Below are 57,671 nucleotides of genomic sequence, written 5' to 3'. Positions count from 1 at the left end.
CATAACCATGTCGCTTGAGGAAACCCTCCGGGACTTTTTCCAGACCTCGTATGATCGGGCCGTAAAAGACGCTGGCAATCGGTTTGCAGATCAAATGCTGGACAACAACGTCGATTTATCGATGTCCATCAATGAAGTCGCCAGTTCAAACGCCTCCATGATGCGCGAAATGGGCGAAGTGGATTTGCAGACCCACTCAATCTCGACCGCCGTCGAAGAAATGACGACCGGCATTGCCGGAATCAGCGAAAATACCGCGGAAGTTGCCCGGCAGGTTGTAACGGCAAGTTCAACAGCGAAAAACGGTACTGGTATCATCAAGGACACGGCCGAAAACATGCGCCTTGTTGCCCTGGCCGTGACTGAGGCCAGTCAACGCGTTGAAATGCTGGCCGAAACATCCAGTCGCATTGTCGAAATGATCGGTATCATTGACGACATTGCCGCTCAGACCAACTTGCTGGCCCTGAACGCCACAATTGAGGCTGCACGTGCGGGTGAAGCAGGCAAAGGCTTTGCTGTGGTTGCCGGTGAGGTCAAAAATCTGTCAAGCCAGACCGCACGCGCAACCGTTGATGTCCGCAGTACGATCGAGGCCCTGACTGTCGAGATTTCCGGGATCGTCCAATCGATGAAAAACGGTGCGGATGCCGTCCGCGCAGGTGAAAAATCGATGCAGGAATCTGTTCAGTCGATTGAACATATCGGCACCCTGATCAGCGATATCTCGGCCCGCTCGGTTGAAATTGCCGGTATCCTTCACCAGCAGGAACAGGCATCCGCCGAGGTCTGCCTCCGGATCAATAAAATCGCGAAGGAAACCGCCGACAACGTCAAGGTGATCCGCGCCAGTGCCAATGCCACCGACCACGTCGTCGATAAGGTAGGAGAGCAAATTGCAGCACTTTCCAAATTCGATGTGCCGAACAAAAGTATCCGGATTGCAAAATCCGACCATGTGATCTGGAAAAAACGCCTTGCCGATATGTTGATCGGTCGCCAGAGCCTCAAGGCCGATGAACTGGCACAGCACACCAGTTGCAACCTGGGCCACTGGTATAATAGCGAAGATTCCAGAGACCTGCGCCACAACCCGGCCTTCAAACAGCTCGAAGAGCCTCACAAGACGGTTCATGAATGCGGGATCGAAGCTGTCAGGCGCTACAATAAAGGGGATGTCAAAGGCGCGCTTGAACTTTACACCAAAGTTGAAACCGCCTCTGTTGACGTTATCCGTCTGCTCGACGCGTTGATCAATACGAAAACATCACCCCGTTAATCACAAATCACCGCCTTGATCGGGACCACGAACCGCTCCCGATCAAGGCCGCGCCATACATTGCACGCGTTCTTGCCCAATTCGCAAATAACGGCGGATCGTCCGGATAACCGATCTGATACATCGCCTTTTAAAATATGTTTCCTAATCCGGTACAATCCGATAGGTCACGGGCACGGCATCGCGCCAAACAGCCCGCTTCGCAAGCCCAAAGGTTTTTTCTGATTTATGCGAATGAAAACAATATACTAAAATATACCAACTGGTATGAATGTTGGAAATAATGCCCGTCAAAAATCATTCCGGCAGGCGATACCCCCGTTTTTCCCATCATTGCGATGAATGGTTCAAACGCTTGGTACCATCATAACCGGTTTTGCCGGTGGGTAACGATCTGCCGCCATGACGGGCAGAAAGACCGACATTATCGCCTGGCGCATTATCTCCGCCGCTGCCAGTTCCATCGTCATCGTGCGTGTCAAAGCCGCCCCGCCGACGGACAATCCGGCCAGACAGCCAGGTATATGTGGCCACATAAAGAATAAATCCACCAACCCCGATTGTCAGGGTCAGGAACTGAAGAATGGGCAGGAAGCTGCCAAACATGCCAGCGCCGCCATAAATCATAAAAATGCATATCGCGGCCACCGGTGCCAGTGCCATAAAAAACAGGCCCCGCACTTTCTGACGGATCGGGCGATAATGCATCAGCATCAGATAAAACAGATGCATCAACGTCACAAACACCAACAGCTTGATCAGCAATACAAACTGATCCCCGTTCGACAGGGACTGGTTACGATCATAAATGCCAAAAGCCACGAACAACCCATGCAGCGCCCCCCCAAAAAGGACGAGGGTTAAAAGGATGCGCAATAACGTCCCGCGTGACAGCCAGCCATCATTGCTGGCAGCTTTTATTTGTGACTGTCCTTTTTTGCCCCTGGCGGCTTTTTTGCTGTTTTTTCGGCGATTTTCAAGTTTCATGCCGTCGTGAATGTCGCGTGACAAGCCAGCCGCCTCGACACCTTTGCCGAACGGTTGATAAACGGGCTTTTCACCGCGCCGGTTTACCGACTTTTCCTCACGCCTGATCACTGACATCCCATCCCTGCCGCGCACATATCAGTATGCTACACCCCCAAAACATACCAAGCCTAACCCGTTATTGTCAGCACAAAGCGCTGTGTTAGACAATTCGGCGTCACCCTACTCGACTTCGCCCGCCTTATACGGCATTCTGCGGGCCACCCAATTCATCGAGAAAAACGAGCATCCATCGTATGACCGATTCTGCCCAGCCCCCCCGCCGTGTCGTCCTTGTTGACGGGTCCGGCTTTATTTTCCGCGCGTTTCACGCCCTGCCCCCCATGAGCAGCCCTGACGGCACCCCCGTCAATGCCGTTTACGGGTTTTGTACCATGCTGATGAAACTGCGCGAAGATACCCGCCCCGATCATATGGCGGTTATTTTTGATACCAAGGGCAAAACGTTCCGCAACGATTTTTATCCGGCTTACAAAGCGCACCGTCCGCCGCCCCCCGAAGAACTGGTGCCGCAATTCGGCCTGATCCGCGATGCCGTGCGGGCCTTTAACCTGCCATCGATCGAACTTGAAGGCTATGAAGCCGACGACCTGATCGCCACTTATGCCCGCCAGGCCGAAGCACAGGGTGCCGAAGTTATCATTGTCTCGTCGGACAAGGATTTGATGCAGCTGGTGACCGATCACGTCGAAATGTTTGATGCGATGAAAAACCGCACCATTCGTGCCGCCGAGGTGATGGAAAAATTTGGCGTCGCGCCGAACAAGGTAATTGATGTTCAGGCGCTGGCTGGTGACGCCGTTGATAACGTGCCCGGTGTGCCGGGCATTGGCATTAAAACCGCAGCCCAGCTGATTGATGAATATGGCGACCTTGATAGCCTTCTCGAACGGGCGGGGGAAATCAAACAGCCCAAACGCCGCGAAAAGCTGATCGAAAATGCCGATCTGGCCCGTATCTCGCGTGATCTGGTACGCCTTAAAACCGATGTTCCGGTAACCCACCCGGTCGATGATTTTGACCTGCTCGAACCCGACCCGGATGTGCTGCTGTCTTTTATTGCCACCCATGGCTTTAAATCGCTGGCTGCCAAGATCAAAGCCAAGTTTGGCGACACCGTTGATGCCAATGGCCTGACCGAGGCAGGCACCGGTGTGAATGATGTCAGCGTTACCAAGGCAACCTACGAACTGGTCCAGGACGAAGAACGCCTGAAACACTGGATCGCCCAGGCCGATTATGAAGGTACACTGGCGGTTGATACCGAAACCACATCGCTTAACGCCCATCAGGCCAAACTGGTTGGTATCTCCATTTCGGTCAAGCCGGGCGAAGCCTGCTATATCCCGCTGGGCCATGGCTTTGTTGATGAGGAACCCGCCGCCAGCAATAGCGGTGCAGTCCAGGGCGGCTTTGATTTTGACAGTGCGCCCGCAGATACCAAAGACGACATCCCGGCCAAGGAAATCCCCAAGCAGATCCCGCTCAAACGCGCGATTGAGCTGTTAAAACCGCTGCTGGAAGATCGTGGCGTTTTAAAAGTCGGCCAGAACATCAAATACGACAAAATCATTTTTGCCCGTTATGGCATCGATGTTGCGCCGATCGATGACACCATGGTGCTGTCCTATGTGCTTGATGGCACCAGCCACGGGCATGGCATGGACGAACTGGCCGATTTGCATCTGGATTATAAAACCATCAAATTTGCCGATGTTGCCGGTTCTGGCAAAAAGCAGATCACCTTTGATCAGGTGCCGTTAGACAAGGCACTGGATTACGCCGCCGAGGATGCCGACATTACCCTGCGTTTGCACCGGTTGCTTAAACCCCGCATCGCGCAGGAACATATGGCCAGTGTTTATGAAACGCTGGATCGCCCGTTGGTCCCGGTGCTGGCCAAAATGGAAGGCATTGGCGTTAAGGTCGATGCCGATATTTTGCGTCATTTGTCATCCGATTTTGCCACCCGCATGGCCGTTCTGGAAAAAACCATCCACGAAATGGCGGGCGAACCTTTCAATCTGGGCAGCCCCAAGCAGCTGGGCGAAATCCTGTTTGAAAAGATGAGCCTGTCGGGCGGCAAAAAAACCAAAACCGGCGCCTGGCAAACCGGGGCCGATGTGCTTGAAGGCCTGGCCGCACAGGGCCACGACCTGCCAGCCCGCATTCTGGACTGGCGCCAGCTTTCCAAACTGAAAAGTACCTATACCGACGCGCTGGCAACCCATATCAACCCGGAAACCGGGCGGGTTCACACCAGTTATGGCCAAACCAACGTCAATACCGGTCGTTTGTCCTCGAACGAACCCAACCTGCAAAACATTCCGATCAGAAGCGAGGAAGGCCGTAAAATTCGTACCGCCTTTATCGCCGATAAGGGCTGCAAGCTGATATCTGCCGACTATTCACAAATCGAGCTGCGCCTGTTGGCCCATGTTGCCAAAATCGATGCCCTGCGCACCGCCTTTAAAAACGGCGAGGACATTCATGCCTCAACCGCATCCAAGGTGTTTGGCGTACCGATAGAGGGTATGGACCCGATGGTACGCCGCAAGGCCAAGGCGATTAACTTTGGCATCATTTACGGCATTTCCGCCTTTGGTCTGGCAAACCAGCTGGGCATTCCACAAAAAGAAGCCAAGGCCTTTATCGACGCCTATTTCGAAATTTACCCCGGCATTCGCGATTATATGGAACGGGCCAAGGATTTTGCCAAAACCCACGGCATGGTCCGCACCCTGTTTGGTCGCAAAATTTACATCAATGGCATTAATGATAAAAACGGCATGCGCCGCAGCTTTGGCGAACGTGCGGCCATTAACGCCCCGATTCAGGGCGGTGCCGCCGATATCATCAAACGCGCCATGATCGCCGTTCCCGATGCCCTGATCGATGCCGGATTAAAAACCCGCATGCTCTTGCAGGTCCACGATGAACTGATCTTTGAAGCCCCGGAAGACGAGGCGGAAAAAGCCGTAAAAGTGATTCGTGACGTGATGGAAAATGCCGCCCACCTTAGTGTGCCTTTGATTGCCGATGCCGGTATTGGCAATAGCTGGGCTGATGCACACTAAAATCTGTTCCGATCAGACGGATGAATTGATTTCTTATCCGTCTGATCACTGCTACCCTGAGGTTATATCTCATTAGAAGGGAGCATCCCGGCGTGGCAACCCTCGGGAAACGATTTTGTTTTGCAGCATTGCTGACCGGATTAATGGTGGCAATGTTCAGCCTGTCTGCCCGCGCCGATCCCCCGAACCTGCCATCGACGACCCACCGTAACCTCCCTGTTGATCTGCGAACCACCGAATGGCCCCCCTATAGCAGCGAAACCCTGCCGGGTCAGGGCATTGCCAGCATTATTGTGCGCGCCGCCTTCGCCCATGAAAAAATTCCAACACGTATCGCGTTCATGCCCTGGCAACGCAGCCTGCAACAATTTGACACAGATATTTTACCCAACCCCAACCAACGCGCCGATGCCATTTTCCCGGTTTATGCCGATCCGCAACGTCAGGAGCATTTTTTTCTGTCACGGGCAATCGTTCACAGCCCGGTGGGGTTTGTATATTACCGCGGAACCAGCTTTGACTGGCAAACCCTTGATGATTTGAGCCACCTGACCATTGGTGTTGTACGCGGATATGCCAATCGCGCCGATTTTGACCGACGGGTCGATCAAGGACTGTTACATGTTGTCAAAGCCCATGACGACATAACCCTGCTGCGTCTTCTCTCGGTGGGCCGGGTTGATATTGCGGTGATGGATCAACTGGTGATGCGCCATATCCTTGATACCAAACCGGATTTTTCGCAAAATCGGCGCTGGTTCTATTTTCATCCCAATATCCTGGAAAACAAAACCCTTCATGTCGGCTTTCGCCGCACCGCCGCAGGCAAAGCCCTGCGTGAAGCCTTTGATCGCGGTTTGCGCGCCCTGCAATGTCCCGACAATGATTGCCCGGTCTTGCATATTCCCGCCAACCGGTTTCCAAGCAATTAGCACCTTTGCCCTTTAAAAAAGGTGCGATCCGATGTGTTTTTCAAGACAGCCGGATAACAAAACACACTGTCCCTCAGGCAGGGATGATCGCAATCGCCGAGAGCACAAAATGACAAGGCGATGACAAAATCGCCCTTACGCCTGAAAACCCTTGTCTGTGGCGAAAACTGGTTAACACTTGAATATAGGATCAGGCTTCGGCGGGCAATTTTTGTGCCGGTCAAATTTTCTGCACACCAAAACGGGTCAGGGGATGATGATCATAACACTCAAAAAAACCGGATGGCGCAGTTTACTGCCCGTATTATTGATGGGTTTTGCCCTGTGTGTGCCATCTCGCGTTTTCGCAGCCGACACACTTTCCGAACCGTTCGCCGGCATGACCGTGCGACTCGCCTCTCTCGACTGGCCCCCCTACACGGGTGAAAACCTGCCCGGCGAAGGGACAAGTGCCATCATTTCCCGCCATGCCTTCGCGGTAAGCAACATTGACATGACAACCGTTTTCTATCCGTGGCGACGTGTGCTTGACAGCCTTCAGTCCGACACCACCGTGGTTGGCTATTATCCCGAATACAAAACCGCCCGGCTGGAACAGAAGTTTTATTTTTCCGATTCAATCGGAACCAGCCCGCTGGGTTTTGTCTATTTGGCAGAAACGGCATTTAACTGGTCCGTTCCCGACGATTTGAAAAACTGGCGCGTCGGGGTGGTTGCCGGATATGTCAATCAGCCGGTTTTTGACCAGATGGTGAAAAATGGCGAACTGCACACACTGGCCGCCAATGACGACCTGACCTTGCTGCGCCTGCTAAATGCCGGACGTATTGATGTTGCGGTCATGGACGAACAGGTTCTGCATTATTTGACCAGAACCACACCCGAACTTTCCCCGGCCGCCCGGAAATTTGTTTTCCATCCCCGCAAGTTAGATACCAAAACCCTGCATGTGGCGTTTCGCCGTACCGACCTGGGCCAGAAGTTACGCGACCTGTTCAATTACGGCCTCCACCATCCCGACAAAAGTTTGATCTCCTCGGATTCCGCAAAGCTGTTATCGCAATAGGCAGGGCCGGTTTTTTACGGGCCTGCACGGAATGACCTGTTTAAAGCCCCAGAATATCCTGCATCGAATACAGCCCGGCATCCTTGCCAAAGGCCCATTTGGCAGCCCGGACGGCCCCCTTGGCAAAGACTTCGCGCGACGATGCCTTGTGCGTGATCTCAATACGTTCGCCTTCGCAGGCAAAAATAACCGTATGATCGCCCACCACATCGCCGCCGCGCAGGGTGGCAAAGCCAATGGCACCGTCTTCGCGCGCACCGGTATGCCCGTCACGCGCGCGTACCGCCACATCATCTAACGCCACACCCCGGCCTCTGGCGGCGGCTTCACCCAGCCCCAATGCCGTGCCCGAAGGCGCATCAACCTTGTGCTTGTGATGCATTTCCACAATTTCGATATCGGCCGTATCCTTATCAAGGATTGCGGCAACCTTTTCGACCAGTGCAAAGGCCAGGTTAACGCCGACACTCATGTTCGGGGCAAAAACAATCGCGGTTTTTTGCGCTGCCTGTTTGAGCTGTTCTTTCTGATCCGCCGACAGACCGGTGGTACCGATCACCAGAACCGTTCCGGTTTCTGCCGCCAGTGCCGCATGTTTCATCGTGGCTGCCGGAGTGGTGAAATCAATCACCGCATCGACATCGGTAAACAGCGCTTTGGGATCATCACCAATGGCAACACCACATTCTTCCAACCCGGCAATCAGGGCAATGTCCTTGCCAACAAATGCGCTGCCCGGCAAGTCCGTGCCGCCACCAATGTCGCAGCCGTCGGTTTTGGCCGTTTCCACAACCAGCATCCGTCCCATACGTCCGGCACATCCGACAATCCCGATTTTCATTCCGGCCTCCTGAAGGCAAAATCCATCCAATATAATGTTTGCTTTAGCACATCATGCCAGCCGATGAAATGACAGGAACCGCGCAGAAACCCCGGTCACAGCAAAAGGGGCGATGCCGGTTGCCACCGCCCCGATTTTTGTCCCATCAACCATGTTTCTAAAACAGCAACATGTTTTATCGTTCAGGAATGCCCCCCGGCAGAGCCATCCCTGGCAGCGTGCCAGACGCCGTCAAGTTCGGCAACAATTTCAGGCGTCAGGGTGGCAGCCGATGCCGCAATATTTTCATGCAAATGCACGACCGACGAGGTGCCGGGAATAAGCAAAATATTGGCCGCACGCTGCAACAACCATGCAAGGGCAACCTGCATCGGCGTCAGGTTCAGACGGGCGGCAATATCGGACAAAATCTGCGATTGCAACGGCGAAAATCCGCCCAGCGGAAAGAACGGCACATAGGCAATATTCTGCTGTGCCAGATCGTCAATCAACGCATCATCATGGCGATACGCCAGGTTATACTGGTTTTGAACACAGGCAATATCGGTAATTGCCTGTGCTTCGCGAATCTGCGTTGGCGTCACGTTGCTAAGGCCCAAATGCCGGATCAGTCCCTGTTTTTTCAAATCCGCCAGAACCGACAACGGCTCGGCAATCGATCCCTCTTCCGGGCCATGCAAACCATGCATACTGCGGAAATTAACCACATCAAGCGCCTCAAGGCCAAGATTGCGCAAGTTATCATGCACAGCAGCAGTCAATTCTTCGGCCGACAAGGCCGGTATCCAGCCGCCCTTTTCATCGCGTCGCGCGCTGATTTTGGTCACAATCAGCAAATCATCGGCATAGGGGTGCAATGCCTTTTTGATCAGCTGGTTGGTCACATGTGGGCCGTAAAAATCGCTGGTATCAATATGGTTGATTCCGGCCTCAAGGGCGGCGCGCAACACATTTTCAGCCCCTGCGGGGTCGCGCGGCGGGCCAAAAACCCCGGGACCAGCCAGTTGCATGGCGCCATATCCCATCCGTTTTACGCTATGGCCTGCAATCTCGAATGTGCCTGACTGTTCAATAATAGACATGTGAAACCTCCTTTGTGGCTAGCCTTAAGCTAGTCCTTGCCATGCTGATCGACAATCGGGCACAATCAGAACAACTTGTACGGATAGCTGAACAATGAATGTAGATCTCGGCGAACTGAATGCTTTTATTACAGTTGCGCGTGCTGGTGGTTTTCGCGAAGGCGCACGCCTTAGCGGGGGCAGTGCATCCGCGCTTAGCGATGCCATACGCCGCCTTGAAACGTGCCTTGGGGTGCGGCTGTTTAACCGGACCACCCGCAGCGTTTCGCTGACCGAGGCTGGTTCAAGCTTGCTTGAACGGTTGGAACCCGCCCTTGGCGAAGTTGAAAATGCGCTTGATGTGGTGAATGGCTATCGCGACCGCCCGGTCGGGACGCTGCGCCTGAATGTGCCGGTCAGTGCTGCGCGCCTGGCGCTCCGCGAAATCATCCCGGCCTTTCTCGCCCGCTATCCCGATATCCTGCTTGAAATCATTACCGAGGAAAGTTTTGTCGATCTGGTAACAGCAGGGTGCGATGCAGGTATTCGCTATGACGAACGGCTGGAACAAGACATGATCGCCCTTCCCATCGGCCCGCGCACACAACGTTTTGCCGCCGCCGCCGCACCATCCTATCTTGCTCGGCATACACCACCGCAGCACCCGCAAGATCTTCTGGATCACGCCTGTATTCGCGGCCGTTTTGCCAGTGGTGCGATGTTTCCGTGGGAATTTGAAAAAGACGGCGAATCGGTTATGTTGGCCGTGAACGGCCCTTTCATCATGCGCCCCGGCGGCGGAACCGACCTTGCTGTTGATGTCGCCAAATCAGGCATCGGCATTATTTATCTGTTTGAAGACTGGCTTCAGCCTTATTTTAAAGACGGATCACTGGTTCCTGTCCTGCAAGACTGGTGGCCATCCTTTCCCGGACCCAAACTTTATTATCCGGGGCGGCGACTGGTGCCGTCCCCTTTGCGCGCCTTTATCGATTTTGTGCGCGCCTGGCCCGCATCGCCGCCAGCAGCAGGGTTATAAATATAAAATCCCGGCCCTCACACCTTGGTTTCGTCCGTGGCATGGGCATGCCCAAAGCGCTGTGCTTCAACGGGGTAATCCTGCAATCGCCGGTCAAAATCGGCGGCAATATCGGCCAGAGTGATGGTGGCAAACCGATCCAGCAGCAAGGTGCGCGCCAGACCCAGCGTGTCATCAATGGCGCTGTTCACGGCCTTTTCGACCAGGCAATCGGGTTCATCCTCGGCATTGCCAATGGCAAATAACGGCGGTTCGCCCAGTGCGGTATAAATATCGCGCAGGCTGATCTCTGACAGCCCCCGCGCCAGCCGCCACCCGCCACCATGACCCTTTTCCGAGGTGACCAGCCCCACCTTGCGCAATCCCCCCAATGTTCGGCGCACCACCACCGGGTTGGTGCGCAGCATTGTGGCAATTTCTTCCGATGTTGCATGTTTGCGATGGCGGTCCAGATGGATCAGCACATGCAACATTCGGGAAAGACGGTGGTCCTGTCTCATCGGTTCTGGCTCCTGCTTTTCTGGCGGTGGTTTTAGCAAATTTCACAATACGTAACAAACAAAGTTACAAAAATTCTTGACGCATTGCTTTTACCTCGATTATGAAACTTCATAAGTTACATAAAATTCTGCGGTGACTTTATCCGCAAATCCGCATCTTGAAAGGACGCGTCATGGAACAGGATTACGATGTGATTGTCATCGGCGGCAGCTTTGCCGGTATGTCTGCCAGCCTGCAACTGGCCCGTGCCCGGCAACATGTTCTGGTGCTTGATGGCAGTTTGCCCCGCAACCGCTTTGCCAAAGCCTCGCACGGTTTTCTGGGGCAAGATGGCCGTGCGCCAAACGACATCCTCGCCGACGCGCGTGCCCAGCTTATGAAATACCCCACGCTGTGCTGGAAAAACGACCTTGCCATTGCCGCCCGGCGTCGCGGTCGCTTGCTTGAAGTTGACACGCAAGAAGGCCTTAAACTATCGGCCCGCGCCCTGATCCTGGCCACCGGCGTTGCCGACACACTGCCCGATATTCCCGGCATCGCCGAACGCTGGGGCGGATCGGTATTTCATTGCCCCTATTGCCATGGTTACGAATTAAACCAACAGCCTGTTGGCGTTCTGGCCAGTTCGGCACTGGCCATGCATCAGGCCTTGATGCTGCCCGACTGGGGACCGACCACCCTTTTCCTCAATAACGCGTTTGATCCCGATGAAACCCGGTTATTGCAACTGGCACGCCGGAATGTCACGCTGGAGCGCACCCCTGTTCGCAAAATTACCGGCGACAATGCCACGGTGGTCCTTGAAGACGGGCGCGAAATCAACCTTGCCGGCCTGTTGATCCAGACCCGCACCGACGTCACAAGTCCGCTGCCCCGCCAGTTGGGCTGTACATTTTCCGATGGCCCCCTTGGCGCTTTTATTCAAACAGACGCCATGATGGAAACATCCGTTCCCGGCGTTTTTGCCTGCGGCGACAACATGCTTGGCGCTGGTTCAGTGGGGTTGGCTGTGGGCAACGGCGTTCGTGCGGGCACCGCCGCCCATCGTTCTCTGATTTTCTGGGATGATATCTAAAGCACATTTCCTTTAATATGACCCGTTTTGTTTGTTTTTGGCGTGTCGTTTGGCAAGGCACAGCGCGCTGCGCGATGCGGCGCATCGGGCGAGCGGTGTAACGCCGCCAAACACCGCCAAAGATAAACCCCCGAAGGTTGATGTCCAACTTTCGGGGGTCAGTTCAAAATCATGCGGGGGTTTATCTGTTGTCAGCGCAATGTCATTGGCATCGGCAAGCCCGTCAAGCCAAAGCAATCAGTCCGTCAGGTCTTTCCAGATTTCTTTCATCTTGGAAAAGAACCCTTCGGATTCCGGGTGACTGCCATCTTTCCGCGAAATGTCGTCAAATTCGCTCAGAAGCTCTTTTTGCCGTTCCGACAAATGAACCGGCGTTTCGACACTGACCTCGACAAACATGTCACCGCGCGCTTGTGAACGCAGCACCGTCATGCCCTTGTTGCGCAAACGTAACTGCTGGCCTGACTGGGTGCCGGCCGGAATGTTAATTCGCGTGCGCGTGCCTTCGATGGTCGGAACTTCAATCGTTCCGCCAAGGGCGGCCTTGGTCATGGGGATCGGAATCCGGCACAGCAAATTAGCCCCTTCGCGCTGGAAGAAGCGATGCGGCTGAATATCAAGGAAGATATACAGATCGCCCGAAGGTGCATTATGCGCCCCGGCTTCACCTTCACCCGCCAAACGAATGCGCGTACCATCCTCGACCCCGGCGGGAATCGTTACCTGCAGGTTCTTTTGTTTTTCAACCCGACCCGCCCCGTGGCAAACCTTGCACGGGTTTTTAACGATCTTGCCCTGTCCATGACAGGACGGACAAGTGCGTTCAATGGTAAAGAATCCCTGCTGGGCACGCACCTTGCCATGCCCGTTACAGGTCGGGCAGGTTACCGGCTGCGAACCGGATTCAGCCCCGCTGCCATCACAGGCGTCGCACTGAACTGACCCGGGAATGGTGATTTCCGACTTTTTGCCGTTAAAGGCATCTTCGAGCGAAATCGCCATGTTATAGCGCAGATCAGCCCCGCGATTGGACGATGCGCCACGACGGCCACCGCCCCCCATGGCACCGAAAATTTCGTCGAACACGTCGGCAAAGCCGCCACCGCCAAAGCCGCCACCAAACGGGCCGCCCCCACCGCCAGCACCACCCTGTTCAAAGGCCGCATGGCCGAACCGGTCATAGGCTGCGCGCTTGTCGGCATCCTTAAGAACGTCGTAAGCTTCGCTGACTTCCTTGAATTTTGCTTCGGCAGCGGTATCGCCCGGGTTTTTATCCGGGTGGAATTTGACTGCCATTTTACGATATGCGCTTTTGAGCTCGGCTGCGCTGGCATCCTTGCTCACGCCCAAAAGCTCGTAATAATCCTGTTTCGCCATCCGTTACTCCGGAAATACGGGCGGGCCGTCGGCACATTTCACATTTGTGCTGAACGGCCCGTCACGAGTTACAGGGCGGCGTGCATAGACGACCGCACCGGTCGCCTTACTTGTCTTTTTTGCTGTCGTCGACTTCTTCAAAGTCGGCATCGACAACGCCATCGTCAGCCTTTCCGGCAGAATCAGATGCTTTCGCACCGCCTTCTTCTGCCTGCTGGGCCTGATACATGGCTTCGCCAAGTTTCATGGCGGCCTGCTGAAGTTCGTTGATCTTGGCGGTGATCACCTCGGGGTCTTCACCGTCCCTGGCTTCCTTAAGGGCAGCCAGGGCATCCTCGATCATGGACTTGGTGTTGGCGTCAACCTTGTCACCATGTTCAGCAATGTTCTTTTCGGTCGAATGAACAAGGGCTTCGGCCTGGTTACGGGCTTCGACCAGCGCCTTGCGCTTTTTGTCGCTGTCCGCGTTAGACTCGGCATCCTTGACCATTTTTTCGATTTCATCATCCGACAAACCACCAGATGCCTGAATGCGAATCTGCTGTTCCTTGTTGGTTGCCTTGTCTTTGGCCGACACATTGACGATGCCGTTGGCATCAATGTCAAAGGTGACTTCAATCTGCGGCACACCACGCGGGGCGGTCGGCAAACCAACCAGGTCAAACTGACCCAGCATCTTGTTGTCTGCGGCCATTTCGCGTTCACCCTGGAACACACGAATGGTCACAGCAGTCTGGTTGTCTTCCGCGGTCGAGAAAGTCTGCGACTTGCGGGTCGGAATGGTCGTGTTGCGGTCGATCAGGCGGGTAAACACACCACCAAGGGTTTCAATACCCAGCGACAGCGGCGTTACGTCAAGCAGCAGAACGTCTTTAACGTCACCCTGCAACACACCGCCCTGAATAGCAGCACCCAGTGCCACAACTTCATCAGGGTTCACACCCTTGTGCGGTTCACGACCAAAGAATTCCTTAACGCGTTCCTGAACCTTCGGCATACGGGTCATGCCGCCCACCAGGATCACGTCATCAATTTCGCCTGCCGAAATACCGGCATCCTTCAACGCGGCTTTACACGGCGTGATGGTGCGATCAATCAGGTCGCCAACCAGGGCTTCGAGTTTTGCACGGCTAAGTTTGACATTCAGGTGCTTCGGACCCGCCTGGTCTGCGGTAATGAACGGCAGGTTGACTTCGGTCTGCATCGAGGATGAAAGCTCGATCTTGGCCTTTTCAGCGGCTTCTTTCAGGCGCTGCAGGGCCAGACGGTCCTTGCGAAGGTCAATCTGCTGTTCTTTTTTGAACTCGTCCGCCAGATAATCAATGATCTGTTTGTCGAAGTCTTCACCCCCAAGGAAGGTATCGCCATTGGTTGATTTAACTTCAAAAACGCCATCGCCGATTTCCAGAACCGAGACGTCAAAAGTACCACCGCCAAGGTCATAAACAACAACCGTGCCGCCTTCTTTTTTGTCCAGGCCATAAGCCAGGGCAGCAGCGGTCGGTTCGTTGATGATACGCTTGACTTCAAGACCGGCAATTTTACCGGCATCTTTGGTCGCCTGGCGCTGCGAATCGTTGAAATATGCCGGAACGGTAATCACAGCTTCGGTCACCGGCTCGCCCAGGTGGGCTTCGGCGGTTTCTTTCATCTTCTGCAGGATCATTGCGGAAATCTGGCTCGGGGCCATTTTTTCGCCATTGACTTCAACCCATGCGTCGCCGTTTTCACCGCCAACAATTTTGTACGGTACCAGATCTTTGTCTTTTTCGACTTCCGGGTCACCCATGCGACGGCCAATCAGGCGCTTGATCGCAAACAGGGTGTTTTCCGGGTTGGTCACAGCCTGGCGTTTCGCCGGCTGACCCACAAGACGCTCACCATCATTGGTGAATGCCACCATCGACGGGGTGGTACGTGCGCCTTCGCTGTTTTCAATAACCCGGCCTTCTTTACCATCCATCACTGCAACGCAGGAATTGGTAGTGCCAAGGTCAATGCCGATAATCTTGCCCATAATTCGTTCCTCTTTTAGCGGCCGGCCCGTCCCGCAGCCTTCGCCTTGAAGCGCCGCGCAGGACCTCCTGGGACCAATGGTTGTAATAGCGTTTTGTCCACGGGGCAATTACCCCGCGCACCTATATATGAAAGTCAAAACAAAGTCGCAAGCCGTGAAAATGGGGATTCTTTACGGTTTTTCGCTGCAAACGACCCTGCACCGGCCATATCGGGCCACAGAGTCCCGCCTGACAACAGCCTTTCCGGCCATTTCCGGCTGATTTGCGCGGTTTTCAGGCTTAACTGAGCATCGCTGTTTTTTTGCACCATCGTCAAAGACGCATCCCGTCCCGGCAAATTAAAAGCTTCTCGCGCAAAATATTTGCCAGTTCCTGCTTGGCATCCTCGCCCAAAAACGGGGCAATTTCCATATCGCGGCCATGACTGCGCAAGATCAACATGCTTCGATTGGCATCCGCAGGCGTCATAACCACCTGCAACCAGTAGGTCTGAAAATCAAATTCCTCGCGCACACCGTGGGCCGATATGCGGGTCAGCCGCAAAACACTGCGCCGCAATTCAATCATTTCACCACGCCGGGCCGCCTTGAAATTCAAATGGAAAGCAAAAGACAAAATCGCAACGTCAATTCCCATAAAACCGGCAATCGGCCACGCCCCCATCGACCAGAACATCAGCCCCAGCGATGTGGTCACCCCGCCCACACACACAAAACAAGCCTGCGAGCCCCGCGCCGCGTCAAGGATCGCTGGGGGTGAAGATCGGTTTTGAAAACCGGCTTTTCAGTTCGCGGTAGGGTTGGCATTGTTTTACGTCCTGCACCAAAACCGGCATCGCCCTTGCAATATTGCCGATCGCCATGGCGCATGTTCCAATTGGGCATCTGTCAGGGCAAACGGGCGCCGTTCCCTCGGGCAACGATCCTATGATGGCGGAAATTCTGGAATCACTCCAGTCTGATCGCAAACAAAATTCGACCTTCCCGCGCACACGACATATAAATAGCATCAATCAAAAAAACGACGGCCAATACCACCCCATTGCCAAAGCGCCATAAAAAGCAGAGAGCCATGTCCCTTCCAACGTCCCGCCCGATGAGCAAAGCCGCCATCGAAGAATTTTTCCAGCGCCTGTCCGATGCCGACCCGGAACCAAAGGGCGAGCTGGATTACACAAATGTCTATACTTTGCTGGTCGCCGTTGCCTTATCGGCGCAGGCCACCGACATTGGCGTTAACAAGGCGACCAAAAAGCTGTTTGAAATCGTTGCCACCCCGCAAGACATGCTCGACCTGGGCGAAGAAGCCCTGATCAGCCATGTGCGCACCATTGGCCTGTATCGCGGCAAGGCCAAAAACATTATGGCCGCGGCGAAAATTCTGGTCGAAAAGCACGGCGGCATTGTGCCCAATGATCAGGACGCGCTGGAAGAACTGCCTGGTGTGGGGCGCAAAACCGCCAATGTGGTGCGCAACATCGCCTTTGGCGAACCCACCATTGCGGTCGATACCCATATTTTCCGCCTTGGCAATCGCACCGGCATGGCCAAGGGCAAAACCCCGCTTGCCGTAGAAAAAGCGTTGGAAAAGAAAATCCCCAAACGGTTTTTGCATCATTCACACCACTGGATGATTTTGCATGGCCGTTATATTTGCAAGGCCCGCAGCCCGCGTTGCCCGGACTGCATTGTCAGCGACCTGTGTAATTTCAAAGACAAAACACCCGCCGCGGAATAGCCGGGCGGGTGTGTTTGCAGTGTTCACGTAAGCCGTCGCTTAACAGTTCAGGCCGTTTGATCCGGTGGCTGGCAGATTAAAACACCGCATCAAATGACGGCGGGGCCGGGCTGACCATTTTTGCGCCGCTGCGCGAAATCTGCATCACGGCATAGCCCCGCTGGGTACGGCCATCGGCCGTCAGGCGAAACACACCGTCGATCCCGGAAAAGCCCAATACATTGGTCAAACCCGCCATTGTAATACCGGTATCGGACCCGGCCAAAACCGCCGCCAGCGCCGTACTGTCATAAGACAGGCTGGCAATACGCGGGGGTTCGGACCCGAATGTTTTCCGATAACGGGCGGAAAAAGCATTCCAGTTGCCCGGTTCCGGGGCTGCAAAAATGCCGCCATTCAGGGCCGGTTCGGCAAACAGGCCCGGATCATTCCAGCCAAATGTGCCGATATACTGAACATTGGCCGGATCAACATCATAATAGGCCAAAAGGGCCGATACCTGACGCAGATCGCCCCCGGTGGCAGGCAGGATCAACGCATTGAAATCCGGCTCGCCCAATGTATCAAGGCCCCCCAGACGCTGTAACGCCCGCTGGGATGCACTGTCGCCCGCCGCAGCCAGTTCGCGCTTGCGTGACAGCAAGGCGGCATGACGCTGGTCATAGCGGGCAAAATTCTTAACCGTCTGTTCCATCGCATCACTACCCGGCTGATAGAAGGCCACCGGCCCCATGCTGCCCCCGGCGCTGGTGATGATCTGATCTAGCGAGGCTGAAATCTGTCGGCCATAATCGTTTTGCGGCAACAGGGCGGCAAAGCGATATTTGCCCTGACTGACCGAATAGGCCGCTGCGCGTTTGATCTGGTCTTCCGGCGACAGGCCATTGACCCAAACGCCAGGTTCGGCGGCACGGATATTATTGGAAAAGGATAAAACCGGGATATTGGCCTGTTTGGCCACTTCACCCGCACCGCTGACCGAATCGGAAAACAGCGGCCCTAAAATCAGCTTCGCCCCGGCTGTAATTGCCTTTTGCGCGGCCAGTCGCCCCCCTTCATAGCTGCCTTCGGTATCAATCGGCAGCAAGACAAAATCATCGCCCGCAGCATCAAACAATGCCAGTTCGGCTGCATGGCGCATCGCCCGGCCCAGATCGCCGTGCGGGCCAGATAAAGGCAATAACAATGCTACCCTTTTATCGGTGGTGGCAGCATCGTCGTTATAAAGACCGGAAAGAACCTGCCCATCGCCCGGCATTCCGTCAAACGGGCTGGGTTCTCCAATCAAATCCTGATTGGGGGCCCGTGTCGCCGCGTCGGGTCCGTTGTTGGTAACCACGGGGGCGGGCTCACGTTGCATGCCCATCATGTCCGTGATAGTCGTGTCTGAACTGCACGCGCCAAGCCCTAGCGAAAGGACCAACACAGATGCCGTCCGGCACGCAAACCGGCGCAACGCCGAATGACCGTTCATCGTCGCAGACGGATGAAGTTTCGGAAAACCCACTCTCTTCACCTCCCAATGGCGTTATTTCTTCGCAGGGTAATGCGGGCGATCCGGCAAGTAAACCGGATCAAACAGGGAATGATAAAACCTTGCCATTATCAGCCGGGCTTTATCTGGTTGCTACTCCAATTGGAAATTTGGGCGATATTACGTTTCGTGCGGTCGATATCCTTAAACGGGCCGAAATTATTTTGTGCGAGGACACCCGCACATCAGGCAAGCTTTTGTCACGTTTCGGCATAAAGACCAAACGTATTGCCTATCACGAACACAACGCCGAAAAAATGCGCCCGGAAATCATGGATCGGCTTGGCAAAGGCCAGGCCATTGCCCTGATTTCAGATGCCGGAACCCCCCTGATCAATGATCCGGGATACAAACTGGTGCGCGACTGTCAGGCGGCAGGCCACACGGTAACGACGGCCCCCGGGGCTTGTTCCCCGATTGTGGCGCTGATTTTATCGGGCCTGCCCAGCGACCATTTTTTCTATGGTGGATTTTTACCGCCCAAATCAATGGCCCGGCAAAAGGAACTGACCCGGTTTGCCAATATTCCCGGTTCGCTGATTTTTCTCGAAAGCCCCAAACGCCTGGCCGCCTGCCTGCGCGACATGGCCGATTGCCTGGGCGGCGAACGCCCCGCTGCCGTCACCCGTGAACTGACCAAACTGTTCGAGGAAATCCGCCCCGGCACCCTGTCAGAACTGGTTGCCCATTATGACGAAGCCGGTGCCCCCAAAGGCGAAGTGGTCATTGTGGTCGGCCCCGCCCCCGCCGGGTCCAACCTTCCCACCGCCGATGAAATTGACGACCGGCTGCGCATTCTTTTGCAAAGTAACCGGACCAAGGATGCCGCCGATATTCTGGCGCGCGAAACCGGGCTTAAAAAACGCGACCTTTATAATCGCGCCCTGGAACTGGGGCAGGATGAGGATGACTGATCATCATGGGCGCGTTCCGCCAGCATGGCCTGGTGCCAGATCGCGATAAACCCAAACAGGCCCGCGCCAGTGCCGAAAAGGCCGGTCGCCGGGCTGAAAGCCTGTGCTGTTTGTGGTTATGGATCAAGGGCTACCGCCTGCTCGCACGGCGCTATCGGGGGGCGGGCGGTGAAATTGACATCATTGCGCGCAAGTCGGGCATTCTGGTTGCAATTGAGGTTAAACACCGCGCGTCTGAAAATACGGCCCTGTTTGCTGTTACCCCGCGCCAGCAAACCCGCATTGCCCGCAGCCTGCAAGGGTTTGCCGCGCGAAACGGCCATGATGGCGACATGCGAATCGATGTGATGACGGTTCGCCCCTGGGGCCGCATCCGCCATCATATCAATGTCTGGATGGGGTCATAATCCATACCCAATCAGAACCAACCGCACCGTCAAACCCTGCCTCTCACCGTCACAGATGCATTTTACGCCTTTAGCAACTTTGACAGCATCAGGGGCGGTGACAACCATTTTCCCGCTTCAAGCTGCTGCCGGAACACAAAGCCACCCTTTTATCACTGGTGGCGACAACATCATTCGGCAGATCAGAAAGAACCTGCTTGGGGACTGGTTTCGCCGCTTCTGATCCGGTCGCAATATCAGCGGGGTCGGGCTCAGGTTGCATATCTGAACTGCACGCGCCAAGCCCCGGCAAAACAGCCAATACAAACGCCATCGGGCATACGAACAAGCGCCACGCCGGACCCTCGTTCTTCGCCGCAGATGGATGATGTTTTGAAAAACTCACTCTTTTCGCCTCCCACCGACCCTGTTTCCTCGCAAGGTAACAGGATAATGCGGGGAATCGGCCCCGTAAACCGCATCGAACAGGGAATAACCTGGATGCCATTACCAGCGTGCTCCTCAACGCTCCCGCCGGGGAACCTTGTGACGTTGATCGCACATATCACCCTATGGGTGCATTTTGGCCCCTATGGGTGCATTTTGGCCCCTTTGGTGATTTTGTCGGCAACCCGTTTTTCCGCTCTTAAAGCAAGCCCGACCACTTTGGCGTCATCCGGGGCAAACCGGGCAAAGACTTCGCGATTGGCAGCATCGTGACCGGTGGCAAACATTTCCTCGATATAAAGCGACGATGGCACACCACGATCAATGATGCGATTATGGATTTTACCCAGGGTGGCCTGGTCTGCGGCCAAAACAATGGCGGGCTGCACCGACATGGGATTGTATTTATTGCCATTGCGGTCCACATAATCTTCGCCGATGATCTCGGGAAATTTTGCAATAATGCCACTCATCAAAAAGGCCGTCACATTCAGGGACTGCCAGCTTTCAAGGTCGTTTCGCAGAACGATGGCAACTTTGGTATCAAACATGAACGTCATAATCCGCTTGGCTGATAACAGGAGAGGTGGATGACCTCGCTTGTAACCCCACCTGATCACAGCGGTATTGAACGTTTGTGCAATAATGCAAGACGCGAGCAATTTTTAACCGCCCCCGCCCTGCCCGGCATCGAGCGAATCGAGGCCCGGTTTTACGGCGATATGTTTTCCCCGCACCGCCACGATACCTATGCGCTGGGCGTCACCCTGCACGGGGTGCAAACATTTACGTATCGCGGCACCAGACAATTTAGCCAGAAGGGCCATATCATTGTTCTGCATCCCGACGAAATCCACGATGGCGGTGCGGGCACCGATGCCGGTTTGCGTTATCGCATGTTGTATCTGGAACCGTCATTATTGCGGCGCGGGCTGGGTGAAAATTGTGGCAGCTTGCCTTTTGTCGCCCAGCCGGTTTTTTCCGACCCGGCCCTGTGTGCGACCTTATTGGAAATGCTGGCCCATCTGGACAGTGACCTTGACGAATTGCTGATTGATCAATTGGTGTGTGGCATCGCCGAAGGCCTGTCGCGCCACGCAAAACAGCCGATTCGCCACAGCAAAAACCTTGCCGTCCCGCGGCTGGAACGCGCGCGCCAGTTTCTGGAATCCAATAGCACCAATAGCGTAACCTCGGCCCAGCTTGAAGATGTCACCGGGCTGGATCGCTATAGCCTGATCCGCCAGTTCAAAGCCTGCTTTGCCACCACGCCACACCGGTTTTTGGTCATGCGGCGTTTGCACCGGGCCAAATTAATGATTGCGCAGGGCGCCCCCCTGGCCGCCATCGCCGCCGAAACCGGCTTTGCCGACCAAAGCCATTTAAACCGCCATTTCAAACAGGCCTTTGGCATTACCCCGGGCCGCTGGGCCGACATGATCCGCCCGCAAAACACCCTGGCATCAGCGCTCATGGCCTGAAAAACCTGCCATATGACAAAACCGGCAGGCATTTCTGCCCGCCGGTTTTCATGACATTTAATCTATCCGCAAAACGGCAAATCAGCCGTTGCGATAGGCCCCCTGGCGTTCCAGCATCCAGCCCGGATATTCGGCAGGCAAGGCACTGACGGCATTCAAGGCTTCCAGATCAGCCCCGGTCAGTTTAATGCCGGTTGCCTTGATGTTGTCTTCAAGCTGTTCGGCGCGTTTGGCACCGACAATCACGCTGGTAACTGCTTGTTGATGCAGCAACCATGCCAGGGCAATTTGCGCCACACTGCAATCATGAGCCCGGGCGACAACCCGCATCGCATCAATGCAGTCATAGGCGCGGTCGCGATTGACCGGCGGGAAATCAAAACTGGCGCGGCGGCCTTCACCATCGGTTTCTTTGTTGCGGTCATATTTACCGCTCAGCAGGCCCCCCGCCAGCGGGCTCCAGACCATCAGGCCAACATTTTCCGATTTTAACATCGGCACAATTTCGCGTTCCAGATCGCGCCCGGCGAGCGTGTAATAGGCCTGCAAGGAGGCAAACCGCGCCAGATGGTGCCGTTCGGAAATACCCAGTGCCTTGACAATCTGCCACGCCGCCCAGTTTGAAACGCCGATATAGCGCACATGCCCGTGCTTCACCAAGGTATCGAGGGCATCAAGCGTTTCTTCCATCGGGGTGGCGCTGTCAAACCCGTGGATCTGATAGAGATCGATATGGTCAAGCTGCAATCGTTTCAGGCTGGCCTTGGCCTGATCCATAATATGATGGCGCGAGGCCCCGGTAGAATTGATATTGGCCCCCATGCGGCCAAAAACCTTGGTCGCCACCACAACATCTTCGCGCGGCACGCCCAGATTTTTCAGAGCCTGCCCGGTAATTTCCTCGGATTTTCCCTCGGCATAAACATTGGCGGTATCGATAAAATTGATCCCGGCATCAAGGGCGGATTTCACCAGCTGGTCCGCCTCTTTTTGCTGAACCTGACCGATTTTCTGCCACATCTCGCCCTGGCCGCCAAAAGTCATGGTGCCCAGGCACAATTCCGATACGTAAAGCCCTGTTTGACCAAGTTTGTTATATTTCAACGGTTCGATCCTTTCTTAAGCAAGGAAGAAAGATTGTACCGGCTTTTCAAAACGTGCCCGAAACCGGCGGCATATAAACAAATGTCCCGCCCGGCAAGCCCCGTACAATACAATAAAAGATACCCGTAAACATAACCGCAGAACGATAACTGGCAATGGGTCCTGTAGGATCAGGCAAGGATCGCCTCGTATTATGCGCATTACGCCCTCAGCACATCTCACCGGCCCGACAGGCGGCCACCGCGAAATTTTCGGCCAATAATGCAACCCTTTTCAGAATAATACCGAAAACAGCCGCGAAGTCCTTTATGGGGCTGGTTTTTAAAACTCCTTAATATCCATGGGCCATAGTAGCGGTTGTATTGGGGCGGACAGGTAGGTCAATGACAGCTATTTCCAAACCGGGCGATCATCATGACCCGGGCCAAAAATATACCAGCAGGTACAAATTTCTAATGCAATGGGGCTGCTGGTTTTTGCTGGCAGCATTGCTGCTGACAAGTGGCGGCTGCACATCGTTGGTGGTGGGGGCCGGCGCAACGGCTGGCGTGGCCGCGATGCAGGAACGCGGTTTTAAAAACTCGGTCAATGACAATGCCATCACCGCCAATTTATGGCGTAAATATCTGGAAATCGACGAAAAGATGTTTGTCGATATCGACATCGAAGTGCTTGAGGGCGAAGTTTTGCTGGCCGGGTATGTTCCCACCGCCGATGTTGAAATGACAGCCGTGCAAACCGCCTGGCAAACCGATGGCGTCAAACGCGTCATCAATCAATTAAAGGTCGGCAAGACACTTGGCGTGATCGATACGGCGAGTGATCTTTTGATCAGTACCCGCATAAAAACCGCTCTGATGTTTGACAGCCGCGTTTATGCCATTAACTACACTATAGAAACCGTCGACGGCACCGTTTACCTGATGGGAATTGCCCAGAACAAGAACGAGCTTGACCGGGTTATTTCGCATGTCCGTGCGACGAGTTATGTTAAAAAAGTTGTCAGCTACGTTCGTTTGAAAAACGATCCCACACGCAAGGGGACTTGAAAATCGCAGGCGTCATCACTGAAACAGACTCTCAGAAATCCGCTCTGGACTGGCTGAAATCGTACGCAGCAGGACATTATCCTGATGCGACAGCAGCAACAGCCGCGCTGTATTTTGCCAGTCTGGACAAGGAAGATAGCGATATATCACCCTATCTTGCCCGGCTTGATGATATTTGTGCCGACCTTGAACGCACCATCGCCGATGCCGCCGGGCCAGGGGGCGGTTTACCCCGGGTTATGGATCTGGCGATTGCCCTGCAACAGGTCATACCCGGCTATCATGGCTATCAGGGCGATGCGGAAAACTACGACGATACCGACAATGCCAATCTGATGTGCGTGATTGATCGCAAACGTGGCCTGCCCGTCGCGCTGGCATTATTGTATCTGCATGCCGCCGCCCATTGTGGCCTTGATATGATCGGCATTGATTTTCCGGGCCATTTCCTGTTGCGCCTTGAAGCGCACGGCGAACGCGTCCTGATCGACCCGTTCCATAACGGCCTTGTTCTGGGGGCGGCGGAATTGCGCGAACTGTTAAAAGCCTTTCAGGGCCTTGATGCCGAATTGCAGCCCGAGCATTACCGCGAAGCCACCGACCAGACAATTTTGCTGCGCCTGCAAAATAACATCAAGGTGCGTGCCCTGCGCAGCGGTGACCTTGCCTATGCCACCACCATTCTTGAACGCTGCCTGATCATTGCCCCCGATGAACCGGGCCTGTGGCATCAGTCAGGCACGCTTCATGCCCGGCTGAGCAATGATGAAAAGGCGCTGGCCGCCTTCGAGAAGTTTTTGGCGCTTAACCATGACCCGCGGCATCAACAACGCATCAGAAGCCTTGCCGCCGAATTGCGCGACAGGATTGCAGGCATAAAACCAAATCAAACGGCAGCCCGTAAAACACCCGCCCCGCCCCGGGACGACGATACCGTTGTGCGCCTCCATCCAAAGAAAACCCCTTCGGCAAGTGAAACATCCGCCCGGTTTCCAAATGATACATTACCATTGCCCCCGGATGATCTGCCTCCGGCTTGAGAGGGGAAACCCTCGTGATGTGGCAAATATGGCCCTGCCCGCACCATCATCAGGCCTGAACCTGCCTGGTACAGGCCTGATCCTTCAAACCACATCAGAAAAACTTGCCGGTGCAACGGCACCGCGCGGCTTGTGAGGCGACTGGCATGGGCTTAATCGCCCCCCGCACTTATTGAGGCCGTTCTGATCGACGCGGGTCCGAATATCCTTCGCGTCCACCGCGAACTCATCTGGTAATCCCCCACGCCTGAATGGCCCTGTAAAAGGCGGCAAAATCGTTGTTAAAGCGGAATGTTCCATGAAAGTGGAGCAAGGATCTGGTCATATCCCCGCCGACACCCCGGAAATCTCGATCAGATCACAGTGCGCGGGCTTCGGTCTGGCGGGCATCTTCTGCACCAAGACCCTGGCACGATGCTCTCGGGCTTTTGCGCGCCGAACGATCAGGTCATCATTTTAAAAACAGTCCGCAAGCCCACAACGGTCGATCCATCAAACGTCACATCTTCGGCAAATTGTTCTGCGCGCAACGACCTGGGGATGCGCGCCAGATGCAGAGGCACCTTCGAGAGCGCCCCGGTCTGGCCGAATGATTTCAGATCCGAATCAGCGGATCAACACCCGTACCAGGCGGCCTCAATCGGCCACGAACCAAAAGCTGTTACCGGCAAATCGGGATTGAAAATCACCTCGCTTGTGCTGAATCGTGATGCGCCATTCGTTGAAAAAAAATCAAAAATGTACCCCGCTTAAAAATTCAGGAGAATGGGCGCCTACCAGTTATTCCAGTATTGATAATATTAAATAACCTTATATTGCTAAATTTTATCGATATTTGATTAACCCTAAAGACGTACAAAACAGTCTGTATGTGACACAGCAGCCTTAAATCACCCAAAAACAGGCTGATATTGGCGATCAGAATGTCTTGAAAATGCTTAATCGACATGCACTGGCTTGATTTCCGAAAATAAACACTGAAAATAATGTTATTTAAAAAGCGACAGGAACATTAGGGTTTCAGCACAGACCTGGACAGAAACCCTGCCAAAGGGCGGGGGCCTTTAAGCGGATAAAAAACGAAGTTCATCACCCTCAGCGGCCTGCAAAAGTTTTGGAAACGATTCACACCCGAACTATTTTCTTCACGAAAAACAACATATGAAGTTTTCTGTTGCGGCATTGAAAATCAAACAACCGGATCTGCAACGGTCACAAAACTTGCACCCCGAGGATGAACCCTTATACTGCCGCGCAAATTACCCGGCGATGAACCCGGTCCCCTTTCCCAACCAGCAGGAACCATAAATGAGCGCACCCACAGTTGATGTTGTCGGCATTGGCAACGCCATCGTCGATGTTTTGACCCATTGCACCGAAGGCGACCTGACCCGTCTGAAGCTGGTTAAAAATTCGATGACCTTGATCGATACCGAAACGGCCGATGCGCTTTATAAGGAAATGGGGCCGGGTATTGAAATATCTGGCGGGTCGGCAGGAAACACACTGGCCGGGATTGCGGCCCTGGGTGGGAACGGTGCCTATATTGGCAAGGTCCGTGATGATCAGCTGGGCACCGTGTTTCGCCATGATATTCGTGCCATGGGCGTCAGTTTTGACACAGCCGCCGCCAGCGACGGCTCCTCGACCGCGCGTTGCCTTATTTTTGTGACCCCCGATGGTCATCGCACCATGAACACCTTTTTGGGTGCCTGCACCGAACTGGGGCCGAACGATATTGATGCCGATTTGATCAGGTCAGCAAAAGTCACATATATGGAAGGCTATTTGTGGGATCGCGACGAAGCCAAGGAAGCCTTCGTGCTGGCCGCAAAAATCGCCCATGAAGCAGACCGTCAGGTTTCGATCACGCTCTCGGATTCATTTTGTGTTGATCGCCACCGCGATTCATTTCGCGATCTGGTTCATAATCATGTCGATATTCTTTTCGCCAATGAAGCCGAGATCAAATCATTATATGAAGTCGACACATTCGACGAAGCCCTGATCGAAGTACGCCGTCACTGCAAGGTTGCCGCCCTGACCCGCAGTGAAAAGGGATCGGTCATTGTTTCAGGTGACAGCATAATCGAAATTGCAGCCGAGCCGGTTCTCAAGGTTGTTGACACCACAGGTGCTGGCGACCTTTTTGCATCGGGATTCCTTTATGGCTACACACAGGGCTACGACCTTGCCACCTGTGGACGGCTGGGATCGATCTGTGCCGCCGAGATTATTTCGCATATGGGGGCCCGCCCCGACGCAGACCTTAAAACCCTCTGTGCGGCGGCCATTCCAGCCTAAGCACCTGCAAATGCAAAATTTCACGGGACGGCAACAAAGGTGCTGTCCCGCAGAAATACGCCGGAATTGCGCACCTGCCCGTCATTTCGCAGTTGCAAAGCATTGACAATCCGCGGCCAATAGCGCATGTACCCGGCGTCTGTGTTGTATTTTTAACAAATCAAGCACTTTGGCATTTGCAAGGCAGGTGATGCGCCGCGACGTATGCGAGCAGCACCCCGCCTTCACCATATATATCGCCCAATCTTGTTTCTGACCGATGCGCTAGGCATGACCGGCGCGCGGCATGTTATACGGAGTCCGCGCCCATGAAGCTGCGCAATATCGCCATTATCGCCCACGTTGACCACGGTAAAACAACCCTGGTTGACTCTATGTTCCGCCAATCTGGCGTTTATCGTGACAACCAGCGTATTGATGAACGTGCGATGGACAGTAACGATCTGGAACGTGAACGCGGCATTACCATTATGGCAAAGCCGACCGCCATCCAGTGGGGTGAAACCCGCATTAATATCGTCGATACCCCTGGCCACGCCGATTTCGGCGGTGAAGTCGAACGTATTCTGTCGATGGTTGATGGCGTTGTTTTGCTGGTCGACTCGGCTGAAGGCCCGATGCCGCAGACCAAGTTCGTTCTGGGTAAAGCCTTAAAGCTTGGCCTCAAGCCGATTGTGATCATCAACAAGATCGACCGTCCGGACCAGCGCGCCGAAGAAGTTCTCGATGAAATCTTCGATCTGTTCGTCTCGCTTGAAGCCAATGACCAACAGCTCGACTTCCCGGTTCTTTATGCATCCGGCCGTGATGGCTGGGCTGCTGAACATCCCGAAGGCCCGAAAGAGAACCTGACCCCGCTGATGGATCTGGTTCTCAACTATGTTCCGGCCCCGACAGGTATCGTTGACGCCCCGTTCGCCATGATCGCGACCATGCTGCATGCCGATAACTTCCTGGGTCGTATTCTGACCGGTCGTATTGCACAGGGCCGCGCCAAACTGAACATGCCGGTCAAGGTTCTGCGCGGCGACGGCACGGTTGAAACCGGCCGCCTGTCGAAACTGATGGGTTTCCGTGGCCTGGAACGTGTCCCGCAGGAAGAAGCCGAAGCAGGCGACATTATCGCCATTGCCGGCCTGACCGATGCCACCGTGGCCGACACCATTTGTGCCGCCGAGGTTAAAGTCGCAATCAAAAGCCAGCCGATTGATCCGCCGACCCTGGCGATGACCTTCTCGGTCAACAACTCGCCGCTGGCCGGTCAGGAAGGCGACAAGGTTACCTCGCGCATGATTCGCGCCCGTCTCGAACGCGAAGTTGAAGGCAATATTGCCATTCAGCTGACCGAAACCGAAGACAAGGATGCCTTTGAAGTTGCCGGTCGCGGCGAATTGCAGTTGGGCGTTCTGATCGAAACCATGCGCCGCGAAGGCTATGAACTGTCGATCTCGCGTCCGCGCGTTCTGATCAAGGAAATCAACGGCGTTATGTCTGAACCGTTCGAAGAAGTTCAGGTTGACGTTGACGAAGAATATGCCGGCTCCGTTGTTGAGAAAATGAGCATGCGTAAAGCCGAAATGACCGATATGCGGTCATCCGGTGGTGGCAAGACCCGTATTATTTTCCTCGCCCCGTCGCGGGGCCTGATCGGCTATCACGGCGAATTTCTGACCGATACCCGTGGTACCGGCGTTATGAACCGTGTGTTCCATTCCTATGGCCCGGTTAAGGGTGCCATTGCTGGCCGTCGTAACGGCGTTCTGATCTCCAACGACCAGGGCGATGCGGTTGCCTATGCGCTTTGGGGCCTTGAAGATCGTGGCATGATGTTTATTGAGCCGGGCGCGCGCGTCTATCAGGGCATGGTGATCGGTGAACATAACCGTGACAATGACCTGGAAGTAAACATCCTCAAGGGCAAAAAGCTGACCAACGTTCGGGCATCGGGCAAGGATGACGCCATCACCCTGACCCCGCCGCGCCAGATGAGCCTGGAAGAAGCCCTTGCTTACATCCAGAACGACGAACTGGTCGAAGTGACCCCGCAAAGCATCCGTATTCGCAAGCTGCATCTTGATCCGAATATCCGCAAGCGCGAAAGCCGCAAGAAAGACTAATACCAAACTGCATTAATCGAAACCGATCAATGCAGCCCTCAATCGGCGGGCGGGCTTCTCAGAAGCCCTTGCCTTTCGCGGCATTAGCCGCGCGGCGCCGTCGCGCCTAACCAGTTCTCAATGAGTTGTTCTCATAGAAAACTGGTATAAGACGTCATTATTCGACGTTTTATCGCTTATTCTGACAAGGCCGGTCCCCGTGGACCGGCCTTGTTGCGTTCAGGTTCGCCAGTTGCCGTCATATTTTAGCTGCGATCTTGCATTGCTTTGGGCATTGTTAACCGATGGCACCATATGGTCGGCAAAAGCACAAGCCAGACGGATATTCAGGGGGAAAAATGAATAGCCACACCAAACGCAGCTGGGGTGAGGCGTTTCGCGCCCTGACCAACCCGCGGGTTATTACGATGCTGTTTCTGGGATTTTCCGCCGGAATTCCCATTTTGCTGATTTTTTCGACCCTGTCGATCTGGTTGCGTGAAGCCGGGGTTGAACGCGCCACCGTCACCTATTTCAGTTGGGCCGCGCTGGGCTATTCTTTCAAATTTGTCTGGGCCCCGCTGATTGACCGCCTGCCTCTGCCCGTGCTTCACACCGCACTGGGACGGCGGCGCAGTTGGCTGATTGTTGCGCAAACCGCCATTATTGCCGCCATATTATGGATGGGCCTGACCGACCCGGCGCAAAACCTGACCATGATGGCCTTTGCTGCGGTGGCCCTTGGTTTTGCCTCGGCCACGCAGGACATCGTTATCGATGCCTATCGCATCGAGGCCGTCGATGTCGATTTGCAGGCAATGATGAGTTCGGCCTATATCGCCGGATACCGCATTGGCATGATCGTGGCTGGCGCAGGGGCGCTGACCATCGCCGCCCTGATCGAAGGGGAAGGCACCTACCAGCCCCTGGCATGGCGTGTGGCCTATGGTTGTATGGCGCTGGCGATGTGTGTGGGGGTTCTGACCACCTTGCTGGTCAGCGAACCCGTCGTCGTGCGCAAAGACAGCAAGTATTTCCATCAAACCAGCGACTATATCCGTTTCATTCTGATGTTCGCGCTGACCATCATCACCTTCATCGCCGCCAATATCTATGTTGGCGATGCGCTAGCGCCACTGAAGACATCAATGATTGACGGTGGCATGACCAAAGAGCTGGCCGGTTTTCTAACCGGGACATTGCAACTGGCTGTCGCGGTGATAGTGGCGATTGCGGTGGCATGGATCACCACCCTGGCTGGAATAACCCCGCGCGAGATGGTGCGTGAAACCTATGTCGCCCCGATCAAGGATTTCATCGACCGCTATGGCAAGGTCGCAATCATTGTTCTGGCATTGATCGGGTTTTATCGCATTGCCGATATTGTCATGGGGGTCATGGCCAATGTGTTTTACACCGATATTGGCTTCTCCAAGGAAGAGATCGCGGCGGTTTCCAAAACCTTTGGCCTGTTCATGACCATTGGCGGCAGCTTTCTGGGCGGGATTCTGTCGGTGCGTTATGGCGTGATCAGGGTCCTGTTTCTAGGCGCATTGCTATCGGCAGTCACGAATATCCTGTTTGCAATCATGGCGCAAATTCCGGCCAATACCGCGATGTTTGCCGTTGTCATCATGGCCGACAATCTTTCCGGTGGGCTGGCAACGGCGGCCTTTATCGCCTATCTGTCCGGGCTGACCAACATTTCCTTTACCGCCATGCAATATGCCATTTTCAGTTCAATCATGACCCTGTTTCCCAAGGTCATTGCCGGGTTTTCAGGTACCGCCGTTGATGCGGTTGGTTACCAGGCCTTTTTCGTTGGCACGGCCATCCTGGGGTTGCCGGTTCTCGTACTGGTGGTTCTGGCAGGCCGTCTAACCGATGTGGAACATCCAAAAGCCAAAAAACCGGCCCGGTAAAACCCTGACTCTACGCTTTCATCACAATGGAAAACGTCAGGGTTGCTTTGCAGGTGCAAGGGTCTTACATTTACAGGGCTGAGACGATGGATTTCTCATCGCGCGTTCTCCAGAGGACTGGATGTTAGAGCTTGTGAGATAAGGCTCTCTGAACTTTCAGAGAGCCGGGTGAATTAAGAACTACTGAGCGCCTTGCGCTCGGGGTGTTTTTTCACGTCTTCTCACGAGATTTCCATGAATATTTCACGACCCGAACAACGTGTTTTGCACGTTCTGGCCCTTGGTGGCCGCATTCTCCATGAACGGGGCAATGGCCCCAAAGTCACCTCCGTCACCTGCTTCACACGCGACGGGATGGTGCTGTCCGACTGCAATCTGACCGTCTTTAACCGCCTCCGCAAAAAGCGTCTGATCGAGTCCCGGTCCGGCTGCCCCTATCGCATCTCGAAGCGTGGGCGCGTTTCTGTACGTGCCCAACTCGACAATCAGGGCACGTAACATGCTGATCCTGCAGGCACGCGCAAACGGGCTGCATCGTAATCCGATGCGGTCCTTCCACTCTCAGTTTCATGGAACTTAAACAATGGATATCCCACGTATTTTCAACATCACGGAAAGCAAACACCGGATTCATAATCCGTTCACCCCCGACAAGTATGACACGCTCGGGCGGGTGCTTCGTCTGGAACCAGGGGCCAGCGTACTCGATCTCGGCAGTGGCTCGGGTGAAATGCTTTGCACCTGGGCGCGCGATTTCGGAATTACAGGCACCGGCGTCGACATGAGCCAACTGTTTTCCGATCAGGCGAAACGCCGCGCCGAAGAACTCGGTGTCGCAGGGCGGGTTCGTTTCCTTCATGACAACGCGACCGGTTATGTCGCAAAGGAAAAGGTCGATGTCGCCGCCTGTATTGGGGCCACATGGATTGGCGGGGGCGTTACGGGGTCCATAGAGCTTCTGTCAAAAAGCCTTGTTCCCAACGGGATCATTCTCATCGGTGAGCCTTATTGGCACAAGCAGCCGCAAAGCGAGGAGGCAATCAAAGCGTGCGGAGCCGGGACGCTCTCGGATTTTCTCATGCTTCCAGAGCTTCTCGCGTGTTTCGGCGATCTTGGCTACGACATCGTGGAAATGGTTCTGGCAGATCTCGAAGGGTGGGACAGGTACGAAGCCGCCAAATGGCTCACCATGCGGCGCTGGCTCGAAGAAAATCCCGACGATGACTTCGCGCAAGACATACGGCGCCATCTGTCGTCAGACCCCGTGCGCTACGCCTCATATACACGTGAATACGTGGGATGGGGCGTCTTTGCACTGATGGCGCGATAATATTAGATCGAGCGGCTTCTGGTCGCCCGATCATGTGATGTCATCAGTAACATCGATTTTTAAAAACGGGTCCGTCACAATGGCACCCATATTAAGATCAAACAAAAACCCCGCAAAAATTGCGGGGTTTTTCGTCACCCGATATGGTTTCACAAACCGGGCAATGTCATGTTTTTCAGGCGGCCTGTTCGGCCTCGTCCTGGGTCAGCAACGCATAGATTGCATCGGCCGATGCAGCCCCGCGCAGCTTTTCACACATGCCCTGATTGCGCAGCAATCGGGAAATACGTGCCAAAGCTTTCAAATGATCAGCGCCGGCTTCCTCAGGGGCCACCAGCATACAAAACAGATCGACCGGCTGTTCGTCGACAGCATCAAATTCGATCGGATTTTGCGCACGGGCAAATACCATATAAAGCCGGTCCAGATCGCCCAGTTTGCCATGTGGAATAGCCACACCACCACCAACACCGGTGCTGCCAAGCTTTTCGCGATCAAGCAAAACCGAGAAAATCTGTCCTGCGTCACGTCCGGTAACCTCGGCGGCCCGTTCTGCGAGTTCCTCGAGAACAGCCTTCTTGGCACCGGAACGCAAGGCCGGAATAACCCCTGATGGGGAGAGAATTGTTGAAATGTCCATCTTTCGCATTGCGTTGTTTGGACCAGAGGTCGCGTCCGTCAGGCTGCACCAGCTTTTTCATCAGCAGGATCCAGCCAGCCAATATTGCCATCGGCCCGACGATACACAACGTTCAATCCGCCATGTTTTCCATTCCGGAACATAAGCGCCGGAATATCCCCCAAATCGAGACGCATGACAGCCTCACCAACAGAGAGCGTATCAATGCGATCGGGTGTTTCTGCAACGATCAACGGATCAAAACCGTTTAAATGATCGTCATCAGAATGATCTTCGTCTTCCTGCTGGATCACGTAATGACGCGCATCCATCAAGGCATCTTCATACTGATCACGGGCCGTATGGTGATCGCGCAACCGCCGTTTATAGCGACGCAATCGTTTTGCCACCTTCTCACAAGCTGCATCAAATGTCGGATATACCTCATTTGCTGATGCTTTTGCCTGAACCAGCATGCCTTTGCCGACATGGACCGAAATCTGTGTGTGATAAAGATGAGCCTGTTTGGTAATCGTTACCGTGGCCTCGATCGCATGATCGAAATATTTCTCTACCGCAAGGTCCAAGGTCTCGACGACGTGTTCACGTAAAGCGCTGCCAACGTCAAGTTGCTTGCCAATTACTGTAATCTGCATGGATCGCCTATCCCCGGTTGAGTGACTTCCAGTACATCTGCGAACAATGGTGCCCCTCAATCAGATGGCGGCACCATATTCCGTCGCCAATGCCAAGTCAACATTTGGGTACTCACCAAGATGTTTCAATACCTTAGGCATTGTTTACTGGCAGCAGGCCATTATCTGGCCTGTGCTTTTTTCTCGCGCCGCCTTTGGACGGACGACGGAATCCGCATTGCCTCACGGTATTTTGCCACTGTTCGCCGGGCAATGTCGATCCCTTCCTTTTGCAGAAGCTCGACAAGTTTGTCATCGGAAAGAATTTTTTTAGGATTTTCCGCATCTATCAATGACTTGATCCGATGACGTACCGATTCGGATGAATAGGAATCTCCGCCATCTGATGATGAAATTGCCGTGGTGAAGAAGTATTTCAGCTCGAATATGCCCCGCGGGGTCGCCATGAACTTGCCATTCGTCACCCGCGACACCGTGCTTTCATGCATGCTGATGGCTTCGGCAATATCGCGCAGAATCAGCGGGCGCAGATGTGATACCCCATGATTGAAGAATCCATCCTGCTGGCGAATAATCTCGGAGGAAACCTTGAGAATCGTGGTTGCACGCTGATGCAGCGCCTTGACCAGCCAGTTGGCCGTCTGCAACCGTTCACTGACGAAACTTTTTTCTTCCCGGCCCCGAATTCCGCCGCTGATTTCGGCGACATATTCCTCATTGACCAGAACACGCGGCAACGCATCGCTGTTAAGCTCGATTATCCAGTTGCCTGCCGCGCCGGCACGAACCAGCACATCAGGAATAACCGGTGCTGCCATCTCGCCGTCGGTGGTGCGGCCCGGGCGCGGGTCCAGGGTGCGAATTTCGGCAATCATATCGGCCAGGTCATCGCCATCGACATTGCAAATGCGGCGCAGCCTGTCAAATTCGCGGCGCGCTAATAATTCCAGATTATTAAGCAACGCCGCCATGGCCGGATCAAAGCGGTTACGATCGCGTAATTGCAGTTCCAGACACTGTGCAAGATTGCGGGCAAAAATGCCGACCGGTTCAAATCCCTGCATCCGGGCCAGAACGGCGTCAACCTGAGACATCTCGCATCCCAGTGCCTCGCAGACCTCGTTAAGGTCGCCAGAGACATAGCCATTTTCATCCAGCATATCGATCAGATAGCTGCCGATCATACGCATCACAGCCGAAGAAAACGCCAGATTAAGCTGATCGCCAAGGCTTTGCCGCAGGGTAATGGTATCAGCCAGGGTCTGTTCCAGCCCCGGTAAATCGTCGCTATCGCCCCCAACCATGGAACCGCCGCCCGCGCTATAGGGCTGGGAATAATCATGGCTGGCGCTAACGGGGCCACCATCTGGCGTGATTTCACCTTCGCCGTCATACAGGGCGTCTGTGGCGCAATCAAGCGGGCTGCTGGCCTCCGACCCCATGCTGTCGCTACTGGCAAGCCTGTCGCTACCGCGTAAATCCTCCCGGCCCTGAAAATCGTCAATGGCGCGTGCATCCAGGCCCTGCTCACCATTGCCAACTGACTCATCTCCGGTTTCGGCAAAGGTCTGGCCGAATTCGGCCCGCTCCAGCAGCGGGTTTTCCTGAAGTTCACTGTCGATAAAGTTGGAAAGCTCGATATTGTTGAACTGCAACAGTTTGATCGCCTGCTGCAATTGCGGCGTCATGACAAGAGACTGTGACTGACGAAGATCAAGCCTTGCCTTCAGGGCCATATCAGTACCTACCCCGTATCAATCCGCTTTCCCCCATTTCCTTGCCTTGCCTTTGCGAACCGGCCCGCATTTCTGTGTTGAACGACGCGGTAACGGCTCATGAAATCCTAATGACAGAGCAACCCTGCGCGATACCCATACAGGCACACGGTCACCAATCCAATCCATTGTTATCAGTCCGAAAAAGACAGGAACAGCCAAATATTAAATTGTTTTGTTGTTTTACAGACTGAATCTGTCGCCCAGATAAACGCGGCGCACATCAACATTGCGTACAATCTCGTCTGGTTCGCCTTCCATCAACACCCGACCATCATGCAGAATATAGGCACGATCAATGATGTCGAGGGTTTCGCGCACATTGTGATCGGTAATCAGAACACCAATGCCGCGATCCTTCAAATGCCGCACCAGATCGCGGATATCGCCAACGGCAATCGGGTCGATACCGGCCAAGGGTTCGTCAAGCAGCACAAAATTGGGATGAGCCGCCAGTGCCCTGGCAATTTCACAGCGACGGCGTTCCCCCCCTGACAAAGCCAGAGCAGGTGTGCGGCGCAAATGTTCGATGGCAAATTCAGCCAGCAAATCTTCAAGATTTTGTTCGCGCTTGATGCGGTCGCTTTCGATCACTTCAAGAACAGCCATGATATTCTGTTCCACCGTCATGCCGCGAAAGATCGAGGCTTCCTGCGGCAGATAACCAATGCCCATGCGCGCGCGCTGATACATCGGCATCATCGTAATGTCGCGACCATCCAGCGATATCGTGCCCCTGTCAGGGGCGATAAGGCCAGTGATAATATAAAAACTGGTGGTTTTACCCGCCCCGTTCGGCCCGAGAAGGCCAACCGCCTCACCGCGCTGCACCGAAATGGAAACGTCTTTTAAAACCGGGCGTTTTTTAAAACTTTTACCCAGGTTATGTGCCACAAGCCCCTTATTCGCACTCACCAATCGCGGCCCGCCCGCACTTTTGGCGTCGGGCGAGGTAAGAGACGCATCTGCGTCCAGGTTATTTGTGCTTTTACGAGACCAGAACACTGTTTCCGACCCTTCGTCAGTTTGTTTTACCGGCGGGTTTACCGTCAGCTTTGGGTTTCTTTTCATTATCAGGCACCAGCAAACCCCGCACCCGGGATTTACCATCGCCCTTGCCATCTGCCATCAAACGGCTAATTCCGGTCTTCAGATCAACAACGGCACGATCACCGTTCAGCTGGTTTTTGCCGCGCGTGATCTTAACCGATCCGGTCAGGGTGGCTATACCCGTTTTCGCATCATAAACCCCTTGATCGCCCACAACAAAATCTGTCGGGGTTTCAATGCTGACATGACCATAACCATCAATGCGTTCTAGCTGGTTATCGCCCTTGGCCGACTGGGTAAACCGGGCAGTTAACACATCCGCACGCAATTGGCGCCCTTGCGATATCGCAACCGCATCTCCGCGTGCCACTGCCATATGTTTGGCTTCCCAATATTCCAGGCTGTCTTTGGCGGTCAGGGTTTCGGTCGGCGTTTTGTATTTCAAATTATTCCCGGTCAGAACCACCACCGCCTGATCGATGTCGTAAATTGCCAGATCGCCGGTGGCAACATCGGTGCTGGTCGACAATTTCACATGACCATGTGCTTCTATGCGGTAAATTTCGGTTCCGGCAGCGCTATCCCGGTAAAAGGCGCGCAATTCGTCGCTATTGACCTTTGAATCACCCCGACGCGCAAACGCATTGCCCCGCGCAATCAACACATTGTCGTTGCGGCGCCATTCAATGCCATTGTCGGATTCAACATCAAGCCCGCCCGCACCTTGCTGGGTCAGGCCCAGCGGTGCTGCATAAACCGGGCTGACACCCGTTACACAGGCAAGCCCCACCACAAGCGTCGCCGCACATAACAACCCACCCCCACGCGGCGTTCTGATCATGATTTCCCTTTCATTGCCTTGTCAAATACCGTCAGTTTCGATTTGCCCAGAAAATGAATAACAGCCCCCTTATTTTCCAGCTCAAATCCTGAATCAGACTTAATCGTTCCAAATGGCCCCTGCCCGTCGACCGGATCCGTTCCACTGGCATTACCCAGTTTTAGCTTGATTTCAGCGCTTTCGGTATGAATCTCGAAGCCTTTATCGTGATACATATTAACAGCGCCTTTCAAATCAAGCTTGCCTTTACTTTCGGTATAGAACCCCTTGTCGGCGGTTAAGGCAACCCAGGTTCCATCGGTCAGTGTCATATCGGCCTGCGGACTTTCCAGTAAAACATGCTGCATCGCATTTTCACCGTCCTTGCGCTGCTCGATGGCTTCGGTTGCCGTCACGGTAAAAGGTTGCCGATTGCCATCCACGCCAAAAAACCGCGGGTTACTCATGGCCACATTTTCCATCAAGTCATCGGGCGAGGTTGAAAAACCAAGATGAAACCCGCTTTCCTGAATCTGTTCAATCTGGGGCCACAGCACCACCAGTGCCAGCAACGCCGCCGCAACCAGTGGCAGAATTAACTTTAGCATCAAAACAACGCTGCGACGAAACGGATTGATCTGAACATTGCGCCGCGTCGCAGACAGCCGGTCCCGGGAAAGCGGATTATGCGCCTCACCGGTCGGAATATCGGACTTGTCGGCGCTCATGGTCAGGCTACTCCCAAACGCAACAGATCATGAATATGCACAAGACCACAGGGAACGCCGTGTTCATCAACGACAAACAGCGATGTAATACTGCGATCATTCATGATGGCCAGGGCCTCGACCGCCAGCAAATCGGCTGTAATGGCTTTGGGATTACGGGTCATCACAGTGTCAACCGCGCGCGACACCAGGTCATCGCCCATATGACGGCGCAAATCGCCATCGGTCACAATCCCGGCTAGCTTCCCGGCATCATCCACAACACCGACACAGCCAAATGATTTGCCTGTCATTTCCATCAGAGCATCGGCCATAAGGGCAGTTTGGACAATGGTCGGCAACTGGTCTGGCCCATGCATCACTTCGCGCACCCGTAATAGCCGCTGCCCCAGTTTGCCGCCGGGGTGGAAAGTGCGGAAATCATCGGCGCTAAAACCACGGCGTTCCATCAAGGCAACAGCAAGGGCATCGCCCAGAGCAAGCATAGCAGTCGTTGATGTGGTCGGGGCCTGGCGGTTGGGGCAGGCCTCAACACTGTTAGGCAGCACCAGCGGATAATCGCACTGGCTGCCAAGCGAGCTTTCGGCCCGGCGGGTCATGCCAATCAGCGGAATATGAAAACGGCGGGTATAGGCAATAATATCAGACAGTTCCGGTGTTTCACCCGAATTCGACAGCGCCAGAACCGCGTCATCCTGGCCGATCATGCCAAGATCGCCATGGCTGGCCTCGGCCGGATGGACAAAAAACGACGGCGTGCCGGTTGACGCAAAGGTCGCGGCGACCTTTTTGGCAATATGCCCGCTTTTGCCCATGCCCGTAATCACCAGTCGGCCCTTTAACCCTTCGATCAGGGTAATGGCCCGGCAGAAATCACCGTCTAAGGACTGGGCAAGTTCTTCAAGGGCGGCCGCCTCGATGCCCAAAACCTTGCGGGCAACAGCGAGATCATTTTTTTCGGCTTCGGTAACTGTCATGGGCTTCTTTATTGTCATCGGTCCGCACCAGACCCGATTGCGATATCATCAGCAACCGGGGTTCACTGGCGCAAAAATGTGTCAATAACCGGGATCATCACCCATCGGCTATCGGTGGGCAACAAACAGGGTCCTAATGGGAAAAGATGTCTGTTTCGGACCATCCCGCAAGGTCCAGGCTGGCACGGGTCGGCAGGAAATCAAAACAGGCCCGGGCAATTTCCATACGGCCTTCGCGGACCAGGCGACGATCCAGCTCTTCTTTCATTTTATGAAGATACAAAACGTCGCTGGCGGCATAGGCGATCTGCTCGTCGGTCAACTCGCGCGCGCCCCAGTCCGAACTTTGCTGCTGTTTGGAAATTTCAACCCCCACCAGTTCACGCACCAGATCCTTCAACCCGTGACGGTCCGTATAGGTACGGATCAGTTTCGAGGCAATTTTGGTGCAATAAACCGGCGCGCAGCGCACCCCAAGATAGGCATCCATCACGGCGATATCGAAACGGCCAAAATGGAACAGTTTCAACACGTCCGGATCGGCCAGCATTTTTTTCAAATTCGGCGCGCTATAGTCAGCACCATCAAATTTGACAAGATGGGCATCCCCGTCGCCAGACGACAATTGCACCACACACAGACGGTCACGATGCGGGTTTAACCCCATCGTTTCGCTGTCGATCGCAACAATTTTGCCGAGATCAAGCCCATCGGGCAAATCTCCGTGATGGAGGTAATTTGTCATCGCGCGTCTCCGGTCTGAAAGTTTGGCCCTGTCTTAACACAGCAAGAACGCGCCCGCGACGCAAAAGACATCGATCATAGAGGGATAATGCCCTTTAAATCGGCAAGATCAGAACGTTTAAAAACATTCAGGGCGGCGACCGCACACGCGATCGACATCCAGGTCAAAATCGCAGGCCAGTTGGAAAAGGCACTTTGCGTTGCCGCAAACGGAAACAACGACAAATTCACAGTTGCCAGATACAGGGCCGCCAGAACCGTTTGCTGATGCCCCGGACGGATCAACCGCACGCCCGCCCAAATGATCAGACCAACAAAAACCAGCCACGGCAAGGTTCCGACAAGGCCGCTACTGGCCAGCCATTCGGCATAAATATTATGCGGATGCGGATAACAGCCAAATTCCAGTGATTCCGGGGGTTGCTGCGCCCGGCACACTTTTTCAAAGCTGCTCATACCAATACCGGTCAGGGGATTTTCGGTAAAAAAGCGCCAACCCGTCAGGACCAGTTGACCATAAACCGAGTCTGAATAATCCGACACAACTGTGCCCAATGCCGCCACCCGCCCGGCAATGCGGTCACTTGCGGACAGCAAAAAGCCAATTCCGGCAACGCCAACCGCGCCCAAAAATATCGAAAGAACCCGGGCACGACCACCGCTGATAAACAGGCCAATGACCACCGCAACCAGCCCCGTCAGGGTCAAAACACTGGCCGTACGTTCGCCACTGAGAAAAATAACCGCCAGCACCGGCACCATCACCCCGGCCCCCACCGTCAGCAGGCGTTTGTCCCCCAGTTGTTCGCGGGCAACAAAGGCCAGCGCCATAACGCCAAAGGCCAGCTTTGACAGATAACTGCCAATATTGGGGCGGTCGAGCGGCCCGGTCAGGCGGTTACCGTTTGCAACCATTCCCTGCCCGCCCAACAAAGAATAACCGGTGATAAACTGATAAAACGCATCAAGCGCCCCGACCAGCAAGGCCGCAAAGGTTGCATAACACACCGCCCGGATTGCGGCCTTATCAACCAGAACCCAACGGGTAACAGCAGCATAAAACACCACAAATCGCACCCAGATCAGCCCCCGGGAAAAGTTTTTACCCGGATATTCACCAAAAGGGGCCACCACTGCCACCAGCATCAGCAAAGCCAGCAACAACATGGCAATATCAATCTGCCGCGCCCATGCCCAGTCCCGGCGCAAGGTACTGCGCACCAAAAACAGTACCGCCACCAGCACCAGTGATATATCCGCGGCTGCGCGCGCAAACAGCAAAAAGGTCGGTATCAGACACAAAAAGACCAACGCCGCCACATGCAGGCGACGTTCGATTTTATCACTATAGGGCAAGGCAACGGCAAAGCGGGTCACGGGAAATCGGGCCTCCGAATGGCAGGAAGATGGGCAAAGACATCGTGAAAAGTATCCAGCAGGCTGCTGTCAGGCGATAACAAGCCCGCCTTACCGGCAAAATAGGCAAACTGAACTTTTAATCCGGGCAGGGCACAACCGTCACGCAAGGCCTTGCGCGCTGCCGACACACATTTCACCGCCAGCCTGGTCCGGTTTTTAACCGGCAAATCGGGATGTTGACGCAAAAAATGATAAAAAGTCATAAAGCGGTCGTGATGCTGCTGGATTTTATTGTCCGACAAATGGCTTCCGGCATCGGGCACCCAGGTCACGATGGCAGCACTGTCGACCAGGCAGCGTGCATGGGCCGACAAACGCAAGGGCAACGATTCATCTTGCACAAATACCGCTTCGTCACAGCCGCCTGCCTGCAAAAACAAGGCGCGTTCTACCAGCCAGGTCATTCGTACAATGCCCCGGCCCAACACCCGCTCAAGCGGGCTTTGAAACACCTTGCAGGTCACATCGGGCGCGATCGCCGTCGCCTGTATCTGATCAATCGGATCGGTCGTTTTATGCCATTTTCCATGCACCATGTCGGCATCATGGCGGGTGGCAAGGCCCAACAAGGTGGCAATGGCATTGGGCGCTAAAACTTCGTCACAATCAAACAGCGCCAGATACCTGCCACCTGCAAGTGCCGCCCCCTGATTAAGGCGAATGGCCGGGCCTGCATTGCGGGTATTTTCAATGATCTGCACATTTGCCATATCCGCCGTCTCGGCACGCAGCACAGCCAGCGACGCATCGCTTGAAAGATCATCAACGAAAATATATTCGGCGGAAAATTCCCCGGTTTGGGCGCGCAGGGAGCGAATAAAAAACGGCAGGGCTGCGGCCTTGTTAAAAACCGGCAGAACATAACTGATATCTGGCACCCTCGCCCCCATTCGCCAAATCTGCGGTACGCAGTTCTAACGACATCAGCATCCCACTGCAAAGACAAAAACACCCCGAAAACGACAATACCCCAGCACATCAGAAGATGTACTGGGGTATGGTGCCCAGGAGAAGACTCGAACTTCCACGACCTTGCGGCCACTGGCACCTGAAGCCAGCGCGTCTACCAATTCCGCCACCTGGGCTTAGGGGCTGTCTGGTTTGTTCCGGATTTGTCGTCCGGAACGGGGCGGAATATACGCGCTGACAAACAAGTGTCAACAAACTTTTTCAAAGTTTTCACCGATCTTTTCGCTGTTTTTTTGCAAAACCCGAAAAACTGCGAAAATCCGCCATTTCCCTTAAACAGCAGGATCAAAAAGATAGCCCAAAACGCCGTTCAACCGGTTGCGCCCCTGCTGTGTGGCGCGTAACCCGGCCCCGTCACATATCAAATCACCCGAAACAATCAGGGTTTCAAGCCGTTCGGCATCCAGCACATCACGCGGACCAGCCCCTGCTACCCGGTCAAACCGCGACAGGGGAATTGCCTCGTTCAGGCGCAAACCCATCATCACCATTTCAATCAGGCGTTCGTCACGGTCCAGTGCCACTTCTTCCTGTGTGCCATGACCCAGTTTTTCAACCCGGTCCAACCAGATATCAGGCGCACGATGACGGCGCACTGCCATCGGCGTAATATGCCCGTCAGCGCTCACCACGGCTTCGCGGCCATGCGCGCCCGGGCCAATGCCCAGATAATCGCCATAGCGCCAGTAAACCAGATTATGGCGGCTTTCCTGGCCCGGCTTTGCGTGATTGGAAACCTCGTAGCAGCGATAACCGGCCAGTTCGGTTTCTTCCTGGGTAATGTCGTAAAGCGCGGCCGCCAGATCTTCGCCCGGCACTTTTAATTCGCCGCGCTGATGCAGGGTATAAAACCGCGTTCCCGGCTCGATCGTCAGCTGATAAAGCGAAATATGCCCCCTGGCAATATCGAGCCCGTCGCGCAATTCACGGCGCCAGGCGTCAGGGTTATGATCAGGCCGGGCATAGATCAGATCAAACGAGAAGCGATCAAATACCGTGGCGGCCACATCAAGGGCGCGCCGTGCCTCGGCCGCATTATGAACCCGGCCCAGAAATTCCAGATCGCGATCATTTAATGCCTGAATACCCAGCGATACCCGGTTAATGCCATTGGCGGCAAAGGCCGAAAAACGGTCAATCTCCACCGTACCGGGATTGGCTTCGAGCGTGATTTCAACATCATCAGCAACCCGCCAGTATGTTTTGATATCCGCAATCAGCGCCCCGGCGGTTTCCGGGTCCATCAGCGAGGGCGTGCCGCCGCCAAAAAATATTGATCCCACCACTCGATCCGGGTGGCGCGCGGCCCCCACCGCCAGTTCAGCCCGCAATGCCGCACGCCAGCGGGCATGATCAACATGATTGGCGACATGGCTGTTGAAATCGCAATAGGGGCATTTCGACAGGCAAAACGGCCAATGGATGTAAATACCAAACGGTACGGCTTCGGGCGTTATCAACGGTATGGTCTTTCATGGCAGCAAAAACATGGCCCCTGGGGGCAAATAAAATTCAGGCACCGACGATATCGACCGACGGTGCCTGACATCAGATAGAACGAAACAGGCCCTTATGCAAAACAGGCCTTAACCAGCATATCGAAAGCCTTGGCACGATGGCTCATGTCATGTTTTTTGGCGGCAGGCATTTCGCCAAAAGTCTGATCAAAGCCACGCGGCAAAAACATCGGATCATAACCAAAGCCGTTTTTGCCCCGCTTTGGCCAAACCAGATCGCCTTCGATCCGGCCTTCGAAATTTTCAACATGGCCATCAGGCCAGGCCAGCGACAAAGCACAAATAAAATCAGCCCGGCGGTCGGGATCGTTGCCCATCGCAGTTTGCACCTTTTGCATCGCCAGGTCAAAATCGCGATCCGGGCCGGCCCAACGGGCGGAATAAATGCCCGGTGCGCCCTCTAACGCCCAAACCGCCATGCCCGAATCATCGGCCAGTGCAGGCAGATTTGCCGCCCGTGCGGCGGCAAGGGCCTTTAATTGCGCATTGCCGATGAACGAGTTTTCGGTTTCTTCGGGTTCGGGCAAACCAAGATCACCTGCTGAAACAACCTCGATGCCAAAAGGAGCAAGAAGGTCGGTAATTTCAACGATCTTGCCTTTGTTATGGCTGGCAATCACCAGCTTCTTTTCCGTAAAGCGACGTACCATTTTCCGGCCTGCAAGTCTCAAAATTAAACGGGTTCGGTTTTTTGATCTTTGGCCGTTAATCTTTGATCATGGGCCAAAGACAAATTTACAGGCCCAGTGCCGCGCGCTGTTTGGCAAACAGTTCGTCGCAGCCCTTGCGCGCCAGATCAAGCATCTGATCAAAGGCATCGCGGTCAAACGGCACATCTTCGGCCGTGGCCTGCACTTCAACCAGCCCGCTATTGCCCGCGAGCACAAAATTGGCATCGGCCCCGGCATTGCTGTCTTCGGCGTAATCCAGATCAAGAACCGGTGTGCCTTTGTAAAGACCACAGGAAATGGCGGCAACAGCCTGGGTAAAGGGAATTTCCTTGATCAGGCCCAGGCGACGGATCCCCTGAAACGCGATATGAGCGGCGATATAGGCCCCGGTGATCGACGCGGTCCGGGTGCCGCCATCGGCCTGGATCACATCACAATCAAGGCGCATCTGCATTTCGCCCATGGCCTTAAGATCGGTCACCGCCCGGATCGAACGGCCGATCAAACGCTGAATTTCCTGGGTGCGGCCCGACTGGCTGCCACGGGTGGCTTCGCGCTGCATGCGCGAATCGGTTGCGCGCGGCAACATGCCATATTCCGCAGTAATCCAGCCTTTGCCCGAGTTGCGCATCCAGCCCGGCACCTTGTCTTCAACTGTTGCGGTGCACAAAACATGCGTGTCACCAAATTTAATCAGGCAGGAGCCTTCGGCATATTTGCTGACACCGGTTTCGATGGTGATATCGCGAAGCTGATCAAGGGAACGACCGGAAGGACGCATGAAGGGAACCTCATAACAAAATGAATGATGGGTCCGGGGCACAATCCGGACCAAAACTGGAATGCGGCCAAGCTAATGGTCCATCCCCCAAAGGTCCAGCATTTTCGCTGGTTTCACCGGTTTCAACCGCCCGAAAAACAGGCTGGCAAAGGACAATGACACAAATTATCGGCCCTGCCCTGCAACAGCGCGCAATTGACGGCACGATACACGCTGTCTAAATTCAACCTGATACTGCAAAACCGCATGTAACAAGGTTTAAATGGCGCTTATGGACAACACAATGCTGGGCGATCTGAATGAACGATCCCGCGAGGTGTTTCGTCAGATCGTAGATGCCTATGTTGAAACCGGTGAACCGATCGGATCACGCACCATTGCGCGGCGCCTGTCAGAAAAACTTTCGGCCGCCACCGTACGCAATGTCATGTCCGATCTTGAAGATCAGGGCTTGCTCGTTGCCCCGCATATTTCCGCCGGGCGATTGCCCAGTGAAAAAGGGCTGCGGCTATTTGTAAATGCCTTAATGGAAGTCGGCGACCTTCCCAATGCCGAGCGCGACCAACTGACCAAAAACTGTGAACGGGCGGGATATTCGCTTGATGAAATGCTGGGCGAAGCCACCAGCATGCTCTCGGGCCTGTCGCGCTGTGCCGGGTTGGTGGTTGCACCGAAAACCGACGGATTACGCCTTAAGCAAATCGAATTCGTGCCCCTTTCACCAGGCAAGGTACTGGCTGTTCTGGTGGCGCAAAATGGCAGTGTGGAAAACCGCATTGTCGATGTTCCGGCCAATTTGCCCACCTCGGCATTGACAGAGGCAGCGAATTATCTAAATACGCAGCTAGCTGGAAAAACTCTTGATGATGCACGCCTTCTGGTCGCACGCGAGCGGGACCGCATTCAGACCGAGCTGGATGTCATTTCAGCCAATCTGATTGATGCAGGCATTGCGACCTGGGCAGGCGGGGTCAAGGATTCATCGCTGATCATTAAGGGGCAATCCCAGCTTTTGGAAAATATTGCCACCATCGAACAGCTTGAAACCGTTCGACGGCTGTTTAATGTTTTGGAAGCACGAGACCAGATCCTCGAGCTTTTGGACGTGACTTCAGACGCCGAAGGAGTTCAGATTTTTATCGGAACCGAAAACAAGTTGTTTGGTGGATCGGGTTTGTCGATGGTGATATCGCCCTATCAGAACGCCGAAGGCAGCATTGTCGGCGCAATCGGGGTTGTCGGACCGACGCGGATCAATTATGCCCGGATTATTCCGCTGGTCGACTATACCGCCAAATTGGTCGGGCGACTGATTGGTTAATTTTAGTGGCGCTGCGTGCCAGGCCACACAACAAACAGAAGGTAGTCCAACACATGACGGAAACCGCAAAAAACACCAACGAAGATATGCAGGATGCCACACCGGCCGAGCAGGTTGCCGCCGAAGAAGCCGCGCAGGAAGATATTGCGCAGGACGAGGCACAGGATGCAAAGGCAGTTATTGCGGCCCTTCAGGCTGAAAATGCCGAACTGAAAGACCGCATGTTGCGGACCGCCGCCGAAGCCGAAAACATTCGCCGCCGCGCCAAAAAGGATGTCGAGGATTCGGCCAATTACGCCATTAGCAAATTTGCCCGCGACCTTCTTGATGTTGGCGATAATCTGCGTCGCGCCCTTGAAGCCGCAGGCGACGGTGCCCATCAGAACGATGCCATGAAAACGCTGATCGAAGGCGTTGAAATGACCGAACGGACCCTGTTGAAATCGTTCGAGCAAAACGGCATTAAAAAGATGGAACCGCTGGGCGAAAAACTGGACCCGAACAAACATCAGGCCGTGTTTGAAATGCCCAGCACCGAACATCCGGAAGGGCATGTTGCCCAGGTCATGCAGGCCGGTTACGTCATTAAAGATCGCCTGTTGCGCCCGGCAATGGTCGGTGTTGCCAAAAAACCCGAAGGTAGCGCGCCCGATGCGGGCAGCGAACCGGGAAGCAACATTGATACATCCGCATAATCAGATAAATCATTGATATAATATAAAAATGGCCCCTCACTTCTGGTGATTGGGGCCATTTTTACAGCTTGGCAGCATGTTTAAATTTTTTAGTTTAAATATCAAACTAAACCAGTTGTAATCGCAAACAGATCCGGGGTGAACCATGTCCCTTTCCCATGCCGTCATGGATGTCCTGCGCCAGGAAGCTGCCCCGATTGTTATTTTAACCGGGGCGGGCATATCGCGCGAAAGCGGCCTGCATACCTTTCGCGACCCGGACGGGATCTGGGCGAAATACGATATTTCCGAAGTGGCGACACCAGAGGCTTTTGTTAAAAACCCGTCCCTTGTGCACCGTTTTTACAATGACCGCCGCAAGATTTTGCACGACCCGGCCGTCCTTCCCAATGCCGCCCATGATGCCCTTGCCGATCTGGAAAAAAACTGGCCGGGCGATGTTTTGCTGGTCACCCAGAATATTGACGATCTGCATGGCCGGGCGGGCAGCAAGAACCTGATCCATATGCATGGCGAATTGTTAAAGGTGCAGTGCCTTCAGTGCGCAGCCATCAGCCCGTGGCACAACGACCTTGGCGGTGACGACACCTGCCCCCATTGCGGCCATAAAGGCAGCCTGCGACCGCATATTGTGTGGTTTGGCGAAATGCCGCTGGAAATGGAGCGTATTTACCAGTCGCTTGAATTCTGCAGACTGTTTTTGTCGATTGGCACATCGGGAAATGTCTATCCCGCAGCCGGGTTTGTCGAAATCGCCCGCCATCATGCCCAGGCTGAAACCATCGAAATCAATCTCGAACCCAGCGAGGGGGCCAGCCTGTTTGACGATGGTATTTATGGCCCGGCCACCCAAACGGTTCCGGCATTTGTGGATCAGTTACTGGGTCGGGACGAAAACAAGTCATAAAAGGCCCGCTCGCCCGCCGGGGTAAAATCCACCACCCGCGAATCGTGCAACCGCCGCGCCCAGCCCAGATCCAGCATGCGCTGCAATAATGCCGCCCCCACCGCCCCGGCCAAATGCGACCGGCGCATCGACCAATCCAGGCATTCGCGACATAGCGGGCGGCGCAATTGCCGCATCTGTGCCAGATCAAGGCCAAAACCGGTGACAAAACCGGCACCGTCATCGGTCAGTTTGACATCACCTGTCTGATCACAAACCAGCAATTGCCGCTGTTGCAGGTTTTCAAACAGGGCCACCCCCATTTCCCCCGCCAAATGGTCGTAACAAATGCGGGCCTTGCGCAAGGCCGGGTCTTTGGGGCCGGTGCGCACCCGGTTATGGCCGGTCCGCTGGGCAATGCCCATCAGGGTTTCCAGCAATTCAACAATATCGGCATTGCCAAGGGTAAAATAACGATGCCGACCCTGCTTGCGTGCCTCAACAATGCCCCCGTCAAGCAGCTTTGCCAGGTGCGAACTGGCTGTTTGTGCCGTCACTCCCGCTTCCTGTGCCAACTCGGTTGCGGTTAAAGCACGCCCCGCCATCAGCGCGGTCAGCATATTTGCCCGCGCTGGATCACCAATCAATGCGGCCACACGGGCAATGTCGGGTCCTTCTTTCATAGTTCGATGTTAATCGAAACATTCCAGTCGCGCAATCGGGATAATAGGCCACAGTTATTTCGGTTCCCCGCGACAGGAGTCCCATATGCAAACACCCAAAACCACCTTGGCAGCCGAGTTTCTGTTGCTGGCCGTTCTCGCCCTTTTATGGGGGTCGTCCTATATCTTTATCAAGATCGCGCTTGTTGATTTTCCCCCCGTCACCCTGATTGCGGCGCGGGTTGGCATTGCCGCCCTGTTTCTGACCGGCATTGTTATGTGGCGGGGCGATAAATTTCCGCGCGATGGCAAAACGTGGCGAATGCTGCTGATTCAGGCGATTTTTAATTCCATCGGTGCCTGGACCGTACTGGCCTGGGGCCAACAATATGTCGATAGCGGTCTTGCCAGCGTGCTGAATTCCACATCGCCGGTTTTTCTGTTTTTCATCACCTTGTTTGTCACCCGCCACGAAACGGTGAACACGGCCAAACTGATCGGCTCAATGATCGGTGTTGCGGGCGTGATCCTGATTGTTGGTCCCGGTGTTTTACACGGCCTTGGCACTGATATTAAGGGTCAGGGCGCGGTATTGCTCGGTGCCTTGCTGTATGCCTGCGGTGCCATTTACGGCAAACGTTTTAGCGGGCTTTCCGCAACCGTTACAGCCGCAGGCACCATGATCTGGGCCAGCATCTGCCTGATCCCGGCCAGCCTGCTGATCGATCAGCCCTGGGCATTAACCCCCTCGCCCCGCGCGATTATCGCCGTCCTTGTGCTATCGGTATTTTGCACCGGTGTCGCCCTGATGATTTATTTCCGGCTGGTGCGCACGCTGGGATCAATGGGCGTTGCCAGCCAAAGCTATTTGCGCGCCGGGGTCGGTGTTGCGCTGGGGGTTTTATTGCTGGGTGAAAAAATCGACTCGCTGACATTGGCTGGCATTTGCTGTGCCCTGATCGGGGTGGCCGCCATCAACTGGCCACGCAAAACACGCCCGATTGCCACTAAACACGCATGATTCCTCGACCATCTTTTAATTTAACCGCTATCAAGGAGCCTTAAATGCTGACCTGTTTTATCCGCTATGAAATCGATCCTTATAAAAAAGAAGCCTTCGCCGAATATGCGCGCAACTGGGGCCAGGCGATCCCGCGCTGCGGGGCTGACCTGATTGGCTATTTCGCCCCGCATGAAGGCACCACCACTACCGCCTACGGGGTTTATTCGCTGCCGAGCCTGTCGGCTTATGAAGCCTATCGTCAGCGCTTGCAAAATGACCCGCTGGGGCAGGAAAATTATCGCTTTGCGCAAAAGGAACAGTTTATTCGCCGCGAAGAAAGGCAGTTTTACCGTCTGGCCTCGGGCCCACACAGCCAAAGGATCGCCCCATGATCGCGGTTATTTTTGAAGTAACCCCCAAACCGGACCGCAGAGACGATTATTTTGACATCGCAGGCGCATTGCGACCGTTGCTGGATGACATTGACGGTTTCATCTCGATTGAACGGTTTGAAAGCATCACAACACCCGGCAAAATTTTATCGCTGTCCTTCTGGCGCGATGAAGATGCCGTTAAAGCATGGCGCAGCCTTGGCGAACATCGCGCTGCGCAAAGCCAGGGCCGGGATCATATCTTTTCAGATTACCGCCTGCGGGTTGCCGATGTTATACGCGATTACGGCATGACCGACCGCCTGCATGTACCACCGGATTCGCTGCGTCATCACGATACAGCTTAAGCTAAAGTCGCCCCTGGAATACCGGCCAAACCGGCAAACCCGGTTTGGTCGTTTCCCGCTCGGATCACGCGATTAAACCCGTATATCGGCGGGACGCTCCACCTGTGATGTCGCATCGTCTGCCAGCTTGTCATTACTGTCATCACTATCATCAACAGAGGCCGATTTAACCCCGCCTTTAAAGTCCAGCAGCATCACCGCCAATATGACCAACCCGGCACCGACAAAAATAATCGGCATCGGCAGCATATCGAAAAAGATCAGATCCATCGCCATTGAAAACGGCAATGCGGTATAGGCAGCGGGCGAAATCACACTGGCATCGGCGACGCGAACGGCGCGCAAAACCATGTAATTGGTGGTCATGGCAAAAAAACCGGCCCCGCCCGATAACGCCCAATCGGCAATGCTGGCGGGTTGCCACGTCATAAGGGCCACTGGCACCCAGATCACAATCGCCACCAGTTGCGGCCAGAATAACATGGAAAAATTGGTTTCAGTTCGAACCATGACCTTGGCAAACAGGGTTTGGGCCGAAAAACAAAATGCCCCGACCAAAGCCGCCGCAATGCCCAGCGGCACGCCAAAACCGTCCATTTTAGGCACACACATCACCCAGACCCCGACCAGACCCAGCAGGGTGGCAGCAATTTTACGCCCCGTCAGCTTTTCACCAAAAAACACCACGGCCAGCATCACGGTCAGCAGGGCCTCGATGAACAAATAGGCGTTAACCTCGCTGATGCTCATTTGCCGCAGGGCAAAAAAAACGCAAAAAAGCGAGCTATACCACAGCACCCCGCGCGCCATATGCGCAAACGGGCGACGGGTGCGGATCTGCCTTGTGCCAACAAATCCGACAATGACCACAAACATAACAACTGTCAGAATGGCCCGCATCGCCAAAATCTGGGCCGTTGGCACATCAGCCGATACCAGCTTGGCGCACACATCAACACAAACGCCCGATGACATTGCGGCTGTCATCCATAAAACGCCGCGCAAATTTCCGCTCAGGCGCGCCAGCGTCCGGGTCATGGCGAATTTCCTGCTGTCAGGTTTGAAAGGATTAAAGAGGGAGTTTCCAAAGCCGGGGTCAGTCAGGAACTGCGGGTGGCGCAAGGAGACATAGGGTCTGGAAACCCTCTCTGGATAGCATCTTGCCCGGAACCATTCAAAAAAACGAATGAAGAGTTTTCACCGACCGATGAGAAAATTTTGTCCCAAACAAAACGCCGGTCCTGTTAAACAGAACCAGCCTGCAATGCCTGTTAACGGAAAATCATGATGCGTCGCAAATTACCCCCCCTCCGCGCCCTTGTCGCCTTTGAAGCCACGGCCCGCCATCAAAGTGTCAAGGATGCCGCAGAAGAGCTGAATGTGACCCAAAGTGCCATCAGCCACCAGCTGCGCCAGCTTGAGGAAAATGTCGGTGTTGTACTGTTTGTGCGCAAAGGACGGGGATTGTCGCTGACCAAGTCAGCCCGCCAGTTATTGCCCCGCCTGACTGCTGCTCTGGATGATATTTCCGGCATCACCCGCGAAATTGGCCCCGACAAGGGCCGTGCGATTCGCATCGGTGCCCTGGCCACACCTGCACTTAGCATTCTGATCGAGGAACTCGAAAGTCTGCGCCGCGCGATACCGGACGATATTCCGGTGCAGTTTCGCAAAATCGAATTTGATGATGATCTCGATCCGCTCGAAATTGATATTGCCCTTCAAATCGCCCCCAAAGACCTGCCCGGCCCGGAAGGCTGGACAATGGAACTGTTAACGCCCGAAATTTACCATGCGCTGGTATCCCCGCAATGGCTGGAACGGCGGGGTTTTTCCAAAAACAATGTCGATCTGTCGCGCCTTGAACCGCGTGATATTTTGCTGATCGACAGCGACAGTGAACAGTTTTCACAAATCGATTCCTGGTTCGAGAAAACAAATTTCGCCCTGTCCGATTGCTGGACATTCAGCCACCATATCTGGGCGCTGGAAGCCGCCCGCGAAGGGCATGGCATTGTGGCAAGTACCGATGTTGTCGCCCGAAAATATGTCGACCGCGGCGAACTGGTGGCGCTTGATTTTCCCGATTTCATGTCAAGCTGGTGGTATCGGCTGCTGATCCGCCCGTCGCGCGAACGCGACCCCGCCGTAATGGCAGCGGCAAACTGGATTCGCAGCCTGATCAGATAATATCTACCGCCAACAGACCAACACCAAACATCAAAATGCCAACTATAGCCTACACCAACGTCTGTTCTTCGCAGTTAATCTTAACCGAAAGAAAGATCGCTCATCTTTTTAAAAACGGCTTTAACAGGAATAAGAGTCATGTCGCGACCACCAAAATCCTGTGCTTTCAAAACATGAACATCACCAACAATTGGCAAGAACTTGGCTGGCGACGTTGGGCCAAACAGTATCAATTGCGGACGACCACTTAACGAACAAATATGACCTACCCCGGCATCATTGGTAATATTCATTTGGCATCGTCTCGCCAGCGCCAAGGTAAAGGCCGGATCAAACGCATGATTAATGACATCATCTTGAAGGGGAAATAAAACTTCCGAAATAAGAGTTTGGATTACCTCACACATGTCACTTTCGCCGGGTCCCAGGAAAAAAACCGGTACTTTACCTTCTAACACTAAAAGCCGAGCCAATTCGACAAAGTGTTCCAATGGCCATCTTTTGTGCCGACCGCCTGCACCTGGTGCCAGCCCGATATAACAGGGCCCATCCGGCAGAAGTTTAACGGCATCTTCCTTTAATGGCTTTGCGACGTCCAGTCTTATATCACTGTTCTCAACAGCAACACCGGTCACTAATTCCAACAAATCGAAAAGTTGCTGCTGTAGATTTATCGGGAATGGTCGCTTTGGCTTCGCGGCAGAGAAAAAGAAATTCATCGTCGGCGAGATAAAAACACTGTGCGAAATACGTTTGACGGCTAAGGTCGTAAAAAATCCTTTTTGGGTATCAATGATTAAATCAAAATGCCGTCCCGGCAAGGGAGAACGCAAAACTTCGCCGATAGACACACCGATCTGCGCATTATTCAAAACTTCGTCAATTTCATACCTCACCATTTCTCTCAAAATATCTGAAAACACCGTCGTAGTTTGTCCTGCCAACCAGGTAATTTTTGCATTAGGAAAACACTGACGCAATCCACGTAAAAATGGTACTTTCAGCAGAGCATCCCCTAAAAGGTCCCCTCCAACGTAAATGAGAATGGAAAAAATCTCCTTGCTCTCATCTTTTTTCAGGCGTTTTTTTTCAAAAAAAAATTGCTCTACACTAACCTTCATCGGCAATAGACCTCATCGAATAATTTTAAAAATCACTTATTTTTGTGACTACGTAACACAATAAAAAAAAATCAACGCAAAAGACAGTTACAATTACAAATATGATATCAATATCTTGAATCTATCAACTGTAATGCTTGCTCTATAGGCAAAAAATTTCACCGCGTCATCCCGGTTTTTGCCGCAACAAAGCATGTTTTTATCAACCCAATCCGCCAAATAACCCCCGACACGCCCAAGGATGAACAAGCGCGTTCTTGGAACATGGCGCATTTCGCGATAAAAGGGCCTCATCATTTTTGCACGCCCGCACACGGCGCGCAGGTGGATCCAATATCAAAGCCCGGCAACGGGCGATCTCAAGCAAACGCGAAAGGGTGTTTCCCCAATGGACCTCAGCAAGATTGCGGTTGGTAAAGACGTTCCCTGGGATGTCAATGTTGTTATCGAAATTCCGCAGGGCGGGCCGGTCAAATACGAAGTCGACAAGGCATCAGGAGCGATTTTCGTTGACCGTTTCCTGCATACCTCGATGTATTATCCGGTTAATTACGGCTTTATTCCCAACACTCTGGGCGACGATGGCGACCCGGTTGATGCCATGGTCATGTTCCGCCATCCGGTGGTGGCGGGGTCTGTCATCCGGGCGCGCCCGATCGGCGTGCTGATGATGGAAGACGAAGCCGGCATGGATGAAAAACTGATCTGCGTGCCGCACGAAAAAGTTGATCCTTACTATAAGGACATCAAATCGCACGAAGACCTGCCCGAAATCCTGCGCGACCAGATCCAGCATTTCTTTGAACATTACAAAGATCTGGAAAAAGGCAAATGGGTCAAGGTTACCGGCTGGAAAGCTGCAGACACCGCCGCCGGGCTGATCGATGCCGCGATTGAACGTTTCGCAAAATAACACGGCCAATCCCCCGATTGTTCTGACAATACGGGTATCAACAATGCCAGCGCCTCGCAGAAATGCGGGGCGTTGTTGTTTTCATCCTTCATGCTGCTGAGTATGATATAACAGGGGCAGAACAAAACGGGACAACGGGATGATACAATGGGGGGCCAAGGCGCAACCAATGCCGCTCACAGGACCCGTCAGAGCGAACCAGGGTATCATACCGCTGTCTCAGTTAGGAAATGATGGATAGTTTTACCCCTGACCTTACCGAAAAAGCCAATATCGTGGTCAACGCCGAGGGCATCCTGAGCTTTGGCGGGCGAACATATCGAGCTGCAATTGGCAAAGCCGGAATGCGCTGCGACAAATGCGAAGGCGACGGCGCCAGCCCGGTCGGAATTTGGCAATTACGCTATGTCATGTACCGGGCAGATCGGGTGGCACCGCCCAGAACCGACCTGCCGGTTTACGCACTAACCCCGGATGACGGCTGGTGTGATGACCCGCATAATCGTGCCTATAACCGTCCTGTGCGGCTGCCATTTGCCGATCGTTATGAAAATCTCTGGCGCGAGGATCATGTCTATGACCTGATCGTTACCCTGGGTCACAATGACGATCCCGCCCTACCGGGAAACGGATCGGCAATATTCATGCATATCGCCCGTCCCGACTATGACGGAACCGAAGGATGCGTTGCTCTGGCACAAGATGATCTGGAAGCAATTCTGGCCGACAGCGGCGTTTACACCCGTCTTTGCATTGACCGGAAATGAACATCCCCTTGCAGGCATCTCTGCAACACCCTAGTTTCAAAGTCGCACATTTATCAGACCGGGACAGAACATGATCGAAGACGACTATCTATACACCAAGGGCGGCATCAAAGGATTTGGGGCAAAACTGCGCAAATTTTTCGGCAGCGGCAGGTTCTGGCTGCGCGCATCTGCCGTGATTGTCGTTCTATGCCTGATCTATTACCCGGTCGGAATGCTGATGGTGCAAAAGATCGACGACAACCCCGATTTCAGCGGTAATTATCAGGGCGGCAGCCATGCCGTTGCCACCGCCATCGGCCTGATTGACCGCGAAGTGAACCAGCATCAATGGACGGCAAATGATCCGTTCTTCATGCCCGGTGCTGCCCTTGATAATATGCCGAATTTCCAAACCGGGATTATTTATGCCCTGTCGCGATTCTCGATTGAACTTTCAGACCAGATCGGGCGTGCGCGCGGTTCCAGCCAGGTTGACAGTGATCTCGATAACGCTGCCGGTGTGTTGAAATTCCGCGGTGACAAATGGGTGTTTGATCCCAGCATCTCGCTTCTGCCGGGTGTTTCGTCCGAACAGCAATACCGCCAGGCCATAAGTGCCTTGACCCGCTATAACGAACGTCTGGCAACCGGCAATGCCGCCTTTGAACGCCGGGCCGATAACTTGCAGGAAACCCTGGCGCGGTTTGCCAACGATCTGGGATCGGCATCCGCACTGATTGATAACAAGGTTGCCCATCCGTCGATCTTTGATACGACGGCTGATGATGTTTTTTATGCCACCAAGGGTCGGCTTTACGCCTATAGCCTGATTCTGCGTGATCTGGGCACCGATTTCGAAAATATCCTCAATGAACGCCAGGTCAGCCAAGTTTGGGCAGAAATGGTGGCATCTTTGCAAGCAGCATCAAAGCTGGACCCGATCGTGGTGATTAACGGATCTGCCGATGGCATCATCCTGCCCAACCACCTTGCCGGACTGGGTTTTTACCTTTTACGTGCACGTACCCAGATGAATGAAATCATTAGTATCCTGCAACGCTAGGCGCAACAGGATGTTTTTCCGAATACCTGAGTTGCATAGTCGGACTTGATCTTTTTTGAAAATTAGCCCATTTAGAGGCTAACGAGAAAGACATGAGGGCTGCCGCGAGAGCCATAACTGCGGCGCCACAGCAAGAAGGACTTGGTGAAAATGTTCATACAAACCGAACCCACCCCGAATCCCGCCACCCTGAAATTTCTTCCGGGTGAAGAAGTTATGGGTCGTCAGGGTACTGCCAATTTCACCAGCAATGACGAACATGTAAAATCGCCGCTGGCGCGCAAACTGTTTGAAGTAGACGGCATTACCGGTGTATTTCTTGGCGGTGACTTTATCACCATCACCAAAGAAGACAGCCGCGAATGGCAAACCCTGAAACCGCAAATTCTTGGCGGGATCATGGAGCATTACACCTCGGGTCAGCCGGTTCTCGACCAGGGTAGCGATGCCACCAAGGCAACCAGTTCGGCCGCCGAAGGCGATGATGAGCTGGTAACCCAGATCAAGGAACTGCTTGATACCCGGGTGCGCCCGGCTGTGGCCCAGGATGGTGGCGATATCGTTTTTCACAAATTTGAAGATGGCGTCGTCTATCTGGAAATGCATGGCGCATGTTCGGGGTGCCCCAGCAGCACCGCGACCCTGAAAATGGGAATCGAAAACATGCTGCGCTATTATGTACCGGAAGTTCAGGCCGTTGAACCTGTGATGGCCGAATACTGATTCTCATCACGTTTTAAACAGAATATTATCATATTCGCGCCGGATTAGGTGGCTATTGCTTTTCCCGCACCATGATGGCTGACCGATAAAATGTCGGCGCGAATATTGAAGCCCTATTTCGAAACTGTCGGCCGGACCTGTGACAGACAGCACAGGGACACGACGGTCTAAAGCATGTTTCCTTTAATATGACCCATTTTGCCAGCGCAGTCTGCCGCCTGGC

Annotated in this window: 56 protein-coding genes and 1 tRNA gene (1 of these 57 running past the window's edge); 29 read left to right on the top strand and 28 right to left on the bottom strand. The window is 54.1% G+C overall.

From position 1 onward, the window contains the following. Positions 1-1,279, top strand: partial view of a methyl-accepting chemotaxis protein gene (locus AAC086_RS20065; protein WP_339781417.1) — the 3' portion only. The gene continues 389 nt to the left of window position 1, outside the view; the window shows 1,279 of its 1,668 coding nt (coding positions 390-1,668); its start codon lies off the left edge, out of view; it ends in the stop codon at positions 1,277-1,279. Between the two features lie 330 nt (positions 1,280-1,609). Here AAC086_RS20065 and AAC086_RS20060 read toward each other — a convergent pair whose 3' ends face one another. After that, positions 1,610-2,383 carry a hypothetical protein gene (locus tag AAC086_RS20060; protein ID WP_339781415.1) on the bottom strand — a complete coding sequence of 258 codons (774 nt, stop codon included), beginning with the start codon at positions 2,381-2,383 and terminating at the stop codon, positions 1,610-1,612. Positions 2,384-2,562: 179 nt separating this feature from the next. Here AAC086_RS20060 and polA point away from each other — a divergent pair, with 179 nt between their 5' ends. The 3 genes from polA (at position 2,563) to AAC086_RS20045 (ending at position 7,401) form a co-directional block, all read left to right on the top strand. Further along, the gene (gene polA / locus AAC086_RS20055) at positions 2,563-5,403 is read left to right on the top strand and encodes a DNA polymerase I (RefSeq protein WP_339781413.1); all 2,841 of its coding nucleotides are present in this window, start codon (positions 2,563-2,565) and stop codon (positions 5,401-5,403) included. 92 nt (positions 5,404-5,495) lie between these two features. Next, entirely contained in the window at positions 5,496-6,335 is an 840-nt protein-coding gene (locus AAC086_RS20050; protein ID WP_339781411.1) for a transporter substrate-binding domain-containing protein, read from the top strand. Between the two features lie 379 nt (positions 6,336-6,714). Then, positions 6,715-7,401 (top strand): ABC transporter substrate-binding protein, encoded by a 687-nt coding sequence (locus AAC086_RS20045; protein WP_339781410.1) that lies wholly within the window; start codon positions 6,715-6,717, stop codon positions 7,399-7,401. Positions 7,402-7,441: 40 nt separating this feature from the next. On the opposite strand, the gene dapB is transcribed toward AAC086_RS20045, so the two are convergent. Then, positions 7,442-8,242 (bottom strand): 4-hydroxy-tetrahydrodipicolinate reductase, encoded by an 801-nt coding sequence (gene dapB, locus AAC086_RS20040; protein WP_339781409.1) that lies wholly within the window; start codon positions 8,240-8,242, stop codon positions 7,442-7,444. Positions 8,243-8,424: 182 nt separating this feature from the next. After that, the gene (locus tag AAC086_RS20035; RefSeq protein ID WP_339781408.1) at positions 8,425-9,324 is read right to left on the bottom strand and encodes an aldo/keto reductase family oxidoreductase; all 900 of its coding nucleotides are present in this window, start codon (positions 9,322-9,324) and stop codon (positions 8,425-8,427) included. A gap of 94 nt (positions 9,325-9,418) precedes the next feature. Here AAC086_RS20035 and AAC086_RS20030 point away from each other — a divergent pair, with 94 nt between their 5' ends. Then, positions 9,419-10,342 carry a LysR family transcriptional regulator gene (locus AAC086_RS20030; protein WP_339781407.1) on the top strand — a complete coding sequence of 308 codons (924 nt, stop codon included), beginning with the start codon at positions 9,419-9,421 and terminating at the stop codon, positions 10,340-10,342. A gap of 17 nt (positions 10,343-10,359) precedes the next feature. Here the strand turns inward: AAC086_RS20030 and AAC086_RS20025 are convergent, their stop codons facing one another. Continuing rightward, the gene (locus AAC086_RS20025; protein ID WP_339781406.1) at positions 10,360-10,842 is read right to left on the bottom strand and encodes an Rrf2 family transcriptional regulator; all 483 of its coding nucleotides are present in this window, start codon (positions 10,840-10,842) and stop codon (positions 10,360-10,362) included. Between the two features lie 173 nt (positions 10,843-11,015). Between AAC086_RS20025 and AAC086_RS20020 the strand changes: the two genes are divergently transcribed. Then, positions 11,016-11,918: an NAD(P)/FAD-dependent oxidoreductase gene (locus AAC086_RS20020; protein ID WP_339781405.1), complete on the top strand. Its 903-nt coding sequence runs from the start codon at positions 11,016-11,018 to the stop codon at positions 11,916-11,918. 237 nt (positions 11,919-12,155) lie between these two features. Here the strand turns inward: AAC086_RS20020 and dnaJ are convergent, their stop codons facing one another. From dnaJ to AAC086_RS20005, 3 genes are all read right to left on the bottom strand, one after another. After that, positions 12,156-13,295: a molecular chaperone DnaJ gene (dnaJ, locus tag AAC086_RS20015; protein ID WP_339781404.1), complete on the bottom strand. Its 1,140-nt coding sequence runs from the start codon at positions 13,293-13,295 to the stop codon at positions 12,156-12,158. A gap of 106 nt (positions 13,296-13,401) precedes the next feature. After that, the gene (gene dnaK / locus AAC086_RS20010; RefSeq protein WP_339781403.1) at positions 13,402-15,312 is read right to left on the bottom strand and encodes a molecular chaperone DnaK; all 1,911 of its coding nucleotides are present in this window, start codon (positions 15,310-15,312) and stop codon (positions 13,402-13,404) included. 313 nt (positions 15,313-15,625) lie between these two features. Continuing rightward, entirely contained in the window at positions 15,626-16,009 is a 384-nt protein-coding gene (locus AAC086_RS20005; RefSeq protein ID WP_339781401.1) for a DUF2244 domain-containing protein, read from the bottom strand. Positions 16,010-16,408: 399 nt separating this feature from the next. On the opposite strand from AAC086_RS20005, the gene nth reads away from it, so the two are divergent. Then, a complete protein-coding gene (gene nth, locus AAC086_RS20000; RefSeq protein WP_339781459.1) occupies positions 16,409-17,050 on the top strand; it encodes an endonuclease III in 642 nt (213 codons plus the stop codon). A gap of 76 nt (positions 17,051-17,126) precedes the next feature. Here the strand turns inward: nth and AAC086_RS19995 are convergent, their stop codons facing one another. After that, complete coding sequence (locus AAC086_RS19995; RefSeq protein WP_339781400.1) at positions 17,127-18,410, bottom strand: penicillin-binding protein activator; 1,284 nt, start codon at positions 18,408-18,410, stop codon at positions 17,127-17,129. Between the two features lie 68 nt (positions 18,411-18,478). Here AAC086_RS19995 and rsmI point away from each other — a divergent pair, with 68 nt between their 5' ends. Both rsmI and AAC086_RS19985 read left to right on the top strand, forming a co-directional pair. Further along, a complete protein-coding gene (gene rsmI, locus AAC086_RS19990) occupies positions 18,479-19,498 on the top strand; it encodes a 16S rRNA (cytidine(1402)-2'-O)-methyltransferase (RefSeq protein WP_339781399.1) in 1,020 nt (339 codons plus the stop codon). Between the two features lie 5 nt (positions 19,499-19,503). Further along, the gene (locus AAC086_RS19985) at positions 19,504-19,905 is read left to right on the top strand and encodes a YraN family protein (RefSeq protein ID WP_339781397.1); all 402 of its coding nucleotides are present in this window, start codon (positions 19,504-19,506) and stop codon (positions 19,903-19,905) included. A gap of 88 nt (positions 19,906-19,993) precedes the next feature. Here the strand turns inward: AAC086_RS19985 and AAC086_RS19980 are convergent, their stop codons facing one another. Together AAC086_RS19980 and AAC086_RS19975 are read right to left on the bottom strand one after the other, a co-directional pair. Beyond that, the gene (locus AAC086_RS19980; RefSeq protein WP_339781396.1) at positions 19,994-20,290 is read right to left on the bottom strand and encodes a hypothetical protein; all 297 of its coding nucleotides are present in this window, start codon (positions 20,288-20,290) and stop codon (positions 19,994-19,996) included. Between the two features lie 184 nt (positions 20,291-20,474). After that, complete coding sequence (locus tag AAC086_RS19975) at positions 20,475-20,882, bottom strand: DUF2000 family protein (RefSeq protein WP_339781395.1); 408 nt, start codon at positions 20,880-20,882, stop codon at positions 20,475-20,477. 39 nt (positions 20,883-20,921) lie between these two features. On the opposite strand from AAC086_RS19975, the gene AAC086_RS19970 reads away from it, so the two are divergent. Further along, a complete protein-coding gene (locus AAC086_RS19970; RefSeq protein ID WP_339781393.1) occupies positions 20,922-21,812 on the top strand; it encodes an AraC family transcriptional regulator in 891 nt (296 codons plus the stop codon). Between the two features lie 81 nt (positions 21,813-21,893). Here the strand turns inward: AAC086_RS19970 and AAC086_RS19965 are convergent, their stop codons facing one another. Continuing rightward, positions 21,894-22,916, bottom strand: a complete 1,023-nt coding sequence (locus AAC086_RS19965; RefSeq protein WP_339781391.1) for an aldo/keto reductase — start codon at positions 22,914-22,916, stop codon at positions 21,894-21,896. 383 nt (positions 22,917-23,299) lie between these two features. Here AAC086_RS19965 and AAC086_RS19960 point away from each other — a divergent pair, with 383 nt between their 5' ends. From AAC086_RS19960 to AAC086_RS19925, 8 genes are all read left to right on the top strand, one after another. Beyond that, positions 23,300-23,965, top strand: coding sequence for a BON domain-containing protein (locus AAC086_RS19960; protein WP_339781389.1), 666 nt, complete (start codon positions 23,300-23,302; stop codon positions 23,963-23,965). Continuing rightward, complete coding sequence (locus AAC086_RS19955) at positions 23,962-25,005, top strand: transglutaminase-like domain-containing protein (RefSeq protein ID WP_339781387.1); 1,044 nt, start codon at positions 23,962-23,964, stop codon at positions 25,003-25,005. Before AAC086_RS19960 ends, AAC086_RS19955 begins: the two co-directional genes overlap by 4 nt. Positions 25,006-25,419: 414 nt before the next feature. Beyond that, positions 25,420-25,758, top strand: coding sequence for a hypothetical protein (locus AAC086_RS19950; RefSeq protein WP_339781385.1), 339 nt, complete (start codon positions 25,420-25,422; stop codon positions 25,756-25,758). 555 nt (positions 25,759-26,313) lie between these two features. Next, a complete protein-coding gene (locus AAC086_RS19945; RefSeq protein WP_339781384.1) occupies positions 26,314-27,309 on the top strand; it encodes an adenosine kinase in 996 nt (331 codons plus the stop codon). Positions 27,310-27,617: 308 nt separating this feature from the next. Further along, a complete protein-coding gene (gene typA / locus AAC086_RS19940) occupies positions 27,618-29,426 on the top strand; it encodes a translational GTPase TypA (protein WP_339781382.1) in 1,809 nt (602 codons plus the stop codon). 338 nt (positions 29,427-29,764) lie between these two features. Continuing rightward, entirely contained in the window at positions 29,765-31,327 is a 1,563-nt protein-coding gene (locus tag AAC086_RS19935) for an MFS transporter (protein ID WP_339781380.1), read from the top strand. 234 nt (positions 31,328-31,561) lie between these two features. Continuing rightward, complete coding sequence (locus tag AAC086_RS19930) at positions 31,562-31,825, top strand: YjhX family toxin (protein WP_339781378.1); 264 nt, start codon at positions 31,562-31,564, stop codon at positions 31,823-31,825. A gap of 85 nt (positions 31,826-31,910) precedes the next feature. Further along, positions 31,911-32,657, top strand: coding sequence for a methyltransferase domain-containing protein (locus AAC086_RS19925; protein WP_339781376.1), 747 nt, complete (start codon positions 31,911-31,913; stop codon positions 32,655-32,657). A 175-nt stretch (positions 32,658-32,832) separates the two neighbouring features. On the opposite strand, the gene ptsN is transcribed toward AAC086_RS19925, so the two are convergent. The 14 genes from ptsN to rph form a co-directional block, all read right to left on the bottom strand. Further along, positions 32,833-33,297, bottom strand: a complete 465-nt coding sequence (ptsN, locus tag AAC086_RS19920) for a PTS IIA-like nitrogen regulatory protein PtsN (protein WP_339781375.1) — start codon at positions 33,295-33,297, stop codon at positions 32,833-32,835. A 38-nt stretch (positions 33,298-33,335) separates the two neighbouring features. After that, positions 33,336-33,932 (bottom strand): ribosome-associated translation inhibitor RaiA, encoded by a 597-nt coding sequence (gene raiA / locus AAC086_RS19915; RefSeq protein WP_339781374.1) that lies wholly within the window; start codon positions 33,930-33,932, stop codon positions 33,336-33,338. Positions 33,933-34,093: 161 nt separating this feature from the next. Next, positions 34,094-35,668 (bottom strand): RNA polymerase factor sigma-54, encoded by a 1,575-nt coding sequence (gene rpoN, locus AAC086_RS19910; RefSeq protein ID WP_339781372.1) that lies wholly within the window; start codon positions 35,666-35,668, stop codon positions 34,094-34,096. Positions 35,669-35,890: 222 nt separating this feature from the next. Then, positions 35,891-36,712: an LPS export ABC transporter ATP-binding protein gene (gene lptB / locus AAC086_RS19905; RefSeq protein WP_339781458.1), complete on the bottom strand. Its 822-nt coding sequence runs from the start codon at positions 36,710-36,712 to the stop codon at positions 35,891-35,893. Between the two features lie 16 nt (positions 36,713-36,728). Then, on the bottom strand, positions 36,729-37,598 hold the full coding sequence (locus tag AAC086_RS19900) for an LptA/OstA family protein (RefSeq protein ID WP_339781371.1): 870 nt from the start codon (positions 37,596-37,598) through the stop codon (positions 36,729-36,731). Then, a complete protein-coding gene (gene lptC, locus AAC086_RS19895) occupies positions 37,595-38,305 on the bottom strand; it encodes an LPS export ABC transporter periplasmic protein LptC (RefSeq protein ID WP_339781369.1) in 711 nt (236 codons plus the stop codon). The genes AAC086_RS19900 and lptC overlap by 4 nt, the downstream gene beginning before the upstream one ends. Before the next feature lie 2 nt (positions 38,306-38,307). Beyond that, the gene (locus AAC086_RS19890) at positions 38,308-39,300 is read right to left on the bottom strand and encodes a KpsF/GutQ family sugar-phosphate isomerase (RefSeq protein ID WP_339781367.1); all 993 of its coding nucleotides are present in this window, start codon (positions 39,298-39,300) and stop codon (positions 38,308-38,310) included. Positions 39,301-39,415: 115 nt separating this feature from the next. After that, a complete protein-coding gene (locus tag AAC086_RS19885) occupies positions 39,416-40,027 on the bottom strand; it encodes a ribonuclease D (RefSeq protein ID WP_339781365.1) in 612 nt (203 codons plus the stop codon). A 74-nt stretch (positions 40,028-40,101) separates the two neighbouring features. Continuing rightward, positions 40,102-41,403 carry an O-antigen ligase family protein gene (locus tag AAC086_RS19880; RefSeq protein ID WP_339781363.1) on the bottom strand — a complete coding sequence of 434 codons (1,302 nt, stop codon included), beginning with the start codon at positions 41,401-41,403 and terminating at the stop codon, positions 40,102-40,104. Next, a complete protein-coding gene (locus tag AAC086_RS19875) occupies positions 41,400-42,323 on the bottom strand; it encodes a glycosyltransferase family 2 protein (RefSeq protein WP_339781361.1) in 924 nt (307 codons plus the stop codon). Before AAC086_RS19875 ends, AAC086_RS19880 begins: the two co-directional genes overlap by 4 nt. A 120-nt stretch (positions 42,324-42,443) precedes the next feature. Further along, a tRNA-Leu gene (locus AAC086_RS19870) sits at positions 42,444-42,530 on the bottom strand. A gap of 156 nt (positions 42,531-42,686) precedes the next feature. Next, entirely contained in the window at positions 42,687-43,871 is a 1,185-nt protein-coding gene (gene hemW, locus AAC086_RS19865) for a radical SAM family heme chaperone HemW (RefSeq protein ID WP_339781456.1), read from the bottom strand. Between the two features lie 113 nt (positions 43,872-43,984). Then, positions 43,985-44,581: an RdgB/HAM1 family non-canonical purine NTP pyrophosphatase gene (gene rdgB, locus AAC086_RS19860; protein ID WP_339781360.1), complete on the bottom strand. Its 597-nt coding sequence runs from the start codon at positions 44,579-44,581 to the stop codon at positions 43,985-43,987. 85 nt (positions 44,582-44,666) lie between these two features. Next, complete coding sequence (gene rph, locus AAC086_RS19855) at positions 44,667-45,383, bottom strand: ribonuclease PH (protein ID WP_339781358.1); 717 nt, start codon at positions 45,381-45,383, stop codon at positions 44,667-44,669. A 262-nt stretch (positions 45,384-45,645) separates the two neighbouring features. Here rph and hrcA point away from each other — a divergent pair, with 262 nt between their 5' ends. From hrcA to AAC086_RS19840, 3 genes are all read left to right on the top strand, one after another. Then, a complete protein-coding gene (gene hrcA / locus AAC086_RS19850) occupies positions 45,646-46,704 on the top strand; it encodes a heat-inducible transcriptional repressor HrcA (protein WP_339781356.1) in 1,059 nt (352 codons plus the stop codon). Between the two features lie 53 nt (positions 46,705-46,757). Beyond that, complete coding sequence (gene grpE / locus AAC086_RS19845; protein WP_339781354.1) at positions 46,758-47,399, top strand: nucleotide exchange factor GrpE; 642 nt, start codon at positions 46,758-46,760, stop codon at positions 47,397-47,399. A 145-nt stretch (positions 47,400-47,544) separates the two neighbouring features. Continuing rightward, a complete protein-coding gene (locus tag AAC086_RS19840; RefSeq protein ID WP_339781352.1) occupies positions 47,545-48,306 on the top strand; it encodes an NAD-dependent deacylase in 762 nt (253 codons plus the stop codon). On the opposite strand, the gene AAC086_RS19835 is transcribed toward AAC086_RS19840, so the two are convergent. Next, positions 48,273-48,968, bottom strand: a complete 696-nt coding sequence (locus AAC086_RS19835; protein WP_339781350.1) for a winged helix-turn-helix domain-containing protein — start codon at positions 48,966-48,968, stop codon at positions 48,273-48,275. The two genes, AAC086_RS19840 and AAC086_RS19835, sit on opposite strands and share 34 nt — an antisense overlap. An 85-nt stretch (positions 48,969-49,053) precedes the next feature. Here AAC086_RS19835 and AAC086_RS19830 point away from each other — a divergent pair, with 85 nt between their 5' ends. Genes AAC086_RS19830 through AAC086_RS19820 form a run of 3 tightly spaced genes read left to right on the top strand, consistent with a single transcriptional unit; the run spans position 49,054 to position 50,689 of the window. Further along, entirely contained in the window at positions 49,054-49,968 is a 915-nt protein-coding gene (locus AAC086_RS19830) for an EamA family transporter (protein WP_339781348.1), read from the top strand. Positions 49,969-50,012: 44 nt separating this feature from the next. Continuing rightward, entirely contained in the window at positions 50,013-50,342 is a 330-nt protein-coding gene (locus AAC086_RS19825) for an NIPSNAP family protein (protein ID WP_339781346.1), read from the top strand. Then, positions 50,339-50,689 carry an antibiotic biosynthesis monooxygenase gene (locus AAC086_RS19820; protein WP_339781344.1) on the top strand — a complete coding sequence of 117 codons (351 nt, stop codon included), beginning with the start codon at positions 50,339-50,341 and terminating at the stop codon, positions 50,687-50,689. The genes AAC086_RS19825 and AAC086_RS19820 overlap by 4 nt, the downstream gene beginning before the upstream one ends. Positions 50,690-50,761: 72 nt before the next feature. On the opposite strand, the gene AAC086_RS19815 is transcribed toward AAC086_RS19820, so the two are convergent. Beyond that, the gene (locus AAC086_RS19815) at positions 50,762-51,727 is read right to left on the bottom strand and encodes a DMT family transporter (protein WP_339781342.1); all 966 of its coding nucleotides are present in this window, start codon (positions 51,725-51,727) and stop codon (positions 50,762-50,764) included. 246 nt (positions 51,728-51,973) lie between these two features. On the opposite strand from AAC086_RS19815, the gene AAC086_RS19810 reads away from it, so the two are divergent. After that, the gene (locus AAC086_RS19810; protein ID WP_339781340.1) at positions 51,974-52,879 is read left to right on the top strand and encodes a LysR family transcriptional regulator; all 906 of its coding nucleotides are present in this window, start codon (positions 51,974-51,976) and stop codon (positions 52,877-52,879) included. 80 nt (positions 52,880-52,959) lie between these two features. Here AAC086_RS19810 and AAC086_RS19805 read toward each other — a convergent pair whose 3' ends face one another. After that, a complete protein-coding gene (locus AAC086_RS19805; RefSeq protein WP_339781338.1) occupies positions 52,960-54,000 on the bottom strand; it encodes a glycosyltransferase family 9 protein in 1,041 nt (346 codons plus the stop codon). Positions 54,001-54,388: 388 nt separating this feature from the next. Here AAC086_RS19805 and ppa point away from each other — a divergent pair, with 388 nt between their 5' ends. From ppa to AAC086_RS19785, 4 genes are all read left to right on the top strand, one after another. Continuing rightward, a complete protein-coding gene (gene ppa / locus AAC086_RS19800) occupies positions 54,389-54,913 on the top strand; it encodes an inorganic diphosphatase (protein ID WP_339781336.1) in 525 nt (174 codons plus the stop codon). A gap of 233 nt (positions 54,914-55,146) precedes the next feature. Next, entirely contained in the window at positions 55,147-55,680 is a 534-nt protein-coding gene (locus tag AAC086_RS19795; protein WP_339781334.1) for a L,D-transpeptidase family protein, read from the top strand. Between the two features lie 70 nt (positions 55,681-55,750). Beyond that, positions 55,751-56,725 (top strand): DUF2333 family protein, encoded by a 975-nt coding sequence (locus AAC086_RS19790; RefSeq protein ID WP_339781332.1) that lies wholly within the window; start codon positions 55,751-55,753, stop codon positions 56,723-56,725. 150 nt (positions 56,726-56,875) lie between these two features. Continuing rightward, on the top strand, positions 56,876-57,448 hold the full coding sequence (locus AAC086_RS19785; RefSeq protein ID WP_085587290.1) for a NifU family protein: 573 nt from the start codon (positions 56,876-56,878) through the stop codon (positions 57,446-57,448). The last annotated feature ends 223 nt before the right edge of the window (positions 57,449-57,671 follow it).

This window comes from uncultured Thalassospira sp. (assembly GCF_963976115.1).
GTDB lineage: Bacteria > Pseudomonadota > Alphaproteobacteria > Rhodospirillales > Thalassospiraceae > Thalassospira.
Note: the sequence above shows the minus strand (reverse complement) of the source record. Positions and strands in the feature narration are given on the sequence as shown.

Bases quoted from the DNA above. Each gene is read 5' to 3' on its own strand.
- AAC086_RS19825 (WP_339781346.1), top strand. From the start codon at position 50,013: ATGCTGACCTGTTTTATCCGCTATGAAATCGATCCTTATAAAAAAGAA.
- raiA (WP_339781374.1), bottom strand. From the start codon at position 33,932: ATGCAGATTACAGTAATTGGCAAGCAACTTGACGTTGGCAGCGCTTTA.
- dnaJ (WP_339781404.1), bottom strand. From the start codon at position 13,295: ATGGCGAAACAGGATTATTACGAGCTTTTGGGCGTGAGCAAGGATGCC.
- AAC086_RS19925 (WP_339781376.1), top strand. From the start codon at position 31,911: ATGGATATCCCACGTATTTTCAACATCACGGAAAGCAAACACCGGATT.
- AAC086_RS19985 (WP_339781397.1), top strand. From the start codon at position 19,504: ATGGGCGCGTTCCGCCAGCATGGCCTGGTGCCAGATCGCGATAAACCC.
- AAC086_RS19995 (WP_339781400.1), bottom strand. From the start codon at position 18,410: ATGCAACGTGAGCCCGCCCCCGTGGTTACCAACAACGGACCCGACGCG.
- rdgB (WP_339781360.1), bottom strand. From the start codon at position 44,581: ATGGTACGTCGCTTTACGGAAAAGAAGCTGGTGATTGCCAGCCATAAC.
- ppa (WP_339781336.1), top strand. From the start codon at position 54,389: ATGGACCTCAGCAAGATTGCGGTTGGTAAAGACGTTCCCTGGGATGTC.
- AAC086_RS19950 (WP_339781385.1), top strand. From the start codon at position 25,420: ATGCTCTCGGGCTTTTGCGCGCCGAACGATCAGGTCATCATTTTAAAA.
- AAC086_RS19840 (WP_339781352.1), top strand. From the start codon at position 47,545: ATGTCCCTTTCCCATGCCGTCATGGATGTCCTGCGCCAGGAAGCTGCC.
- AAC086_RS20045 (WP_339781410.1), top strand. From the start codon at position 6,715: ATGACCGTGCGACTCGCCTCTCTCGACTGGCCCCCCTACACGGGTGAA.
- AAC086_RS19820 (WP_339781344.1), top strand. From the start codon at position 50,339: ATGATCGCGGTTATTTTTGAAGTAACCCCCAAACCGGACCGCAGAGAC.
- AAC086_RS20020 (WP_339781405.1), top strand. From the start codon at position 11,016: ATGGAACAGGATTACGATGTGATTGTCATCGGCGGCAGCTTTGCCGGT.
- rsmI (WP_339781399.1), top strand. From the start codon at position 18,479: ATGCCGTCCGGCACGCAAACCGGCGCAACGCCGAATGACCGTTCATCG.
- lptC (WP_339781369.1), bottom strand. From the start codon at position 38,305: ATGAGCGCCGACAAGTCCGATATTCCGACCGGTGAGGCGCATAATCCG.
- AAC086_RS19970 (WP_339781393.1), top strand. From the start codon at position 20,922: ATGACCTCGCTTGTAACCCCACCTGATCACAGCGGTATTGAACGTTTG.
- AAC086_RS19830 (WP_339781348.1), top strand. From the start codon at position 49,054: ATGCAAACACCCAAAACCACCTTGGCAGCCGAGTTTCTGTTGCTGGCC.
- AAC086_RS19935 (WP_339781380.1), top strand. From the start codon at position 29,765: ATGAATAGCCACACCAAACGCAGCTGGGGTGAGGCGTTTCGCGCCCTG.
- AAC086_RS19810 (WP_339781340.1), top strand. From the start codon at position 51,974: ATGATGCGTCGCAAATTACCCCCCCTCCGCGCCCTTGTCGCCTTTGAA.
- AAC086_RS19945 (WP_339781384.1), top strand. From the start codon at position 26,314: ATGAGCGCACCCACAGTTGATGTTGTCGGCATTGGCAACGCCATCGTC.
- ptsN (WP_339781375.1), bottom strand. From the start codon at position 33,297: ATGGACATTTCAACAATTCTCTCCCCATCAGGGGTTATTCCGGCCTTG.
- dnaK (WP_339781403.1), bottom strand. From the start codon at position 15,312: ATGGGCAAGATTATCGGCATTGACCTTGGCACTACCAATTCCTGCGTT.
- AAC086_RS20060 (WP_339781415.1), bottom strand. From the start codon at position 2,383: ATGTCAGTGATCAGGCGTGAGGAAAAGTCGGTAAACCGGCGCGGTGAA.
- AAC086_RS19835 (WP_339781350.1), bottom strand. From the start codon at position 48,968: ATGAAAGAAGGACCCGACATTGCCCGTGTGGCCGCATTGATTGGTGAT.
- AAC086_RS19975 (WP_339781395.1), bottom strand. From the start codon at position 20,882: ATGTTTGATACCAAAGTTGCCATCGTTCTGCGAAACGACCTTGAAAGC.
- AAC086_RS19900 (WP_339781371.1), bottom strand. From the start codon at position 37,598: ATGATCAGAACGCCGCGTGGGGGTGGGTTGTTATGTGCGGCGACGCTT.
- AAC086_RS19790 (WP_339781332.1), top strand. From the start codon at position 55,751: ATGATCGAAGACGACTATCTATACACCAAGGGCGGCATCAAAGGATTT.
- nth (WP_339781459.1), top strand. From the start codon at position 16,409: ATGAGCAAAGCCGCCATCGAAGAATTTTTCCAGCGCCTGTCCGATGCC.
- rpoN (WP_339781372.1), bottom strand. From the start codon at position 35,668: ATGGCCCTGAAGGCAAGGCTTGATCTTCGTCAGTCACAGTCTCTTGTC.
- AAC086_RS19930 (WP_339781378.1), top strand. From the start codon at position 31,562: ATGAATATTTCACGACCCGAACAACGTGTTTTGCACGTTCTGGCCCTT.
- rph (WP_339781358.1), bottom strand. From the start codon at position 45,383: ATGCGTCCTTCCGGTCGTTCCCTTGATCAGCTTCGCGATATCACCATC.
- polA (WP_339781413.1), top strand. From the start codon at position 2,563: ATGACCGATTCTGCCCAGCCCCCCCGCCGTGTCGTCCTTGTTGACGGG.
- hrcA (WP_339781356.1), top strand. From the start codon at position 45,646: ATGGCGCTTATGGACAACACAATGCTGGGCGATCTGAATGAACGATCC.
- AAC086_RS19885 (WP_339781365.1), bottom strand. From the start codon at position 40,027: ATGACAAATTACCTCCATCACGGAGATTTGCCCGATGGGCTTGATCTC.
- dapB (WP_339781409.1), bottom strand. From the start codon at position 8,242: ATGAAAATCGGGATTGTCGGATGTGCCGGACGTATGGGACGGATGCTG.
- AAC086_RS19815 (WP_339781342.1), bottom strand. From the start codon at position 51,727: ATGACCCGGACGCTGGCGCGCCTGAGCGGAAATTTGCGCGGCGTTTTA.
- AAC086_RS19960 (WP_339781389.1), top strand. From the start codon at position 23,300: ATGACAGCTATTTCCAAACCGGGCGATCATCATGACCCGGGCCAAAAA.
- AAC086_RS19795 (WP_339781334.1), top strand. From the start codon at position 55,147: ATGGATAGTTTTACCCCTGACCTTACCGAAAAAGCCAATATCGTGGTC.
- AAC086_RS19805 (WP_339781338.1), bottom strand. From the start codon at position 54,000: ATGAAGGTTAGTGTAGAGCAATTTTTTTTTGAAAAAAAACGCCTGAAA.
- AAC086_RS20025 (WP_339781406.1), bottom strand. From the start codon at position 10,842: ATGAGACAGGACCACCGTCTTTCCCGAATGTTGCATGTGCTGATCCAT.
- AAC086_RS19890 (WP_339781367.1), bottom strand. From the start codon at position 39,300: ATGACAATAAAGAAGCCCATGACAGTTACCGAAGCCGAAAAAAATGAT.
- grpE (WP_339781354.1), top strand. From the start codon at position 46,758: ATGACGGAAACCGCAAAAAACACCAACGAAGATATGCAGGATGCCACA.
- typA (WP_339781382.1), top strand. From the start codon at position 27,618: ATGAAGCTGCGCAATATCGCCATTATCGCCCACGTTGACCACGGTAAA.
- AAC086_RS20030 (WP_339781407.1), top strand. From the start codon at position 9,419: ATGAATGTAGATCTCGGCGAACTGAATGCTTTTATTACAGTTGCGCGT.
- AAC086_RS19785 (WP_085587290.1), top strand. From the start codon at position 56,876: ATGTTCATACAAACCGAACCCACCCCGAATCCCGCCACCCTGAAATTT.
- AAC086_RS20035 (WP_339781408.1), bottom strand. From the start codon at position 9,324: ATGTCTATTATTGAACAGTCAGGCACATTCGAGATTGCAGGCCATAGC.